The organism is Actinomadura litoris (assembly GCF_009733595.1).
GTDB lineage: Bacteria > Actinomycetota > Actinomycetes > Streptosporangiales > Streptosporangiaceae > Spirillospora > Spirillospora litoris.
The window spans coordinates 564,295-619,950 of record NZ_WOFH01000002.1; the positions used below are offsets into that span (position 1 = coordinate 564,295).

Below are 55,656 nucleotides of genomic sequence, written 5' to 3' on the forward strand. Positions count from 1 at the left end.
CGGTGTGAAACCCGCCACGCTCTACGCCTACGTGAGCCGGGGCGTCCTGCGCCGCAGGCACGCGCCGGACGGCAGGCGCAGCCTGTTCGACGCCGCCCAGGTCGAGGAGCTGGCCCGGCGCGGCAGGCCGCGCCGCCCGCCGGGGCCGGGCGAGCTGGCGATCGAGTCGCGGATCACGGCGCTCGGCGCCGACCGGCCCTACTACCGGGGCCGCGACGCCCTCGACCTCGCGGGGAGCATGACGTTCGAGCAGGTCGCGGCCTGGCTCTGGACGGGGGAGGAGCCGTCCGAGCCGTCCGAGCCGGGCGGGGAGGACGGGGAGGGCTGGCGGGCCGACGAGGAGGGCGTCGCGGCGGCCGTGGCCGCCCAGTCGGGGCTGCCCGCCGGGATGCTGCCGCTCGACCGCCTCCAGCTGATCGCCGCCGCGCTCGCCGCCACCGACCCGCTGCGCCACCGCCTGGACCCGGACTCCGTCACCACGACCGCCCGGACCCTGGCCGCCGGCCTGGTCGAGGCGCTGCCGCTCGCCGCCCCCGAGCCGCCCGGCACCGAGGGCCCGATCGCGGCGCGGCTGTGGGCGCGGCTGTGCCCGGAGCCGCCGGACCCCGCCCTGCTGCGGGTGTTCGAGGCCGCCATGATCCTGCTCGCCGACCACGAGCTGGCGGCCTCCACGGTGGCGGCGCGGGTGGCCGCCTCCGTCCGCGCCGACCCCTACGCCGTCGTCGTCGCCGGGCTCGGCGTCGCGAGCGGCCCGCTGCACGGCGGCGCGTCCTACGGCGCGGAGCGGCTGCTCGCCGAGGTCGCCGACGCGGCCTCGGCGTCCCGCGCCGTCGGCGAGCGGCTCCGCGCGGGCGAGCGCGTCCCCGGCCTCGGCCACACGGTCTACGCCTCCGGCGACGGCCGCTGCGCGTTCCTGCTCGACCTCGTCCGGGACGCGGCGCCCGGCCACGAGCGCCTCGCCGCCGCCGAGGCCGTCCTCGCGGCGGCGCGGCGGCGGAGGCTGCCCCCGCCCAACGTCGACTTCGCGCTCGCCGTCCTCGGCGCCGTCGCCGGGCTGGCCCCGGGCTCCGGTGAGGCGATCTTCGCGGTCGCGCGCACCGCCGGATGGCTGGCCCACGCGCTGGAGGAGTACGAGGGGTCGAGCCCGCTGCGCCCCCGCGCCGTCTACACCGGCACCCCGGTACGGGCCGCGGAGGGGCGGGGGTACGCTCGGTGACGTGCGACGGTTCCTCACTCCCGGCTGGCTCGGGCTGCACGCGCTGGCGATCGCCCTGTGCGCGTCGTTCCTCGGCTTCGGCTGGTGGCAGTACGACCGCGCGCAGGGCGGCAACGACCGCAGCTGGGCCTACACGTTCGAATGGCCGATCTTCGCGATCTTCGTGATCGTCATGTGGGTCAAGATGATCAGGGACGAGCGCGACGGCGTGGAGCCGCAGGCGCCCCGGGTGATCGAGGAGCCCGCCGAGGCGGCGGTCACGCGCGAGATCATCCGCCGCCAGGAGGAAGAGGACCCCGCCCTCGCCGCCTACAACCGCTACCTCGCGCGGCTGAACTCCGAGTCGCACCGCCGGGACTAGAGGGGTGCCCGCTCGTGCCGGGGGCGGCGGCGGACGTCCCCACCGCTGACGACGGCCCGCGTTCGCGCGGCTTCGGAAAGGTGTGATCTGTGGAAGGCGCGGTGACCAGGTACCGCATCCTGGCCCTGGTGGTCGGGACCCTGCTGGTGCTGCTGGTGGTCGGCATGGTGCTGAAGTACGGCCCGACGGACGAGCCGGGCATGGCGGGCATCGTCGCGCCGGTGCACGGCGCGCTCTACGTGGTGTACCTGCTGGCGGCCTACGACCTGTGGCGGCGCACCGGCTGGCCGCTCGGCCGGATGGCGATGATCGTGCTCGGCGGCATCGTCCCGCTGATGACGTTCTTCGTGGAGCGCCGGATCGTCCGCGACGCGCGGGAGTTGACCGGCGCCGCCGCCTGAGGCCGCGAACCGCTGGCCCGGCGGCGTCCCGTGCCCTAATGTTTGACGGAGTCAAACGTTGGAGGCGGATGTGCGGGCGACCCAGGCGGACGTGGCGACGGTCCGTTCGTTCAACCGGTTCTACACCGGGGTGATCGGTGTGCTGGGCGAGGGCCTGATGCGCACGCCCTACTCGCTCACCGAGGCCAGGGTGATCTTCGAGCTGGCGCAGCGGCCCGAGACCGAGGTCCTCGCCCTGCGGCGCGCGCTCGACCTTGACCCGGGCTACCTCAGCCGGATGCTCACCCGCTTCGAGGGCGACGGCCTGCTCGTGCGGGAGCGGTCCGAGCGGGACGCGAGGCGCCAGGTCGTCCGGCTCACCCCGGGCGGGCGGGACGCCTACGCGATGCTGGACGAGCGGTCCGCCGCGGAGATCCGCGACCTGCTCGACCGCCTGCCCGGCGGCTCCCGGCTCCGCCTCCTGGCGGCGATGCGCTCCATCCACGGCATCCTCGGCGAGGACCCGCGCCCGGACGGCCTCGTCCTGCGCGAGCCGCGTCCCGGCGACCTCGGCTGGGTGGTGCAGCGCAACGGCGCCCTCTACGCCGAGGAGTGCGGCTGGGACCGCACCTACGAGGCGCTGGTCGCCGGTGTCGTCGCCGCCTACGTCGAGGACCACGACCCGAGCGCGGAGCGGGCCTGGATCGCCGAGAGCGGGGGCGTTCCGGTGGGGTGCGTGTTCTGCGTCCGCCGCGACGGCGAGGTGGCGCAGCTCCGGCTCCTGCACGTCGAACCGGAGGCCCGGGGGAGCGGGGTCGGCGCCGCCCTCGTGGAGGCGTGCACGCGCTTCGCGGCCGAGGCCGGGTACTCCGAGATCATGCTGTGGACGACGGCGCTCCAGCGTCCCGCGCAGCGCCTGTACGCCAGGGCGGGGTTCGTCCTGGAGGACGAGGAGCCCCCGTCGCGGCGGTTCGGCGGCACGATCCACGGCCAGACCTGGCGCAAGAGGCTCTGAACCCGCCGCAAAAAGGACTCGGGGGGAAAGGACTCGGGCCCGCGAAGGCGCGTGCCTTCGCGGGCCCGAGGTCCCGCAGCGATCCCTAACTGCGTGGTCGGCGGCCGGGACGGGGGTCGGACGGAAGTTCCAGCCGCCGGTGTCTCACCGGCCTTGGCGCCGGTGCGGGTAGGTGCTGCGCCTCACCTCCCTCCCTGAGCCGGGCCGGCCTGGAGCCGGGTCGGACGGGGGCGTGACGGGTCCCGTCCGGCGCGCGGACGCCGCGCGGGCGTCCGGTCGAGTGAGGGCCGGGCGGGCGGCGCCGCCGACGGGCGCCGCCGGCCCGGCCATGGGGACCCCGGTGCCGCGGGGGCGGGCGGCGCCGGGACCCGGAGCGGCGGGATGGTGGTCCGGGCGGTGCGGCCGAGAACCCGAGGTGTGCCGTGGTCCGCCGCGGTGGGACGGACGGCGAACGCCCTCGGACGCACCGGCGGGGACCGGTCCGCGGTGAGCACGCGCGGTGATCCTCACTCCGCCCCTCCTTCGCCTGTGGCGGCCTTCGGGACCTGGCGCTTTGCCGGCCGAAGAGCCTGTCGTTCACTGTGTGTCACGATCTCGTTGCGTTAAGTACCCCCGGGTCATGCGCGCGTAAACCGGACGGGGCGCAAAGATTCAAGATCCGCGGCGGACTTTGCCGACCCATTGCCGTCCGCCTCGCGATTCAGGACGTGCGGGCGGTGCCCGGGGCCGGCGGGCGGTTGTCGATGAGGCCGGAGATCTCCGCGTTGACGCGCGAGATCCGCGTCCCCCAGTTGGGGCAGCCGCCGAGGTGGTGCAGCGCGATGACCTTGTGCGAGGAGGCGGCCAGCACCGGCGAGCCGGAGTTGCCGCCGGAGGTGTCGCACCGGTAGCCGGTGTTCACCCCGGACTGGACGGTGTCGATCTTGCAGTAGCCGCCGCCGTCGCGGTCCTCGTAGAGCGAGAGGCGCTTGGGCAGGACGTCGCCGTGGCCGGCGATGTAGATGCGCTCCTGGGCGACGGGCTCCCGCGCGTCCAGGTAGAGGGTGCCGAACTTCTGGATCGAGGCGAAGTCGTTCACCGAGAACAGCGCGTAGTCCAGGTCGCGCAGCGGGCTCAGCTTGATCAGCTCCGCCCCGCTCACCTTGGTGCCGGGCCGGGGGTCGTTGCCGCCGCAGGTGGCGCACTGGTAGTCGAACTGGAACTCGCTGGCCCGCAGGTCGGCGGCGCTCTCCATGCAGTGCTGGTTGGTCAGCATGCGGTTGGTGTTGCCGACCCGCCAGGCCGTGCAGTATCCGGCGCCCTTGAGGAGTTGGCGGGCCACCGCGCCCGCGCGGGCGTACTCGGTGGGGTGGCTGGTCTGGTAGCAGCTCACGTCGCGCCGCGCGTCCGGCCCGCACACGCTGAACGTGCCGGGATTCGCCGCGGCCCACTCACCCTGGTCGAAGCCCCTGTAGTAGCTGTCGATACGGGCGCCGAACCCCTGGCGGGTCAGGGCGGCGGCGTTTTGGCGGGGCGCCGCGTGCAGGGTGACCACGGCGGTGTCGCCGTCCACGGACATCGCGGCGAAGCCGGGCCTGCCGTGGACGGTGTGGGCCGAGTCGCCGGGGATCCGCCGGACGGTCGGGTCGCCGTGGTAGGTGTGGACCTCGCGTCCGGCCGGGTCGGCGACCGTCACCCGGTCGCCGGGCACGAGCCGCAACGACGCGAAGTGCACCTTGACGTAGGTCGAGCCGGGTTCGCGGATGACGATCCGCCGGGCGCGCCCGGCGGCGGCGTACCGCAGCTCGGCATCGCTGGCCTTCTCCTCGCCGGCGACGCTCACCCGAGCCGCGGCGGCGGGGGCGGGCGCCGCCTCGGCGACGTCGGGCGACCGTGCCCCGGCCGCCTGTGCGGCGGGGCCCGGCAGAGCGGACGCGGCGGCCGCCAGGGCGGCCGCGGTGATCAGGACGCGTGGCCGCAGGGACACGGCGCACCTCCAGGGGGGAGCGGGGGGCACGGCACCGGAACCGTGGGGGCGGTTCAGCCGGTGCCGGATCTCTGGGAGCGCTGGACGGGCGTCCGGCGGCCGGTCGCCGCATGCCCGGAAGGAGGCCGTGGGGTGTCGCGCCGGAGACCGGGTGTCACGTCCAGCGAGGACGAGATTGTGACATCCAGCCCGATACCGCCATCACTCGCACCTTGGCATAGCCCCCGCCCTATGAGCCGCACGGGCCACACCGCCCCCGGGCGCGGTTCTGATCGCTGAGAGCGAACGTTGTTGAGGAAACAAACTCGTGCTCCGTTTTCTTGAGTGTGTATGACTCAACTTGCTGTTGGGTCCTCAGACACGGACTTGGAGCTGAGCATGAGCGAGACCCTGACGCTGCCGGTGCTGCCCCTGGACGACGGGGCCGTTCTGCCGGGCATGGTGGTGCCCCTCGACCTGTCGGAGAGCGGTGAGGTGCGGGCGGCGATCGAGGCGGCGCGCGCCGTGGCCCGGGCCAAGGGGCCGGGGATCCGGTCGGCGGGCAAGCCGCAGGTGCTGCTGGTGCCCCGGCTCAACGGGCAGTACGCCGGCGTGGGCACGCTGGGCGTGATCGAGCAGGAGGGGCGGCTGCCCGGCGGCGAGCCGGGCGCGGTCGTCCGGGGCGTCTCGCGGGTGCGGATCGGGACCGGGACCACCGGGCCCGGCGCCGCGCTGTGGGTCGAGGGCACCGTGATCGAGACGCCGCCCGCCACCGGGCGCGCGGAGGAGCTGGCCAAGGAGTACAAGGGCCTGGTCAGCGCGATCCTGCAGAAGCGCGGCGCCTGGCAGGTCGTGGACGTGGTGCAGCAGATCGACGACCCCTCCACGCTGGCCGACAACGCCGGGTACGCGCCCTACCTGTCGGACGAGCAGAAGATCGAGGTGCTGGAGACGCCCGACGTGGTCGAGCGGCTGACGCTGGTCATCGGCTGGGCGCGCGACCACCTCGCGGAGCTGGACGTGGCGGAGACGATCCGCAAGGACGTCCAGGAGGGCATGGAGAAGACGCAGCGGGAGTTCCTGCTGCGGCAGCAGCAGGAGGCCATCCGCAAGGAGCTGGCCGAGCTGAACGGCGACCCCGCCGACGAGGAGGACGACTACCGGGCCCGGATCGAGGCCGCCGACCTGCCCGAGAAGGTGCGCGAGGCCGCGCTGAAGGAGGTCGACAAGCTGGAGCGCTCGTCGGACGCCTCCCCGGAGGGCGGCTGGATCCGCACGTGGCTCGACACCGTGCTCGACATCCCGTGGAACGAGCGGACCGAGGACGCCTACGACATCGCGGGCGCCCGGGAGATCCTGGACGCCGACCACGCGGGACTCGACGACGTCAAGGAGCGCATCGTCGAGTACCTGGCCGTCCGCAAGCGGCGGGCCGACCGGGGGCTCGGCGTCGTCGGGGGCCGCCGGAGCGGCGCGGTGCTCGCGCTGACCGGTCCGCCCGGGGTGGGCAAGACCTCGCTGGGCGAGTCGGTCGCGCGGGCCATGGGGCGGAGGTTCGTCCGGGTCGCGCTGGGCGGCGTCCGCGACGAGGCGGAGATCCGCGGACACCGGCGCACCTACGTCGGGGCCCTGCCTGGACGCATCGTCCGGGCCATCCGCGAGGCGGGCTCGATGAACCCGGTCGTCCTGCTGGACGAGGTCGACAAGGTCGGCGCGGACTACCGGGGCGACCCGACGGCGGCGCTGCTGGAGGTCCTGGACCCCGAGCAGAACCACACGTTCCGCGACCACTACCTGGAGGTCGAGCTCGACCTCAGCGACGTGCTGTTCCTCGCCACCGCGAACGTGGTCGAGGCGATCCCCGGGCCGCTGCTGGACCGGATGGAGCTGGTCCAGCTCGACGGCTACACCGAGGACGAGAAGGTCACGATCGCCCGCGACCACCTGCTGCCGCGCCAGCTCGACAAGGCGGGGCTGGAGGCGTCCGAGGTCGGGTTCGGCGACGACGCGCTGCGGCTGCTGGCGGCCGAGTACACCCGCGAGGCGGGCGTGCGGTCGCTGGACCGCTCGATCGCGCGGGTGCTGCGCAAGGTCGCCGCGAACGTGGCGCTGGAGAAGGCGGAGCTGCCGGTCGCGATCGGCGCGGCCGACCTGAAGGACTACCTCGGCCGCCCCCGGTACACCCCGGAGGTCGAGCTGAGCAGGTCCGAGCGGCGGACGGGCGTGCCCGGCGTCGCGACGGGGCTCGCGGTCACCGGCGCGGGCGGCGACGTCCTCTACATCGAGGCGTCGCTGGCCGACCGGGAGACCGGCGACACCGGCGTGACGCTCACCGGCCAGCTCGGCGACGTCATGAAGGAGTCGGCCCGGATCGCGCTCAGCTACCTGCGCTCGCGCGGCGCGGAGCTGGAGCTGCCGGTCGGCGACCTGAAGGAGCGCGGCGTGCACGTCCACGTGCCCGCCGGCGCGATCCCGAAGGACGGCCCGAGCGCGGGCATCACGATGACGACCGCGCTGGCGTCGCTGCTGTCGGGCCGGCCCGTCCGCTCGGACGTGGCGATGACCGGCGAGGTGTCGCTGACCGGGCGGGTGCTGCCGATCGGCGGGCTGAAGCAGAAGCTGCTGGCGGCCTCCCGGCTCGGCATCACGACCGCGATCGTGCCCAAGCGCAACGAGCCGGACCTGGAGGACGTGCCGGCCGAGGTGCTGGAGAACCTGACGGTCTTCGCCGTCAGCGACGTCCGCGAGGTCCTCGACCTGGCGCTCGAACCGGCCACCACGCCGGTCGCCGTCTGACCGGCGGCAACGCCCGCGGGGGCGGGTGGGACGCCCGTGCCGGAATCATTCCGGCACGGGCGTCCCGCCTTTTCGGACACCCTTAATGCGGGTCCGGCGCCAAAACAAATGGGGACAACGCGGGTGTGCATACTTCGCGTTGTAACGGGGACCAGTCGTCCGTGGTGGTGAGAATGTGGCAACCGGCGGCATCCGGTGAAAGGTCCCCGTGGTATGTGATCGCTCTACGGGTGGTCGCGGTGACGATCGCCCTCGCCTTTCTCGGCGTGTTCTGCTACTTCGCGTTCCGGCTGACGCTGACGCCCGTTGACGACAATGGGCAGGCCGGGGGCAACACCGATCCCGGCGACTCCCTGCGGTTCTATCTGAACCGCCCGAGCGGGGACGCCGCGCTCCAGATCGGCGGCAACCTCGCGCTGCTGGCGCCGCTCGGCGTCCTGCTGCCCATCGTCTGGGTGAGCCTGCGCGGCCCGATCCGCCTCGCGCTCGTGGCCGGGATGTGCTCCCTGGCGATCGAGACCGTGCAGGGCACCGTGGTGATGGGGCGCGCCTTCGACGTGGACGACGTCATTCTGAATGTCGTCGGCGTCGTCCTCGCCTATCTCCTTCTGGGGCGCCGACTCTCCAAATCGATTCGCGGCGGCTGACGGCGGCCTATGCGGGTCGGCACGGGATCGGGCGGAAGATTCCCAGTTGGCGGTCCACGTGTTCTGCGTAACGGTCGAAAACCGGTAGGGCATTGAGAAGGCGGGGCCAGACCTCGGTGTATTCGGCGGCGCCCTGGCCGCGAGCCGTCCGGCCCTGCGGGGGCTCAGGTGGCCGTTCCCGGCCAGCCACCGTCGGCGCGGGGGCGCGCGAGCGGCGCGTCCGCGGTGGTGACCGGCGCGGACGGCGGGACGAGCACCCCGGCCGCCGAGACGTACACCGCCCGACCACCCTGCGCGACCGCGCCGCCCGCCACGTCGCGCGTCCGGGCCAGGTCCGCGTGGGGACGCGACCCGGCCGGGACGGTCGCGCCGATCGCCGCGGCGGCGTGGACGACCGCGTCGCAGCCGCGCGGCGCGGCGGCCGCCGGGCCGGTGTCCGGCATGTCGCCGACGACCGTCTCGATGCCGCTGACCTGGACGTCCACCGCCTGGAGGGTGCGCCCGCCCGCCCCGCGTCCCGGACCGGCGCGCGCGGCCGATGACCGGCCGCGAGCAGCGCGCGGACGGTGTGGGAACCGGCGAACCCCGAGGCGCCGGGGACGGGACCCGGATGCGAAGCAAACCGGTGCTTGGTTGGAGGACGTGACGGACGGTAGGGGTGACCGGCTCAGGCCCAGGGTCTATTTTGAAGATGCCTCAGCCGACGCGCGAGCGCGTCACCCGCTCCCGGGCGAGGCGATGCCGCAGGCGAGCCTCATCCGGGTGGATCGCGAAGCGGTGCCGCGCTCGCCCCAAGACCGGCGACGGCGGGCGCCGCGCGGCCCGCCCCTCGACCGGCCTTGACGACACAGCCGGGATCGACAATGACGCACACCACGACCACTGGACCGACCGCCGGACTCACCATCGGGCTGGCCGGGGCGGGACGCATCGGCGCCCGCCACGCCGCCGCGCTGTGCGAGCTGCCCGAGGTGGGCACGCTCGTCATCGCCGACGTGGACCCCTCCCGGGCCCGCGCCCTGGCGGACCGCCTGTCGCGGGCCCCCGGGGACCCCGTCGCGGACGTCCTCGCGGCGGCGGACGCCGCGTGCGCGCAGGACGTCGGTTCCGCGCGCGCCGCGGCCGGAGAGGTCCGCGTCGTGGCCGTGGACGAGGTCGCGGACCTGTTCTCCGCCGGGCTCGACGGCGTGATCGTCGCGGCGGCCACCGACGCGCACGCCGACCTGGTGGCGGCGGCGCTGGCCGGGCGAATACCCGTGTTCTGCGAGAAGCCTCTCGCGCCCGACCTTGATGGAACGTTCCAGATCGTGGCGGCGGCGGACGCGGCGCGCGTCCCCGTGCAGGTCGGGTTCCAGCGGCGGTTCGACGCGGGGAACGCGGCGGCGCGGGAGGCGCTCGCGTCCGGGCGGCTCGGCTGGCTGCACACCGTGCGCTCGTGCAGCTTCGACCCGTCGCCGCCGCCCGTCGCCTACGTCCCGGCGTCCGGCGGGCTGTTCCGCGACTGCGCGATCCACGACCTCGACCTCATCAGGTTCGTGACGGGCCGGGAGGTGGTGCGGGTGATGGCCTCCGGCGCCAACCGGGGCGACGCGTTCTTCCGCGAGTACGGCGACGTCGACACGGGATCGGTGCTGCTCGTCCTGGACGACGGGACGCTCGGGCTCGTCTCGGCCACCCGGTACAACGCGGCGGGCTACGACGCCCGGCTGGAGCTGTTCGGCTCCAAGGACAGCATCATCGCGGGCCTGGACGAGCGGACCCCCGTCACCCCGCTGCCCGAGCAGGCCGCGGGCGCGCCCGATCCGGACACCGGCCCGCGCGGCGCCTACTGCGGGTTCATCGAGCGCTTCGCCGACGCCTACGACGCCGAACTGCGGGCCTTCATGGACGTCGTCACCGGCCGCCACGGCAGCCCGTGCCCGCCGGAGGAGGCGCTGGAGGCGTTCTACCTGGCCGAGGCGTGCGAGCTGTCGATGCGGGAGGGACGGATCGTGGAGACCCGCGAGATACGGCGGTGAGCGAAGGGGCGACGCGGCGTCGCCATCTGTGATCGACTCCTTCCGTTGATCCGGCTCGTCCATCGGGGAGAACGGAGACCGACCGATGAGAGGCGTGTTCGCGCGCGGCCCGGCGGTGAGACTCGCGGCGCTGGCGGCCGCGGGGGTGCTGGTACTCGGCGCCTGCAGCAGTTCGGGCGGCAAGAAGGCGGAGAAGCGGGCGACCGAGGGGCGCCGGCTGAAGATCGCCATGGTGACCCACTCGGGCCCGGGCGACACGTTCTGGGACATCGTCCAGAAGGGAGCGAAGGCCGCCGCCGGGAAGGACGACGTCGAGTTCCTCTACTCGGCCGACCCCGACGGCGGCAAGCAGGCGCAGCTCGTGCGGGCCGCGGTCGACCAGAAGGTGGACGGCATCGTCGTCACCCTCGCCAAGCCCGACGCGCTGAGGGACGCGCTCGCCCAGGCGGCCGCGGCGAAGATCCCGGTGGTGTCGATCAACTCCGGGGCGGGCGACTCGGCGCGGCTCGGCGCGATCGCGCACTTCGGCCAGGACGAGTCGATCGCGGGCGAGGCCGCCGGGCGCGAGCTGGCGCGGATCGGCGCGAGGAAGGCGCTGTGCGTCGTCCACGAGCAGGGCAACGTGGGCCTGGAGGACCGCTGCGCGGGCGCGCGCAAGACCTTCGGCGGCGACCTGCGCAACCTGTATGTGAACGGCACGAACATGCCGGAGGTCAGGTCGTCGGTGACCGCCAGGCTCCAGGCGGACAAGGACGTCGACGGCGTGCTCACGCTCGGCGCGCCGTTCGCCGCGACCGCCGTGGACGCGGTGAAGGAGGTCGGCGGCAAGGCCAAGGTCGGGACGTTCGACCTGAACAAGGGGCTGATCGACGCGATCCGGGCGGGCGACGTCCGGTTCGCCGTCGACCAGCAGCCCTACCTCCAGGGGTACAGCGCCGTCGACGCGCTGTGGCTGCTGAAGACCAACGGCGACGTGCTCGGCGGCGGGCGCCCGGTGCTGACCGGGCCCGCGATCGTGACGCGGGACAACGCCGCCGCGCTGGAGGCGTTCACGCGCCGGGGCACCCGGTGACGCGGAGCACGGCCGGGCCGGACGCGCCGACCGGGCCGGCCGGGCCGGCCGCGCCGGCGGACGAGCGGCTGGCCCGGCGGTCCCCGCTGTCGGGGCTGCTGGCCCGCCCCGAACTCGGCGCGCTCCTCGGCGCCGTCGCGGTGTTCGTGTTCTTCTCCGTCGTCGCGGACGCGTTCCTCCAGGCCACGTCGTTCTCCACCGTCCTGTACGCGGCCTCGACGTTCGGGATCATGGCGGTGGGCGTGTCGCTGCTGATGATCGGCGGGGAGTTCGACCTGTCCGCCGGGGTGATGGTGACGACCTCGGCGCTGCTCGCGGCGCTCACCGCCTACCAGCTCACGCTGAACGTGTGGGCGGGCGTGGCGGTCTCGCTGGTGCTGACGCTCGCGCTCGGGATGGTGAACGGGCTGCTCTACGTCAACACGCGGCTGCCGAGCTTCATCATCACGCTCGCGACGTTCTTCATGCTCGCGGGGCTGAACCTCGGCGTGACGAAGGCGGTGACCGGGAACGTCGCCTCCGACTCCGTCCGGGACATGGACGGCTTCGACAGCGCCCGCGCCGTGTTCGCCTCCGAGGTCGGGATCGGGGACGTGGAGGTCAACGTCACCGTGTTCTGGTGGCTCGGGCTCGTCGCGGTCGCCACCTGGATCCTGCTGCGCACCCGCACCGGCAACTGGATCTTCGCGGTGGGCGGCGACGCGGGCAGCGCCCGCGCGGTCGGCGTCCCGGTCGCCCGCACCAAGGTGGGGCTGTTCATGGGCGTCGCGCTGTGCGCCTGGATCTCCGGGATGCACCTGGTGTTCGCGTTCGCGACCGTCCAGTCCGGCGAGGGCGTGGGGAACGAGTTCTTCTACATCATCTGCGCGGTCATCGGCGGCTGCCTGCTGACCGGCGGGTACGGCTCGGCGATCGGCGCCGCCATCGGCGCGTTCATCTTCGGGATGACGAACAAGGGCATCGTGTACGCCGAGTGGAACCCCGACTGGTTCAAGTTCTTCCTCGGCGCGATGCTGCTCGTCGCCGCCATGGTCAACCTGATCGTCCGACGCAGGGTGGAGCGCTCGGCATGACCGACACCGGAACGCCGCCGCTGGTCAGGCTGACCGGCGTCGGCAAGAGCCACGGCACCGTCATCGCGCTGCGCGACGTCGACCTGGAGGCGGACGCGGGCGAGGTGACCTGCGTGCTCGGCGACAACGGCGCGGGCAAGTCCACGCTGATCAAGATCATCGCGGGCCTGCACCGGCACGACGCCGGGACCTACGAGGTGGCGGGGGAGCCGGTCGCGTTCGGCTCGCCGCGCGACGCCCTCGACCGGGGCATCGCGACCGTCTACCAGGACCTCGCGGTCGTCCCGCTGATGCCGGTCTGGCGCAACTTCTTCCTCGGCTCGGAGCGCCGCAGGGGCATCGGCCGGCTGGACACCCGGTTCATGCGCGAGACGACCCGCGCCGAGCTCGCCGCGATGGGCATCGACCTGCGCGACGTCGACCAGCCGATCGGCACGCTGTCGGGCGGCGAGCGGCAGTGCGTGGCGATCGCCCGCGCCGTGTACTTCGGCGCGAAGGCCCTCGTCCTGGACGAGCCGACGGCGGCGCTCGGCGTCAAGCAGGCCGGTGTCGTGCTGCGCTACATCGTCCAGGCGCGGGAGCGCGGGCTCGCGGTCATCTTCATCACCCACAACCCGCACCACGCCTACCCGGTCGGCGACCGCTTCCTGATCCTGAACCGGGGCCGCAGCGCCGGGTACCACGGCAAGGACGAGATCACCCGCGAGGAGCTGACCGCGCTCATGGCGGGCGGCGCCGAGCTGGAGCAGCTGGCCCACGAGCTGGACGCGGCGGGCTCGACGGGCTCGGCGGGCTCGGCGTCGGCCGCCCGGCGGCTCACCGAGGAGGCCGAGCGCCTCGGCCTCACCCGCGAGGCCGAGTAGCGCGGCAGGGCTCGGCGGCAGGGCTGGCGGCAGGGCTCAGCGGCGGGTGAGCAGGACGGCCGCCTCGGCGACGCGGTCCTCGGTGCCCGGCGCGATCTCGCCGCCGCCCAGCAGGTGGCGGCGCACGATCGCGTAGGGCAGGTCGATCACGGCGACGGCCGCGCGCTCCTCCTCGACGCCGAGGCGGCCCGCGAGGTCGCGGACGGCCGCGCGGACGCGCCGGTCGGCCTCGCCCAGCCGCGCGCGGTCCTCGGCGGGCCAGCCGTCCTCGTCGAGGGCGGACCTGCCGTGCAGCAGCACGCGCGCCTCCTCGCGGTGCGCCCGGCTCCACGCGACCACGTGCCGGGCGGCCTCCCCGGCCGCCCGGTCCGGCGGGCCGCCGCGCAGCGCGTCGAGGAACCCCGCCTGGAACCGCTCGACCGTCCGCAGCCAGAGCGCGGCGCGCAGCGCGGGCAGCCCGGCGAAGCGGTGGTACACCGAGCCGCTCGGCGCCCCCGCCGCGCGGGCCACGGCCGCGACCGTGACGCGGCCCGGGCCGTCCGCCGCCAGCTCGACGGCGACGTCCAGCAGGCGGCCCACGTCGTGGCGCGGTGGTCGTCCCATGGGCTAGAGGGTAAGGTATTGGAGAGTACTCTCTAAAAGGAGGAGCCGTGGACGTCCTGCCTCCCGGCCAGTCGGCCGCGCCGCTGGCGCCGTTCGGGCTGCCCGCGTTCGCGGCCCGCCGCCCGCGCGTCCCCGCCGCGCCGGTCGTCACGGTGACCGGGGCCGTCCGGCGCCCGGCGCAGGTTCCGGCGGCGGAGCTGACCCGGCTCGGGCGGGCGGAGACGCACTCCGGCCTGCACTGCGTCACCACCTGGAGCGCGCTCGGCCTGCGCTGGGAGGGCGTCCCGTTCGCCGCCGTCCACGCCCACCTCGCGGGGCGCGTCGCACCGGGCCGGGCCGCGCGCTGGGTCACCTTCACCGGGCTCGACGGCTACCGCAGCACCCTGCTCCTGGACGACGCGCTCGCCCCCGGCGTCCTGCTCGCCGACGTCCTGGACGGCGCGCCGCTCACCGCCGACCACGGCGCGCCGCTCCGCCTCGTCGCCCCGGCCCACTACGGCTACAAGAGCGTGAAGCACGTCTGCGCCATCGAGTACCGGGCCGGGTACGACCCCGGCTCGGCGGGCTGGAAGGCGCACCCGCGCGGCCGCGTCGCGCTGGAGGAGCGCAGCCGCTACCTCCCCGGGCGCCTCTGGCGCCCGCTGTGGCGCACCCTGCTGCCCCGGGCCCGCGCCGCCTACGACGACCTGCGCGGGTGACGCCCCCGGGTCAGCCGGTGCGGAGGAGGTGCGTGTTGGGTTCGCGGGCGAGCCCGGCCAGCTCCGGCAGTTCGGTCACCTCGACGCCCGCCGCGGTGAGGATCTCCGCGCCCGTCCCCTCGGCGAACAGCGCCGGCTCGCGCCAGGCGAACACGACGCGCGCCGCGCCGGCGGCGACGATCAGCTCGGCGCACGGCCGGTCGCGGGAGGCCCGGTGCCCGCACGGCTCCAGCGAGCTGTAGACGGTCGCGCCCCCCAGCCCGCCGGTCGCCCTGGCGAGGGCGGCCTCCTCGGCGTGGTCGAACGGGTCGTCCTCGCGGGAGAAGCCGCGCGCGACCTCCCGGCCGCGCGCGTCCACGATGACGGCGCCGACCGAGAACGCCGTCCCGGACGGGGGGCACCGCCGCGCCAGCTCGCAGGCCAGCCGCAGCCAGCCCGCGTCATCCACGCGCGGTCCCGGTGAGGAAGCGCAGCAGCGCGAGGTCGCCGATGCGGGTGATCTCCTCCAGCCGCATCGGACGGTCCGGCGCCTGCGGGAACACCCCCGAGCCGACGAACCGCGGCGCGGACGGGTCGCCGATGAAGAACGGCGCGACGACGAGCCGCAGCTCGTCCACGACCCCGGCGGTCAGGAACAGCGTGTGGATCCCGCCGCCGCCCTCCACCATCAGCCGCCGGACGCCCCGCGCCGCGAGGTCGCGCAGCACCGTGGCCGGTGTGAGCGGGTCGCCCGCGTCGATCACCTCGGCCAGACCGCCCAGCCGCGCGGCGAGGCCCCCGGCCGTGCCGGTGGGCGCGTACACGAGCTTGGGCGCCTCGCCGGTGGTGAAGAACCGCGCGCCGGGGTCGAGGTCGCCGCTCCAGGTCAGCGTGACCTTCGTCAGGTCGGCGGGCATCCCGCGCGCGACCCGCTGCTCCCGGCGGGCGGGGGAGCGGATCAGCAGCCGGGGGTCGTCGGCGCGCACCGTCCCGGCCCCGACCAGGATCGCGTCGCAGCCCGCGCGCACCGCGTCGACCCGGTCGAAGTCGGCGGTGCTGGACAGCCGGAGCCGCTCGGGCGTCGCGTCGTCGATATAGCCGTCGACCGACATCGCGCAGCTCACCAGCACGTAGGGGCGCTCGCTCACGCCCCAAGACTAGGGCTCCCGGCGGCCCCCTCGGGCCCGCGGCTCCCCGGCGGGGTGTGGCTCTTGAGCCGAATCGAGGGAACGCGGCGTTTCTGCGCGGGATGTGTCGTAGGGGGTGCCTATGGTTGCTGCGACATGAGAATCCTGCACACCTCCGACTGGCATCTCGGCAGATCGTTCCACCGCGAGGACCTGCTGGCCGCCCAGGCGGCGTTCGCCGACCATCTGGTCGAGACCGTCCGGGCGGAGCGGGTGGGCTGCGTGCTGATCTCCGGCGACGTCTACGACCGCGCGCTGCCCGCCGTGGACGCCGTCCGCCTGTTCGACGACACGCTCGGACGGCTGAAGGATCTCACCCGCGTCGTGCTCATCGCGGGCAACCACGACTCCGCGCGGCGGCTCGGGTTCGGATCGGCGCTGATGGACGCGTCCGGGGTGCACGTCCGCACCGACTTCACGCGGGTGGGGGAGCCCGTCGTCGTCGGCGACGCCGCCGTCTACGGCATCCCCTACCTGGAGCCCGAGCTGGTCCGGCACGAGTGGGAGCTGGACGAGCGCAGCCACGCGGCGACGCTGGCGGAGGCGATGCGCCGCGTCCGGGCCGACGCCGCGCGGCGCGGGCCGGGGCTGCGGTCGGTCGTGCTGGCGCACGCGTTCGTGACCGGCGGCGAGGCCAGCGAGAGCGAGCGCGACATCTCCGTCGGCGGCTCGTCGCACGTGCCCGCGCCGGTGTTCGACGGCGTCGACTACGCGGCGCTCGGCCACCTGCACGGCGCCTGGTGCGTCACCGACCGCGTCCGGTACTCGGGTTCGCCGCTGGCCTACTCCTTCTCCGAGGACCGGCACGTCAAGGGGTTCTGGCTGCTCGACCTGCGCGCGGACGGCGTCGCCGCCGAGTTCGCGGAGGCCCCCGTCCCGCGCCGGATCTCCCGGATCCGCGGCCGCGTCGACGACCTCCTCACGGGCGAGGCGTTCAAGAAGTACGAGGACCGCTGGCTCCAGGTCACGCTGACCGACCCGCGCCGCCCCGCCGCGGCGATGGAGCGGCTGCGCCGCCGGTTCCCGCACGCGCTCGTCCTCGGCTACGAGCCCGAGGGCGGCGGGGCGGAGGACGCCCGCACCTGGTCCGAGCGCGTCGCGGAGCGGTCCGACCCGGACATCGCGGGCGACTTCGTCGCCGAGGTCACCGACGGCCCGGCGACCGCCGCCGAGCGCGCCCTGCTGGACGAGGCGTTCGAGTCCTTCCGGCGGAAGGAGGCGCTCGCTTGAGGCTGCACCGCCTGGAGGTCACCGCGTTCGGGCCGTTCTCCGCGACGGAGGAGATCGACTTCGACGCGCTGTCGGACGCGGGCCTGTTCCTCATCCAGGGCCGGACGGGCGCGGGCAAGACCAGCGTGCTCGACGCCGTCTGCTTCGCCCTCTACGGGCAGGTGCCCGGCGCGCGCGGCGCCGTCAAGGGGCTGCGCAGCGACCACGCCCCGCCCGGGGCCGCGCCGCGCGTCGTCCTGGAGACGACCGTGCGCGGCCGGCGGCTGCGCCTCACCCGGTCCCCGGCGTGGGAGCGGCCCAAGCTGCGCGGGTCCGGCACGACCGCCCAGCACGCCAAGGTCGTCCTGGAGGAGTTCGAGCGCGGCGGGTGGATCGGGCTGACCACGCGGCTGGACGAGGCGGGCGACCTCGTCTCCCGGCTGCTCGGCATGAACGCCACGCAGTTCTGCCAGGTGGCGCTGCTCCCGCAGGGCGAGTTCGCGGGGTTCCTGCGCGCCGGGGCTGACAAGCGCCGCGAGGTCCTCGAACGGCTCTTCGCGACCGAGGTGTTCACCCACGTCGAGAAGTGGCTGGCCGACCGCCGCGCCGCCACCGGCCGCGAGGCCGCCGAGCTGGCCGCGCGCGCCGTCTCGGTCGCCGACCGCGTCGCCGAGACGACCGGTTCGCCCCCGCCCCACGCCGCCGCGAACACGGCACCGGCCGGGCCCGCCGGCGAGCGGCGCCGGGCGGCCGTGCCCGCGCCGCGCCGGGGGGACGCCGAGGCCGCCGAGGTCGAGGCGCTGCCCGCGTGGGCGGCGGAGCTGGCCGGCGGGCACGCCGACGTCCGCGCCGTGGTCGAGGAGCTCCGGGCGGGCGCCGCCGGGGAGGTGGAGGCCGCGCGCGCCGCGCTGAAGGCGGCGGAGGACCTCGCCGACCTGCGCCGCCGCCACGAGAACGCCTCCGCGCGCCGCGCCGCCCTCGCCGAGCGCGCTGAGGAGCGCTCGCGGGTCGCCTCGCGGCTGGACGCCGCCGCCCGGGCCGAGCGCGTCGTCCCGCTGGTGCGGGCGGTCGCCGACCGGCACGACCGGGCCCGGCAGGCGCGCCGCTGGGCCGACGAGACGCGCGCCCGCGTCGGCGCGCTGCTGCCGCCGAACGCCTCGCAGGACGTGCTCGCCAAGGCCGAGCGGCAGCGCCGCGACGATGCCGCGGCGCTGGAGGGCAAACGCGGCACGGCGGTCCGGCTGCGGCGGGTCCGGGACGAGCGCGGGGAGCTGGCGGCGGAGCTGCGGCGGCTGGAGCCCGAGGAGGCGCGCGTGTCCGCGGCCCTCGCCGAGCTGCCCGGCCGCGTCGAGGCGCGCCGCGCCGAGCTGGAGGCGGCCCGCGCGGTCGCCGCGACGCGTCCCGGGGCCGTGGCCGCCGCCGACGGCGTCCGGCACAGGCTCGACGCCGCGCAGCGCCGTGACCAGGTCGAACATCTGCTCGCCGAGGCCGAGGAGGCCCGGCTGGCCGCGGTCGGGGCCGCGCAGGACGCCCGGGACCACGTCCAGGACCTGCGGCAGGCCCGGCTGGAGGGCATGGCGGCCGTCCTCGCCGAAGACCTGGAGGACGGCGTCCCCTGCCGGGTCTGCGGCTCGCCCGACCACCCCGCGCCCGGCACCTCGCTCGCGCCGATCCCGACGCAGGAGCAGGTCGAGGAGGCGCAGGCGGAGTTCGAGCGGGCGCAGGACGTCCGCGAGCGGGCCACCGCCGAGGTGCAGGCGCGCCGCGCCGAGCGCGACGGGCTGCTGGAGATCGTCGGTGAGCTGACCGCCGGGGCGCTCGGCGCCGAGCTGGAGGGCGCCGAGGCCGCGCTGGCCGACGCCGACGCCGCGCTCGCGGAGGCCGAGCGGCTGGAGGCGGCCGTGCACGGGGACGAGCAGGAGCTCGACCGCGTCCGCGGCGCCCGGCAGGAGATCGACCGGGCGCTCACCGAGAACCGCACCCGCGAGCGCGAGCTGGCCGCCGAGGAGGCGCGGCTGCGCGCCGAGCTGGACCAGGCGCGCGGCGACGACGGCAGCCTGGAGGAGCGGATCGCCCGGCTCGGCCGCGAGGCGGGCGCGCTCACCGAGGCCGCCGAGGCGCTCCGCGCGGCCGACCTCGCCGCCGGGGAGCTGGCCGCCGCCCGCGCCGCCGCGAAGGCCGCCGCCGAGGACGAGGGGTTCGCCGCCCCCGACGAGGTCCTCGCCGCCGCGATGCCCGACGAGGACCAGGCGCGGCTGCGCGACAGGCTCCGCCGGTTCGAGGACGAGGAGGCCGCCGTCCGCGACCAGCTCAACGACCCGGCGCTGCGGTCGGCCGCCGCCGGGCCCGCGCCCGACCTGCCCGCGCTGGAGGCCGCGCTCGCGGCGGCGCAGGCCGCGCACACCGGCGCCGCGTCCGCCGCCGACCGCGCCCGGCACCGCCGCGACCGCCTCGCCGAGCTGCGCCGCGACCTGGACGCCGCCGTCCGCGCCTGGCGCCCCGCCGCCGAACGCCACGAGGTCGCCGAACGCCTCGCCGGGCTCGCCTCGGGCAAGTCCGCCGCGAACCGGCACGCGATGTCGCTGTCGGCGTACGTGCTGGCCGCGCGGCTGGAGCAGGTCGTCGCCGCCGCGAACGAGCGGCTCGCCCGCATGTCCGGCGCACGCTACGCCCTCGTCCACACCACGGAGAAGGCGGCGGGCGACACCAAGCGCGGCGCGGGCGGCCTCGGGCTGCGCGTCGCCGACGCCTGGACCGGCCTGGAACGCGACCCGGTGACGCTGTCGGGCGGCGAGTCGTTCATCACCTCGCTGTCGCTCGCGCTCGGCCTCGCCGACGTCGTCACCGCCGAGGCGGGCGGCACCGAGATCGGCACGCTGTTCGTCGACGAGGGCTTCGGCACCCTCGACGAGGACACGCTCGACGAGGTCATGGACGTCCTGGACGGCCTGCGCGACGGCGGCCGCGCGGTCGGCATCGTCAGCCACGTCGCCGAACTGCGCGCCCGCATCCCGGCGCAGCTCCGCGTCACCAAGGACCGCACCGGCTCCACCGCCAAGGTCGTCATCTGACCCCCGCCCCCGCCAGCACCGGGCGGCGGCTCCGCGGGGTCGGGCAGGGCCGGCGGTAGACGTCGAGGTCGGCGGGGGCGAGCGTGCCCGGGAGCCCCTCGACGAACAGCGATTTCTCCAGGACCGTCTCCTCGCCCACCCCTGGGGTGCGCAGCAGGGCGAACAGCTCGCGCGCGGCGGTCGGGACGCGACCGTCCGCGCCACGGCCGTGATGACGGTGCCCGGCGGGCTCAGCCCAGCGGGTGTGCCCGGCGGGCTCAGCCACACCCGCTACATCAACCCGCTGCCGACCCCGGCCGCGCTGGCCCCGGCCGAGGCGCGCCGCATGCTCGTCCCGGCGCCGTATGCGGCGCTGGCCCCGAGGACGTCTGCGGCGGCCGGGGGGTGAGCGGCGGTCAGCCGCTGCGGGCGGGGCGGGCCGCCTCCAGGAAGGTGATGCAGCGGCCCAGCAGTTCGACCAGCGTTTCGCGTTCGGCGTCGGTGAACTTGGCGGCGAGGCCGCGTTCGATCCGTACGGCGCGGGCGTCCGCGTCGGCCATGGCCGCCTCGCCCTCGGCGGTGAGGCGGGTCTCCAGGATGTTGCGGTGCCACTCGTGCGGGGTCCGCTCGATGAGGCCGCGCTCCCGCAGGTTCTTCAGCACGGTGTTCATCGTCGGCGGGGTGACGGCGCAGGCCCTGGCCAGCGCCGCCGCCGACATCCCGGGGTGGTCGGCGAGGTGCAGCAGCGCGGCGTACTGCGGCACCGTGAGCCCGCTCGGCTTCACCGCGGCCTGCTTGGCTCCGTTGAGCGCCTGCTCGGCGCGTTTGAGGTAGGAGCCGATCCGCTCCGGGACGGGCATTGAGGTCATCTCCGCATGGTATCGAGCCTTCGAACGATCGCAGGTTGACGAGCATTAGAACTCTAACTATCGTTCGTGTGCGTTCTTATAAGTCAGTGCGAATGGAGCAGTATGAACCGCCTTACCCGCACGACCGCCGCCGCGCTCGCGCTCGCCGTCCTGCCCGCGTCGGCGTCCCTCGCCGCGCCGGCGGGCGCCGCCCCGGCCGCCGCCGTCGCCCCCGCCTCGTCCCGGATACGTGTGTCCACGGCGTTCGAGTTGCCGGGCGCCCGCGTCTACCCGGAGGGCATCACCCTCGACCCCCGCACCGGTGACTTCTACGTCGCGTCCTACGAGGACGGCTCGGTCTACAAGCTGACGCGCGGACGGCGCGTGGCCGAGGTGTTCCTGCCCGCCGGCGCGGACGGCCGCCGCACCGCCAACGGCGTGCGCGCCGACCGGGCCGGACGGCTCTGGGTGTGCGACTCCTCGTCCGGTGTCTCGGTCTACGACACGAAGACCCGCAGGTTGCTGGCACGGTTCGCTGTGCCCGGCACGGACGCGAAGTTCGTCAACGACGTGGCCGTCGCCCCCAACGGCGACGCCTACATCACCGACAGCGCGCGTTCCCTCGTCTACCGGGTGACGCCGCGCGACGTCGCCAAGGGCGGGCGCGCCGACCTCCGCCCCCGCTTCGACCTCGGCGAGGCCGTCGAGCAGCACGCGCCCGGGGCGTTCACGCTGAACGGCATCGTCGCCGACCCGTCCGGGCGGTACCTGCTCACCGTCGACATGACCGGCGGCGACCTGTACCGGCTCGACGTCGCCTCGGGGGCGGTCCGCAAGGTGGCGCTGGAGGGCGGCGACCTGCGCAACGCCGACGGCCTGGAACTCCAGGACGGGCGCCTCTGGGCGGTCCACAACCTCGACAACGCCATCTCCCGCTGGCGGATCGGGAACGGCGGCGCCACCGCCCGCCGGGAGCGCCGGGCCGCGAGCGCGGCGCTGGAGCTGCCGACGACGCTGGTGCGCAGCCGCGGCACGCTCTACGTCGTCCGCTCGCAGTTCGACAAGGGCGGGCCGCTCGGGGACGGCGTCCCGCGCATCCCGTTCAGCGTCGCCGCCGTCCGGGGGCTGTGACCCGGTGAGGTGTCCCGCCAGGTCACGGGCCTGGCGGGACGCCTCGGGCGGATAGCCGTGCAAAGCGGGAGGTGTCGGGGCCCGGCGCTGTGGATCTTTGCTGCTCCTTGATCGTCGGCTTGGTGGGGCGTGCCGGGGGCGCGGTGAGAATGAGCGCGAGGGGCGCACCCCGGGTGCGCCCAGGCGGCGAGGTCTCGGGGAATTGCGCTCATGACGGCGGTGGAACTGCGGGCGGGCGGCACCGCCCCGGGGGCGCGTGCCACACGGGAGGGCGTGGTCGTCGTCATGCCCGCCTACCGCGAGGAGGAGAACCTCGCGGCGACCGTCGGGGACTTCCTGGCGACGCTGGAGGCGGCCGGGCACGAGCACCGCGTCGTGGTCGTCGACGACGGCAGCCCCGACGCGACCGGCGACATCCTGGACGGCCTGGTCGCGCGGCACGCGGGCCGGGTCATCGGCGTCCACCACGGCACCAACCGGGGGTACGGCGCGGCGGTCCGCACGGGCATCGCGGTGGCGCTGGAGCTGACCGACCTGCCGCTGCTGCTGCTCACCGACTCCGACGGCCAGTTCACGGCCGCGGACCTGCCCGCGCTGCTGCGGGTCAGGCGCGAGGAGCGGGCCGACGCCGTGACGGGGTTCCGCCGCCACCGCGCCGACTCCTCCGCGCGCCGCGCCAGCGGACGGCTGTGGACGATCCTCAGCCGGATCCTGCTCGGCACCCGCAGCCGGGACGTCGACTGCGCCTACAAGCTGCTGGACCGGCGGGTCGTCGAGGGCCTCGGCCTGGTGGGGGAGGCCGCCGCGATCGACCCGGAGATCCTCGCCAAGATCAGGCGGCGGGGCGCCCGGGTCGTCGAGCACCCGGTGGACCACCGGCCCCGCGCGCACGGCCGCCCGACCGGGGCGTCGCCGTGGGTCATCGCGCGGTCGCTGCTGAGCCTCGTCCACGTGTACCGGATCCTGGTCCGCGACGGCTACACGTGGCGGTGGGCGCGGTGGGCGCTGAACCCGAGGGACCGCGTCCTCGCCGGGGTGACGGCGGCGGCGGTGGCGCTGTCGGCCGCCGCGCTCGCGCACCACCTCCGGCACGGCACCGTGCTCGCCTACAACGACGCCGTCTCGCACCTGCTCATCGCCCGCCGGGTGGTCGACAGCCCGACGGCGGGCGCGGCGCAGCTCGGCGGGGTGTGGCTGCCGCTGCCGCACCTGCTGGCGCTGCCGTTCGTCTGGCAGGACGGCCTGTTCCACTCCGGCCTCGGCGGCACCGTGGTCTCGATGGCCGGTTACACGATGACGGTCCGGTACGTGTACCTGATCGCGGCCGGCGCGGCGGCGGCCGCGGGCCCGGCCCGGGACCGGACGGCCGGCCGCGACCGGTGGGCGGGGCTCGCGGCGGCCGGGCTGTTCGCGCTCAACGCCAACGTGCTCTACCTGCAGAGCACCCCGATGACCGAGCTGCTCCTGTTCGCCTGCGTCGCCGCCGCCGTCCACCACCTCCAGGCGTGGTGCCGCACCGGACGGTACTCCCGGCTCGCGGCGGCGGCGGTGGCGACGCTGCTGGCCACCCTGACGCGCTACGAGGGCTGGCTGCTCGCGGCGGCCGTGACGCTGGTGGTGGCCTACGTCGCGGTACGCCGCTGGAGGTCCTACGCGCGGGCGGAGGCGCACCTCGTCTTCTTCGCGCTGGCGGCCTTCGGCGGGATCGCGGCGTGGGTCGTGTGGGGCCACGTGATCTTCGACGACGCGCTGTGCTGGTACTCCGGCGACTACGCCAAGCCGTCGCTGTGGGTGATGGCGGGCGACGCCAACGTCGGGGCGCCGCTCACGGCCGCGCGGACCTACGGGCTCGCGGTGGTCCACAACCTCGGCTACCCGACGCTGCTCCTCGCGGCGGCCGGGCTGACCGCCTACGTGTGGCGCGGGAGGCTGCGCCCGGCGGCGGTCGCGCCGCTCGTCCTGCTGGCGTTCGCGCCGTTCTTCGTCTACGCCCTCGACACCGGGCAGCGCCCCCTGTACGTCCCGGAGGTCCAGGGCGGGTTCTACAACGTGCGGTTCGGGCTGGTGATGGCCCTGGCCGCCGCCGTCTTCGCCGGGTACCTCGTGTCGCTGGCGCCGAACCTCCGCGGCGGCCTGCCGCGGGCCGCGGCGGCGGCCGGCGTCGTCGCGACCGTCCTCGCGGTGCCCGGGACCGCGACGCTCGCCGAACCCCAGCGCTGGCAGGACGGCGCGCACCGCCGGGCGGTCACCGGCGCCGCGTCCTGGCTGCGCGCCCACTACGACGGCGGCACCGTGCTGATGGAGAACTACGGCAACGAGGAGATCGCGTTCCGGGCGCGCATCCCGATCGGGCGCGTCGTCTACGAGGGCAGCTTCCGGCTGTGGGAGCGCGCGCTCGCCGACCCGGCCGGGAGCCGCGTCCGCTGGATCTACGCGCGGACGCTCCCCGGGTCGCCGGACCGCACCTGGCGGGCGCTGCGCGAGAACCCCCGGCTGGCCGGCGACTACACCCTCCTCTACCGGGACGCGACCCAGCGCGTCTACCGGCTGGCGGGGACGCGATGACGCTCACCGACGCCACGGGCGGCGCGGCGGACACGGCCGTCCTGGACGCGCCGCCGTGGGGCCCGGTGGCGCCCGTGGACGAGGAGCTGAGCGCGCGCCGCACGATCAGCCGGGGGCAGGCGGCCGTGGCCGTCGCGCTGCCGTCGGCGGTCGCCGCGGCGCTGGCCGCGCACGCGCTGACCGGGGCGGGGCCGTCGCCGGTCCGGTGGGTCCAGGCGGCGGTCTGGGCGGTCACCGGCGCCTACCTGCTGTCGCTGGTGTTCCGGACCGTGATGGTGGCGACCGCGTGGACCGCGCCGGTGATCCGGTTCGGCGAGGACGAGCTGCGCGCCGTCCGGGACGAGGACCTGCCGCCCTACACCGTCCTCGTGCCGCTCTACCGGGAGGCGCGGGTGCTGCCGGTGCTGCTCGACCGGCTCGGCCGCCTGGACTACCCCGCCGACCGCCTCCAGATCCTGCTGCTCATCGAGGAGGACGACGCCGAGACCCGCGCCGCGCTGCCCGCGCTGGACGCGCCGTTCGAGGTCGTGCTCATCCCGCCGTCGCCGCCCCGGACGAAGCCGAAGGCGTGCGACATCGGGCTGGCGCGGGCGCGCGGCGAGCTCGTCGTGATCTACGACGCCGAGGACCGGCCCGACCGCGACCAGCTCCGCAAGGCGGCGCTGGCGTTCGCGTCGCTGCCCGACCGGACGGTGTGCGTGCAGGCCGAACTCCAGTACTGGAACCCCTGGACGAACTGGCTGACCCGGTGCTTCGCCGCCGAGTACGCCACCAACTTCAGCCTGTGGCTGCGCAGCCTCGACCGGCACCGGCTCGCGATCCCGCTCGGCGGCACCTCCAACCACTTCCGGGGCGACGCGCTCGCGGCGCTCGGCGGCTGGGACCCCTACAACGTCACCGAGGACGCCGACCTCGGCATCCGCATCGCCCGCCGGGGCTGGGAGGTGCGGATGATGGACTCGGTCACCGAGGAGGAGGCCAACAGCCGCCTCGGCAACTGGATCCGCCAGCGCAGCCGCTGGATCAAGGGGTACATCCAGACCTGGCTCGTCCACACCCGGCACCCGCTGCTGCTGTGGCGGCAGCTCGGCACCCGGCGGACGCTCGCCTTCCACCTCACGATGGGGTTCCCGACGCTCACCACGCTCGCGAACCCGTTCTTCTGGACGCTGACGGCGCTCTACCTGTGCACGGGCACGCGGCACGTGCAGGCGGTGTTCCCGCCGCCGGTCCTGTACTGCGGCGTCGTCACGATGGTCGCCGGGAACCTGCTGATGGTCTACTGCGCGATGGCCGGGTGCCTGGAGCGCGGCCTGTTCCGCGCCGTCCGGGTCATGGTCACGATCCCGCTGTACTGGGCGCTGATGAGCGTCGCTGCGTACAAGGCGCTGTTCCAGCTCGTCCGGCCGAGCAGGCGGCACTTCTGGGAGCTCACCGACCACGGCCTCGTGGAGAACGCGGCGGACGCGGCGGACGCCGCGGAGTCCGTGGACGCCGCGGCCGCCAGGGAGCGGGCGCCCGCCTAAAGGTAGAGGCCGGTGCCGTGCTCGGGGCGCTCGCTGGCGATCGCGTGCAGGTCGCGCTCCCGCATGACCAGGTAGTTCTCGCCCTGTATCTCGACCTCGAACTGCTCGCCCGGGTGGAACAGGACGCGGTCTCCCGTCTTGACGATCCGGACGTGGTGGCCGACCCCGCAGACCTCGCCCCACACCAGCCGGTTGCCCTGCTCGACCGTCGCGGGGATCACGATCCCGCCGGTGCTGCGGCGCTCGCCGCTGTCCTTCTCCATCTTGATCATGACTCGGTCGTGCAGCATCTGGACTTCGAACTTCGGTTCGGACACGCCGGGGAGTTTAGCCGTCCGCGCGGGTCAGGGCGTCCCACGCGGACGCGATGATCTCCGGCAGGGACGAGCGGGCGGGGCGCCAGCCCAGGTCGGCGCGGATCGCGGCGGCCTCGCACAGCAGCAGCGGCGGCTCGGGCTGCGGCGGGCGCCGCAGCGTCGGCACGGCCCGCCCGGTGGCCTCCTCGACGGCGGCGACCACGTCCCGGACGGCCGCGCCGGTGCCGCTGCCGACGTTGTAGACCCGCTCCTCACCCGGGCGGACGGCCTCCAGCGCGCGGACGTGGGCGGCGGCGAGATCGTCCACGTGCAGGTACTCGCGGACGGCGCCGCCGTCGCCGTTGACCTCCAGCCGGGGCGCCCGCCCGGCCGCGACCGCGAGGGCCTTCGGGATCAGCCGGGTCTCGTCGGGGTCGGGGCGGCCGTCCACCGAGCCCGCGACGTTGAACGTCCGCAGCACGGCGGCGCCGGTCGCGCCCGTCCGGGCGTGGAAGCGGACGGCCTGCTCGGCGGCCAGCTTGGACGCGCCGTAGGGGCTGGTCGGCGCGGTGCCCTCGGTCTCGGGGATCGGCTGCCGCTCGGGCGTCCCGTAGACGGCGGCGGTCGAGCCGTAGACGACGCGCGCCGCCTCCACCGCCCGCAGCAGGTTCACGGTGCCCTGGACGTTGACGGTGAAGAAGCCCAGCGGGTCGGCGAACGACTCGCGGACGCGGGTCAGCGCCGCCAGGTGGCACACCCCGTCGTAGGGGCCGCGCGGCAGCCCGCCGGGGTCGAGCAGGTCGCCGAGGACGGGCCGGACCCCCTTCGGCAGGACCGCGCCGGTCTGCCGCACGAGGCCGTCCACCTCGTGCCCGGCGGCGACGAGCCGCCGTCCGACCGCGTACCCGACATAGCCCGCCGCACCCGTCACCAGAACCCGCATGCCACCAGCATCCCGGACGGGCGGTCAGGTCCGCCGCCGCCCCCGGGTGGAGGACACGCGCGCGGTCAGCTCGCGGGGCAGCAGCCGGGTCGCGCCGACGAGCGCCTTGTAGCGCAGGCTCGGCACGCTGACCCGCACGCCGCGCCGCAGGTCGCGCAGCGCCGCGTCGACGACGGCGGTGTCCTCCAGCCACATGAAGCCGGGCACGTCGCTCACGTCCATCCGGGCGCGCTCGTGGAACTCGGTGCGCACGAACCCCGGGCACAGCGCCATCACGCGGACCGTGCCGGGCGAGCGTCCCGCGATGTCGGCGGCGACGCCCTCGCTGAAGCGCACCACCCACGCCTTGGACGCGCCGTAGGTGCCGCGCACCCCGAACGCGGCGGCGGAGGAGACGTTGACGACACCGCCGCGCCCCCGGTCGAGCATGCCGGGCACCGCCGCGTGGGTGAGGCGCAGCACGGCCTCGCAGTGCACCCGCAGCATGGTCAGCTCGGCGTCCAGCGGCACGTCGGGGAACACGTTCCCGTGCCCGAACCCGGCGTTGTTGACGAGCAGGTCGACGCCCGCGCGGACGCGCTCCTGCGCGGCGAGCAGCCCCTCCTCGGTCGACAGGTCGGCGGGCAGCGCCTCGGTGTCCACCCGGTACCCGCCGCCGAGGTCGGCGGCGGCCCGGTCGAGGCGCTCGGCGTCGCGGGCGAGCAGGACCAGGTCGAACCCGTCGGCGGCGAGGCGGCGCGCGAACGCGGCGCCGAGCCCGGCGGTCGCACCCGTGATGAAGGCGGTCGGCATGCCCCCGAGCCTAGGGCCCCGGCGGGGGATCAGCCGATCAGGCCGAGGTCCCGGGCGCGCAGCCCGGCCTGGAAGCGGGAGTCGGCGTCCAGCAGGACGAGGATCTCGGCGACCCGGCGCCGGTAGGTGCGCAGCGACAGGCCGAGGCGGCGCGCGGCGGCCTCGTCCTTCAGGCCGCCCGCGAGCAGCCGCAGGATCGTCCGGCTCTCCTCGCCCAGCGCGGGCGGGCGGGAGCGGCGGTGGACGGCGAGGGGCGCGGCCGTCTCCCAGGTCGCCTCGAACAGCGCGAGCACGCCCGCCACCACGCCCGGCGACCGGACGACGGTGTACTCGCGCACCCCGGCCACCGGCGGCCCGGCGAGGATCGCGACCCGCCGGTCGACGACGATCGTCTCGCGCGGCAGCGGCGTCGCGCAGATCCGGATCTCGGGCCCGCGCGCGGCCAGCTCGACCAGCCGCCGCTCGGACTCCTCGTCGGCGAGCGCCGCCGGGGCGTAGAGCTTGCGGGCGCGCGGGGCGGACGGGGCGGGCGGTTCCCGCCGCCACCGCGCGACGACCTCCTCGTGGACGCTCGGCAGCGCCCACGTGCACAGGTCGTGCGCCGCGCACAGGAACTCCTCGCGCGCGGCGAACAGCCGCCCGGCGCGCGCGGCCAGCTCCGCCTCGCCGCGCAGGACGACGTTGCGGTCCAGGTCGACGCTCATCGCGTCCAGTCTGCCACCGGCGCCGGGCCCCCGGAACTGGCAGCAAGCTGCCAGCCGTTCGCCGCCGCGCGGGCCCGTCGGCACAGTGGGACGCATGACGAAGATCATTGATGAGCGGCACTTCGACCTGGGCGGCGACCTGCGGATCTCCCGGCTGGGCTTCGGCGCGATGCGGCTGCCCGCCGCCACGCTGGAGGCGCCCGCCAACGACCGGGGGACGGCCCTCGCCGTCCTGCGCCGGGCGGTCGAGCTGGGCGCGGACCACATCGACACCGCCGCGTTCTACTACCGGCACGGGCTCGCCGCGAACGAGCTGATCCGCGAGGCGCTGAGCCCCTACCCGTCCGGCCTGGTGGTCGCGACGAAGGTCGGGCCCTACCGGGGCCCGGACGACCGGACGCCCGCCGGACAGCTCCCGGCGTCGGGGCTGCGCGCCGAGGTGGAACGCAACCTGCGCGAGCTGGGCCTCGACCGCCTGGACCTGGTCTACCTGCGGCCCGGCGGCATGGAGGACCCGGCGGGCGAGGCGATCGGCGAGCGCTTCGCCGCCCTGGCCGGGCTCCGCGAGGAGGGGCTGATCCGGCACCTCGGCTTGAGCCATGTGAGCACGGCGCAGCTCGCGGAGGCGCGGGCGATCGCGCCGGTCGCCGCCGTCCAGAACCGGTTCGACGTGACGCGGCCCCGGGACGCGGAGATGCTGGCGGTCTGCGAGCGCGAGGGCATCGGCTACGCGCCCTACTTCCCCCTCGGCGGCTTCGGCATCCCCGACGACGCGCGGGTCAAGGCCGTCGCGGCCCGGCACGGCGCGACCGTTCCGCAGGTGCTGCTCGCCGGGCTGCTGGCGCTGTCGCCGGTCATGCTGGCGATCCCCGGCACCGGCTCCCTCGCCCACCTGGAGGAGAACATGGGCGCCGCCGGCCTGCGCCTCACCGAGGACGACCTCGCCGAACTCGGCGGCTAGCCGCCGATCGGGCGGGGCACGGGGCCATCGGCCCGCCCGACGCTCTAGCCTGATCCCCGGACATGTCAGGGGGAACGGGGTAGGGATGTCGACGACGCGGCTGCTGGTCCTCGGCGGGGTTCGGCGGTTCGGGCGCGCGCACGGCTACGAGGTGCGGCGCGAGCTGATGTCATGGGGCTCGGACGAGTGGGCCCACGTGAACCCCGGCTCGATCTACCACGCGCTCAGGCAACTGGCCAAGGAGGGCCTGCTGCGCGCCCACGACGTCGAGGAGAGCGACGCCGGGCCCCCGCACACCGACTACGAGATCACCGAGGAGGGCCGGGCGGAGTTCCTGCGGCTGCTGCGGTGCGCGATCGCCACGGTGGACGTCCGGCACCCGGAGATGCTCACGGCCGGGCTCGGGTTCCTGACCGAGCTGACCCGCGCCGAGGCCCTCCGCCTGCTCCGGGAGCGGCTGGACGGGCTGGCCGCGTGGCGCGCGTCGATCGCCCCCCTCCAGGACCAGCAGGACCCCGCCGACCACCTGCGCGAGCTGCTCGGCTGGTGGATCCACTCGGCCGAGTCCGCCACCGCGTGGACGGAGGGCCTCATCGGGCGCCTGGAGTCGGGCGCCTACCGGATGGCCGAGGACCCGCGCTGACGCGGGCGGCCCGGTCGCCGACCGGGCCGCCGCGCGGTCAGCCGGTCGGGTCCTCGCCGGCCGGCTCCTCGTCGGCCGCGCCCTGGAGGTGCCAGCCGCCGCGGCGGCGCAGCACGAGCGCGAAGTAGGCGGACGCGGCGGCGATCACGCCGAGCGCGACGAACAGGCTCGGCCGGCCGACCTCCGGGTCCTTGGCGTTCTGGTAGACCACGTAGACGAGCGCGAGGAGCGCGGCGACCGGCGCGACCGGGAACCAGGGCATCCGGTAGCCCGCGTGGGCGGTGGTCCCGTTGCGGCGCCCGGCGATCACCGCCAGGCACAGCGCCCCGTAGACGAACACCAGCGACGTGCCGGTGACGACCAGGAGGAACTTCTCCTCCAGGAAGCACGCGGCGGCGCTGAAGACCCCGCCGATGACCGTCGCGATCCAGGGCGTGCCGAAGCGGGGGTGCAGCGTGGTCAGCGCCTTGTCGACGCGCGGCGACCAGGTGCCGTCCCGGCCCGAGCTGAAGATCAGCCGCGCGGTGAGCAGCATGATGGCGATCACCGCGTTCAGGATGGCGAGCGCGATCGCCAGGCTGATCACCTTGTTGAGGGTCGCGCCGCCGCGCTCGGTGATGAAGTACTCCATCATCGAGTCCGAGTGCAGCAGCGTGTCCAGGTCGGGCGCGCCGAGCAGCACGGCGGTGACCGGGATCAGCTCGGCCGCGACCGTGATGCCGAGCGCCCACAGGATCGTCCGGGCGATGGCCTTCCGCGCGTCGTGGGTCTCCTCGCCGAAGTACACCGCCGAGCCGTAGCCGTTGTAGGCGAAGATCGCGACGGCGGTCGCGGCGGCGATCAGCCCGGCGGACGCGGCGGTCACTCCCGACCCGTCGGCCGCCACCACCGGGTGCGCGACGAGGTCGGTGAACGACCGCTCGACGTGCAGGAACCCGAGCGCCGACAGGATCAGCAGCGCGAGCATCTCGATCGCCAGGAAGATCCCGGTGACCACCGCGTTGACCTTGATGTCGAAGATCGCGATGACGGTCGCGGCGGCCACCGTGACCGCCGCGACGACCGGGCCGTTCAGCCCGTCGACGACCACGCCGAGGTAGGTGCCGACGCCGAGCGCGATCACGGCCAGGATCAGCAGCTGGGTGATGAGGATCAGGCCGAGCACCACGAACCCGGGCATCCGGCCGAGCGTGCGCCCGACGATCGCGTACTCGCCGCCCGTCAGCGGATACGCCGAGGACAGCTCGGCGTAGACGAACGCCATGAAGATGCCGACCACGCCCGCCGCCGCGAAGGTGAGGAACGCGCCCGTGCCCGCCTGGGTGATCACCCCCGGGGCGATGATGAAGACCGAGGACGCGGGCGTGACCGCGGACAGGACGATGAGCAGCGCGCCGACCGTCCGCAGGCCGCGGTGCAGCACTGGGGGGCGGTCGGCGGCGGCCGGGGGACGGACCTCAGGAGCGGCCATCAGGGCACCTCCGCGTCGAAAATTCTTTGAACGAGTATCAAAGAACACCTGCCGCCCAGGTCAATAAGGGGACGGGTAACGTCTTGGTCTCGGCTTTCTCGCGTCGATGCCTGACTTGCATTGTCTGAAAGATCTTCAGAGAATGTCGGGCATGGCGAGACCTAGCAGGGCCCACGAACGGCGTGCCGACCTCGTCGCCGCCGCCCGCCGCGCCGTCATCGGACGCGGCGTGCTCGACCTGCGGCTGCGCGACGTGGCCGAGGAGGCGGACATGTCCTCCGGCTCCGTCCTGTACTACTTCCCGACGCTGGACGACCTCCTGCGCGAGGTGCAGCGCGAGGCCGTCGAGCGGTTCTGCGCCGGGCGCGAGGAGGCCGTGCGCGGCGAGCCCGACCCGCTCCGGCGGCTCGCGGCGATGGTCCGCAGCGGCCTGCCGACCGGCCCGGACGACGAGCTGTGCGTGCTGCTGTACGAACTCGGCACCATCGCCCGCCGGGACGTCTCCTACGCCGCCGAGCACATCCGGCTGTACGAGCGGCAGGTCGGCATCTACGCCGGGATCCTCGACACCGGCGCCGCCACCGGCGCGTTCACGCTGACCCGCGACGCCGCGACGATCGCCCGCAACCTCGTCGCGCTGGAGGACGGGTACGGCCTGCACATCGTCATGGCCGCGCCGACCCTCGACGCCCCCCGCGCCGCGCGGCTGCTGCTCGCCGCCGCCGCCGACGCCACCGGCCTCACCCTGGAGGCCATCGAGGCCGCCGCGCCCCCGCACGCCCTCGACGACCCGCGCACCGCCGCGGCCCCGCACGACCACGACCCGGAAGGGGACCGATGACCCGCGCCCGCCAGTTCGGCCTGCCGCTGCCCGGCCTGCCAGGCCCGCACAACGCGATCACCGACGTCCCCGGCGTCGAGGTCGGCTACACCACGCTGACCAGCGGCGACGGCCCGCTCCGCCGCGGCGGGGGGCCGGTGCGCACCGGGGTGACCGCGCTGCTGCCGCGCGGCCGGGCGGGGGCGGGCGACCCGTGCGCCGCCGGGATCCACGCCCTCAACGGCAACGGCGAGATGACCGGCTCGCACTGGATCGCCGAGACCGGCGCGCTGACGCTGCCCGTGCTGATCACCAACACGCACGCGGTCGGCGCGTGCCACCGCGGCGCGATCGACTGGGCGCTGCGCGAGCGCCCCGACGCCCGCGAGTGGATGCTGCCCGTCGTCGCCGAGACCTGGGACGGCTACCTCAACGACATCGGCGGCGACCACGTCCGCCCCGAGCACGCGGTCGCGGCGATCGACGCGGCCCGCGGCGGCCCGGTCGAGGAGGGCTCGGTCGGCGGCGGGACCGGCATGAACTGCTACGGCTTCAAGGGCGGCAGCGGCACGTCCTCACGGGTCGTGGAGCACGGCGCCGACCCCTACACCGTCGGCGTGTTCGTCCAGGCCAACTTCGGCTCCCGCGCGCAGCTCAGCGTCTGCGGGGTGCCCGTCGGCGCGGACCTCGCCGACGACAACCCCATGGAGGACACCGACTGGCTCGGGCTCGCCGGGGCGGGCTCGGTCATCGTGGTCGTCGGCACCGACGCGCCGCTGCTGCCCGGCCAGTGCGCCGCGCTCGCCCGCCGCGTCCCGCTGGGCCTCGCCCGGACCGGCACCTACGGGCAGCACTCGTCCGGCGACGTGTTCCTGGCCTTCTCCAGCGCCAACCCGGGCGCGATCAGCACCGGGTTCCCGGTGGGGGAGCCGGGCTACGACGCGCTCCGGTTCGTGCCGTGGAACCGCATCGACCCGTTCTACGAGGCGGTCGTGCAGGCGGTCGAGGAGGCGGTGCTGAACGCGCTGCTGTCCGCCCGCACCATGGTCGGACGGGACGGGCACCGCTCCCCGGCACTCCCGCACGACAGGCTGAAGGAGCTGCTCGCCGCGCGCGGCGTGCTTTAGGTGTCGTTGAAACTGCGAGGAACGATCACTCGCAGGGCGTTGCCGCGCAGCCTGATCGTGACCGGGGTCCGGCCGCGGATCTCACCGTCCACGTCCACGCGCAGCGGCGGGTCGGTCTCGATCTCCACGTGCGCGGTGGTGAGGAACGCGTCCTCCTCCAGCGACCGCCACGGCCCGGTCAGCACGTGCCGGGCCGTCGCCGACGCCAGCCGCAGCCGCCGCTCGTCGCCCAGCCGGTAGACGGCGAGGAGCCGGTCGTCGGGGCTGGCGTCGCGGGCGATGCGCTGCCCGCTGTGGTGCGCCCCGTTGGCCACGTTGAGCTGGTGCGTCGTCAGCTCGCGGGTCTCGCCGTCGATCGTGATCCGGGCGGTGAACGCGGAGTGCCGCGGCAGCAGCCGCGCCGCCGTCAGCGCGTAGGCCGGGCGGCCGAGGAACCGCTTCAGCGTGTGCGGGACGCTCCGGGCGACCTCCACCGACAGCCCGAGGCTGATCATGTTCGCGAAGATGTGCTCGCGGTCCTCCGGCCCCCGCCGGTCGCCGGTGCTCTCGAACCAGCCGACGTCCACGTCCGCGACCTTGCCGCCGTCCGGCCCGGCCACGGCGAGCGTGCGGACGGCGCCGGGCAGGTCGAGCGGCATCTCCAGGCTCCGCGCGAAGTTGTTGGTGGTGCCGAGCGGCAGCACGCCGAGCGCGATGTCGCGGTGCGCCAGGTGCCCGACCGCCTCGGCGACCGTGCCGTCCCCGCCGCCGACGACGACCAGGTCGGGCTCCAGGTCCAGGACCTCCGCGAACAGCTCGCGCAGCCGCGACGGGTCGGTCACCGGCAGCACGCGGACGAACTCCAGCCCCGCCTCGCGCAGCAGCCGCCGCGCCGCGCCGTAGAGCCGGCGGCCCCGCCGCGAACGGGCGTTGACCACCAGGACGGCGCGGCCGCCGTCCCGGATCGCCGCCTCCAGCTCCGCCTTGCTCCGCATCGCCGCCACCCTACCCGCCGGTGTTCCGCCGACTCCTGCCCGCACGGGCGGGGAGTACACGGGCGAGGCGCGTGCGGGGCGAAGATCGCTTAGAGTCGGGGGCGTGGTAGAACCGCGTTCTGATTCGGCCGTGCCCGCGTTCTGGCGGAGCCTCGGCCTGCCGGGCCTCTTCGACGTCCACGTCCACTTCATGCCGCAGCGGCTGCTGAGCGCGGTCTGGGCGTACTTCGACGACGCGGGCCCGCTGATCGGCACCGAGTGGCCGATCCGGTACCGCCTCCCCGAGGACGAGCGGCTCGCGACCCTGCGCGGGCTCGGCGTGCGCGCGTTCACCTCGCTGCTCTACGCGCACCGTCCGGGCATGGCCGAGTCGCTGAACGCGTGGGCCGCCGACTTCGCCGCGCGCGTCCCCGAATGCGTCCCGTCGGCGACGTTCCACCCCGAACCGGGCGTCGCCGGCTACGTGCGCCGCGCCCTGGAGGGGGGCGCGCGCGTCTTCAAGGTCCACCTCCAGGTCGGCGGGTTCGACCCGCGAGCCCCCGAACTGGACGAGGTGTGGGGCACGCTCGCCGAGGCCGGGACGCCCGCGGTCGTCCACGCCGGGTCGGGGCCCGTCGCCAACGGCTTCACCGGCCCCGGCCCGTTCGGCGACGTCCTCGCCCGGCACCCGGACCTGACCGCGGTCATCGCCCACATGGGCGCGCCCGAGTACGAGGGCTTCCTCGACCTGGCCGACCGCTACCCGCGCGTCCACCTGGACACCACGATGACCTTCACCGGCTTCGCCGAGATGGGCGCCTTCCCGGACGCGCTGCTGCCGCGCCTGCGCGACCTCGGCCTCGCGGGCCGGGTGCTGCTCGGCACCGACTTCCCCAACATCCCCTACGCCTACGCCCACCAGCTGGAGTCGCTGGCCGCCCTCGGCCTCGGCGACGACTGGCTGCGCGCCGTCTGCCACGACTCCGCGGCCGAGCTGTTCGCCTGACGCCGTTCAGTGGTCGCAGGGGGCGCCGCCCGCGTGCCGGTGCGGCTGCGCCCCGGCGACATGGCGGGGGCCGTGCGCGTCCTGGCAGAGGCCGTGCGCGCCGGGAGCGGCGGCCTCGTCGACGTGGTCGACCTCCAGCGTCGTGTGCGTGATCCCGTAGGAGTCGCGCAGCAGCGCCTGGAGGTCGCGCCGGACGGCGTGGCAGTCGCCCATGGTGTCCACGAGCACGTGCGCCGACAGCGCCGGGTAGCCGGAGCTGACCTCCCAGACGTGCAGGTCGTGGACCTCCTCCACGCACGGGCGGCGCGCCAGCCTGCCGCCCAGCTCGGACGGGTCGATCCCCGCGGGCGCGGCCTCCATCAGCACCCGTCCCGCGTCCCGCAGCAGCCCGTACCCGGCCTTCAGCATCAGCGCCGCCACCACCAGCGAGGCGATCGCGTCCGCGCGCGCGAAGCCGAGCGTCCAGACCACGAGGCCCGCGACCGCCGTGGAGATGAACGCGTACAGGTCGTTCAGGATGTGCTGGAACGCGCCCTCCACGTTCAGGCTGCTCCGGTTCGCCCTGCTGATCAGCCAGGTCGCCGCGATGTTGACCGCGATGCCGGCGAGCGAGGTCCAGAACACGAGCTGGCCCTCGACGTCGGGCGGGTCGATCAGCCGCCGGACGCCCTCGTAGACGAAGAAGACCGACAGCAGGATCAGCGTCAGCCCGTTGAGCTGCGCCGACAGGATCTCCGCGCGGCGCAGGCCGTAGGTGTAGCCGCCCTTCGGCGGGCGCGCCGCGATCCGCATCGCGACCAGCGCCAGCGCGATCGCGAACGCGTCGGTCATCATGTGCGCGGCGTCGGAGATCAGCGCCAGCGACCGCGCCAGCAGGCCGATCACGACCTCGCCGGTCATGTAGAGGAGGATCAGCGTGAGCGCGCCGCCGAGGTAGCGGCGGTCGGCGTCCGGCGAGACCCCGTGCCCGTGCCCGTGGCCGTGGCCGTGGCCGTGCCCGCTCTCGCTCATGCGTCCTCCTCCCCGTGGTGGACGTGGGCGAGGGCGAGGTCGAGCAGCATCCGGACGTGCGAGTCGTCCAGCCGGTAGTAGGCCATCCGCCCGGCGCGGCGCACCCGCACGACGCGGTTGGCGCGCAGCAGGCGCAGCGCGTGCGAGACCGCGGACTCCGAGTGCCCGCAGGACGCGGCGATGTCGCACACGCACATCTCCCCTCCCTCCAGCAGCGCCGTGATCACCCGCAGCCTGCCCGGGTCGGCCAGCAGGCCGAACACCTGGGCCAGCTCGGTGATCGTGTCCGTCTCCGGCAGCGACGCGCGGACGACGGAGACCTTCTCGGCGTCGATCACCCGCACCGCGCACGCCACGGCGGGGGCAACGTCTGAAGCACTGCTCATATGAGCAAATGTATCCCATCGCGCCTCACCAGTCAGGCGAGGCCCCCGACTCCTCGGTGGGCGCCATGGATATGGGCCCCGGCGACCCCGGGTCCGAGGTCGGTTCGGACGCCGCCGGCGCGGTGCCGCCGTGGTTCGGGTCGTCCGAGGCGCCGGGCGACGGCTCGTCCGTCGGGACGCCGGTCTCGGTCGGCTCGGTCGCGCTGGGACTCGGGCTCGGGCTCGGCTCGTCCGACGGGACGTCCGTGCCGGGCGAGGAGCTGCCGGAGTCGATCGGCGCGGGGGAGTCGGACGGCGACTCGGCCGTCTCCTCCGGCGGGAGCTCGGTGGGCGGGCCGTCCAGCGCGCCCGCCGTGGCGCGCGGCCGCTCGAAGCCCATCGTCGCGCCCGGGTCGACGAGCACGAACGTCTCGATCGTCCCCTCCCGGGAATCACGCGGACGGATCTTCGTCACTTTCCCCTTCTGGAAACCCGGCCAGGATCGGCCACGGTAGGACGCGCCGCCCGCCTTGATCTTTTTCTCCGGCTGGGTGAGCGGATTGCCGCAATTGCACTTCACCGTCGGCACTCCGTAGCCATTGATCAGAACGCCCATTCCGGCCTGCAGCACGGCGGGGCCGCTCGTCGCCGCGCCGTCGCGCCAGCCGTGGTTGGTCACGAGCGTGTCGGTGCGCAGCAGGACCGGCGTCAGGCGCGAGACATAGCGGGCGATATCGCTCACCGGGATGCCCTGCACCCCCGCCCACGCCTTCGCCTTCGCCGGATTGGCCTGCAGGAACGCGATCAGCCTGCGCTGGTCGCAGCTCGCCGCGCGGCGCGTCCCGCCGTACAGGCCGGGGGTGTCGCCGTCCCGCGTCCCGCCCGCCCGCGGCCGGGCCGTGACCTTCGTCGCGTCGGTGCCCGACATCAGCGTGTACGGCTCGGGACCTGGGGACCCCACCGTCAGCCGGGTGATGGTCGCCCCCGCGTCCCCGCACCCCGTCAGCACCCCGCCGGCCGCGCACAGCACCGCCAGGGACACCGCCGCGACCCTGATCCGGGCAATTGGCGAATAATTCTCACGCATGTGTCGTCTCCCGCTCCAGGTCCGCCGAACCTATACTCTTCGATGCCGGGCGAAGCGGTTTTGTGCCCGGTGAAATGCTTGATTTTCTCGGGGGAGCCGAACGGGGGGTACGAATGGCGAGCCCGCTTCCCCTCGACGCCTCCGATCCCACGCGCCTCGGTGGCTGCGAGTTGCTCGGCCGCCTCGGCACGGGCGGTCAGGGCGTGGTGTTCCTCGGCCGCCCGCTCGACCCCGGCGCCGGACTGCCGCCCCTGGTCGCCGTCAAGCTCCTGCACACCCGGCTGCTGGGCGACGAGGCGGCCCGCGCCCGGTTCGTCCGGGAGCTGGCCCTGCTCCAGCGCGTCGCCGGGTTCTGCACCGCGCAGATGCTCGCCGCCGACACCGCGGGCGACCGGCCCTACATCGTCAGCGAGTACGTCGAGGGCCGCTCGCTCAACGACCTCGTCCTGGAGGAGGGGCCGCGCGCCGGCGCCGACCTCGACCGGCTCGCGATCAGCTCGGTCACCGCGCTGACCGCCATCCACCGCGCCGGGATCGTGCACCGCGACTTCAAGCCGCACAACGTCCTCATGGGCCGCGACGGCCCGCGTGTGATCGACTTCGGCATCGCCCGCGCCTACGCCGCGGGCGCCACCGTGACCAGCCAGGTCGTCGGCACCCCCGCCTACATGGCGCCCGAGCAGTTCGCGGGACGCATCGGCCCCGCCACCGACCTGTTCGCCTGGGCGGCGACGCTGCTGTTCGCCGCCACCGCGCTCGACCCCTTCGCGGGCGCCAGCGTCCCCGCCGTCATGTACCGCATCCTGCACGAGACCCCCGACCTGAGCGCGCTCCCCGCCTCGATCGCCGAGGTCGCCGCCGCGTGCCTGGCCCGCGACCCGGCCGACCGCCCCACGTCCGAGCAGGTCCTGATGCGCCTCCTCGGCGAGTCCGGCGCCCCGCCCCACGCCGCCCACGACTTCTCCACCCCGCCCTACGCCCTGCGCCCCACCACCCCGCTACCGGGCCCCCGAACGCCCGCCCGGGACCCGGTCCCCGCCCCACGCCCGGCCCCCACCCCCGACACCGCACCCCGCCCCGCCCAGGGGTCCGCGAACGCGCCGGGATTCATCGCCGCCCCCGGCAACCGTTCCGCGAACGGTCCGGGCCCCGCGAACGCGCCCGGCTCCCCGCAGGGTTTCGGTGCCGCGCCCGGCTACACCCCCACGAACGATCCCGGGCTCGCGCCCGGCCCGGGCTCGGCGAACGCGTCTGGTTCCGTGCAGGGTTTCGGTGGCGCGTCCGGCTACAGTCCCGCGAACGGTCCTGGGCTCGCGCCCGGTCCGGGCTCGGCGAGCGCGCCTGGTTCGGCGCAGGGTTTCGGTGCCGCGCCTGGCTATGGCCTCGCGAGTGATCCTGGGCTCGCGCCCGGTCCGGGCTCGGCGAGCGCGCCTGGTTCGGCGCAGGGTTTCGGTGGCGCGTCCGGCTATGGCCCCGCGAATGATCCTGGGCTCGCGCCCGGTCCGGGCTCGGCGAACGCGCCCGGTTCCGCGCGGGGTTTCGGCGGCGCGCCCGGCTATGGCCCCGCGGACGATTCCGGGCTCGCGCCTGGCCCAAGCTCGGCGAGCGCGCCTGGTTCCGCGCAGGGTTTCGGTGGTGCGTCCGGCTACAGTCCCGCGAACGGTCCTGGGCTCGCGCCTGGCGCCGGCCCGGCGAGCGCGTCCGGTTCCGCGCAGGGGTTCGGCGCTGCGCCCGGCGGGAGCGCGCCGGGTTCGGCGCGGGGGGTTGGTGCCGCGTCCGGTCATGGGTCCGCGCACGGTCCGGGCTCCGGGGGTGCGTCCGATGTCGCGTGGGGTGCCGGCTCCGTGTCCGGCCACGGGGCCGGGTCCGCGTACGCCTTCGGTCGGGGGACTGGGAATCCTCCAGGGGTTTCGGCGCAGGGGATCGGGTCCGGGTCCGCCGACGGGGCGTTCGCCCCGGCGCCCTCGGGGGCGCGGGAGCTGCGGAGGGGCGCCGCCACGGTGGCGGGGTTGGTGCTCGCCGGGCTTCTCGCCGCGCTCGACGTCGCGTCCCTCGCGATCCTGATCGCTCGGCCGTCCCTGACGGAGGGGCATCGGGGCGGCCTGTTGCCCGTGGTCGCGACGTCGTTCACGGTGCTCGCCGCCGTCACGCTGGTCGCGGTGATCCTCGCGTGGCGCGGCAGCCGCGCCGGGGCGTGGACGGCGATGGCCGCCCGCGTCACCCGTGTCGCGCTGTGGGGGGTGTGGGGCGCGCTCGTGTCCGTGGACGCCGCCGCGCTGGCCGGGCACGCCGCCGTCACCGCCCTGGTGGTGGTCCTCCTCGCGGCGGGGCTGCGCTCGTCACCCCGGTGACGCCCGCGACGCCCATTCGGTGAGGTCGCGGCGTTCGATCGCGGCGGCCATCAGGTCGGGGAAGGCGTCCGGGGTGCAGGCGAACGCGGGGACGCCCAGCGCGGCCAGCGCCGCCGCGGTGTCGTGGTCGTAGGACGGGGCGCCCTCGTCCGACAGCGCCAGCAGCACCACCACCCGCACGCCCGACGCCGTCAGCGCCGCCGCGCGCTGGAGCATCTCGTCGCGGTCGCCGCCCTCGTACAGGTCGCTGACCAGCACGAGGATCGTGTCCGCCGGACGGGTGATGAGCCCCTGGCAGTACGCGACCGCCCGGTTGATGTCGGTGCCGCCGCCGAGCCGCGCCCCGAACAGCACCTCGACCGGGTCGTGGAGCTGGTCGGTGAGGTCGGCGACGGCGGTGTCGAAGACCACCAGCGACGTCCGCAGCGCCCGCAGCGAGGCCAGCGCCGCGCCGAACACGCTCGCGTACACCACCGACGCCGCCATCGAGCCGCTCTGGTCGACCGCGAGCACCACGTCCCGCTCGACGCCGTCGCGCCGCCGCCCGTAGCCGACCATGCGCTCGGGGACGATCGTCCCGTGCTCGGGCAGGTAGTGGCGCAGGTTCGCGCGGATCGTCCGGTCCCAGTCGACGTCGGCGAGCCGCCGCGGACGGGACACGCGGGCCGCCCGGTCCAGCGCGCCGCCCGCCGCCGACCGCGTCCGGGCCGCGAGCCGCCGCTCCAGGTCGCCGGTGACCTTCCGCACCACGGCCCGCGCCGCCTCCCGCGCCCGGTCGGGCAGCACCCGGTTGAGCGACAGCAGCGTCCCCACCAGGTGGACGTCGGGCTCGACGGCCTCCAGCATCTCCGGCTCGGTCAGCAGCCGGGTCAGGTCGAGCCGCTCGATCGCGTCCTTCTGCATGACCTGGACGACCGTGGACGGGAAGTACTCGCGGATGTCGCCGAGCCAGCGGGCGACCGAGGGCGCCGAGTCGCCGAGGCCCGCGCCGCGCCGCCCCGGGCGGGGCCGCCCCTCCTCGCGGTCGCCCGCCCCGTACAGGCGCTCCAGCGCGCCGTCCATCCGGGCGTCGTCGCCGGTCAGCGACGCGCCGGTGCCGTCGGCGCGCTCGCCGCCGAGCACCAGCCGCCACCGCCGCAGCCGTTCGTCGCTCATCGGGCGCCCTCCCAGCCGAGAATGGTCAGCGCCGTCGCGGCGGCGGGCGCCGCGCGGGCCTCGTCGAGGTCGTCGCCCGGCGGACGCGGCGCGCCCGCCCCCGCGTGCAGGCGGCGGGCCCGCTCACCGATCGCGCGCCGCTCGGCGGCCCCGTAGGCGCCGAAGGTCCGGCGCAGCAGCGGCAGGACGTCGGTGAAGGAGTCGCCGGGCAGCCCGGAGATCCAGCCGTCCACGAGCCGCAGCAGGGCGTCGTCGTGCAGGAGCAGCAGCCCGCCGCCCGACAGGAAGCCCTCGACCCACGCCGCCGCGCGCGCGGGCGCCGCGCCGACCGACACCGCGCGGGCCATCCGGTCGGGGACGTCCGGCAGGCGGCCCGCGTCGTGCAGCAGGCGGGTGAGGCGGCCCTCGACGAGGCCGTGCAGCGCGTCGGGGCGGGCGACCATCGACTCCAGCGTCCGGCGCCACCGCTCCAGATGGCCCTCGTGCGCGAGCAGCGACAGCGCGCCGTGGACGGCGTCGACCCGGCCGAGCGTGTCGCGGGCGGCGTCGTCGTCCAGCCCCGCGACGGCGGCCGGGAGCCCGACGCAGATCCGCACGACCAGGCCGTCCACGACCGTGTGGAGCGGGCCGGTGGAGGTGCCGCGCACGTCCCCGTAGCGCAGCGCCCTGACCAGCGCGGGCAGTGCCGCCATCAGGTGCGCGACGTCGGTGTCCACGGCGGCGCGGTCGGCCAGCGCGCGCATCACGGTGGGCAGCGCGTCGCCGAGGTCGGCCAGCAGGCACCGCTCGGCGACGGAGGTCAGGTCGGCGAGCGCCCCGGCGCCGCCGGCGAGGGCCTCGGCGCGGGCGGTCGCGGCGCCGCGCACCGTCGTGCCCCACGCGCTCGCCTCGATCAGCTCGACGTCGAACTCGGGCCGCCACGCCAGCGTCCACGTCTCCCGGAACGTCCCCTTCGACCGGCTCTCGGACGGGACGCCCCACTCCACCCCCACCAGCCGCAGCCGGTGCAGCAGGTGGCTGCGGTCCAGGTCGGTCGGCTTGCGCAGGTCGAGGTCCTGCTCCTTGTCGAGCGCGGACGGCCGCAGCCGCAGCCGCCGCTGCTCGGCCCGCAGGTCGCGCTGGAGCGGCACCATCGGGGTGCGCTCGGGCACGGCGCCGAGCCGCTCGCCGACCACCAGCCGCTCCCGCACCAGCTCGACCGGCAGGTCGGCGCCCTCGCACAGGACCGCCCGCGTCGCCTCGGTGACCTCCTCCAGCCCGGCCAGCGGACGGCCGCGCAGCGCCGCCAGCGCCTCCGCCAGCCGCACCGCCTCGATCACGTGCGCGGACGAGACGTGCAGGTCCTCCGCGCGCAGCACCCGCGCGGCGGCGGTCAGCCACCGCTCGACCGGGCGGTCGGGCGCCGTGAACAGGTGGTGGTACCAGCCGGGGGACCGCACGCCCGCCCCGTACCCGGACCATCCGGCGAGCCGCCCGTGCGTCCACGGCACCCACGTCATCGCGACCTTCGTCTTCGGCAGGCCGCGCAGCGTCCGGTCGTCGCGGGCGGCGGGCACGCCCGCCAGCAGCGCCGGGACGTGCCACGCGCCGCACACCACCGCGACCCGCTCGTGCCCCTCCTTCAGGACGCGCCGGACCGTCCGGCGCATGTACGCCTCGCGCCGCTCCTCCCGCCGCAGATATCCGGCGGGCAGGCCGCTCTCCTCGGGCCGCGCGTCCACCCGCGCGCGCAGCTCCGCCATGGCCTCCGCGATCGCGGGGAACGGGGACGGGCCGCCGTGCCGGTGCTCGACGACATCGTCCCACCAGCGCTCGGTGTCGTCATACCCTGCGGCCCTCGCCAGCCAGCCGAGCGGATCGAGCCGGATCCCCTCGTCCGCCCCGTCCGGCCCGTCTCCTGAGCCCTCCGCGACTGGCTCCTCATCGGTGAGCGGGACGAGCTGGTTCGCGGCCGGGAGGTCGCAGAACCTGACCTGCGCGCCCGTCGCGAGCGCGTGCCGGACCGCCTGCCACTCCGGGCTGAACTCGGCGAACGGCCAGAACGCGGCCCGCCGGTCCTCGCCCGTCCCGGCGGGGGAGTAGGCCAGCAGCGCGACCGGCGGCACCATCCCCGGGTCGGCGGCCAGCTCCACGATCGGGTCGGCCTCCGGCGGGCCCTCGATCAGCACCGCGTCGGGCTTGAAGTCCTCCAGGGCGGCGCGCAGCGCGCGCGCCGACCCCGGCCCGTGGTGCCGGACGCCGTAGACCTCGACCCGGGACGCCGTCAAGAGACCTCCCGGCAGGCGCGGTAGAAGTCCTGCCACTCCGGACGCTCGCGCACGACCGTCTCCAGGTACTCCTGCCACACGACCCGGTCGGTGGCGGGGTCCTGCACCACGGCGCCGACGATGCCGCCCGCCACGTCCGCCGCGCGCAGCACGCCGTCGCCGAAGTGCGCGGCCAGCGCCAGCCCACTGGTGATCACCGAGATGGCCTCGGCGGTGCCGAGCGTCGCGCCCGGCGACTTCAGCTTCGTCCGCCCGTCGCCGGTCAGGCCCGAGCGCAGCTCGCGGAACACCGTCACCACCCGGCGGATCTCCTCCAGGCCCGCCGGGGCCTCGGGCAGCTCCAGCGCCGCGCCGATCTGCCCGACGCGGCGGGCGACGATGTCGACCTCGTCGTCCACGGAGTCCGGCAGCGGCAGCACGACCGTGTTGAACCGCCGCCGCAGCGCGCTCGACAGCTCGTTCACGCCCCGGTCGCGGTCGTTCGCCGTCGCGATCACGGTGAAGCCGCGCCGGGCCCGCACCTCGGTGCCGAGCTCGGGCACCGGCAGCGTCTTCTCCGACAGGACGGTGATCAGCGTGTCCTGCACGTCGGAGGGCATCCGGGTCAGCTCCTCGATCCGCGCGACCGACCCGAGCCGCATCGCCCGCATCAGCGGGCTCTCCACCAGCGCCCGCTCCGAGGGCCCCTCCGCGAGCAGCCGCGCGTAGTTCCACCCGTACCGGACGGACTCCTCCGACGTGCCCGCCGTCCCCTGCACCAGCAGCGTGGAGTCGCCGCTGACGGCGGCGGCCAGATGCTCGGCCACCCACGTCTTCGCCGTCCCCGGGACGCCGAGCAGCAGCAGCGCCCGGTCGGTGGCGAGCGTCGCGACCGCGACCTCGATCAGCCGCCGCGACCCCACGTACTTCGGGCCGATGACCGTCCCGTCCGGCAGCTCGCCGCCGAGCAGGTACGTGCTGACCGCCCACGGCGACAACCGCCACCCCGGCGGCCGGGGCCGCTCGTCCAGCTCGGCCAACCGCGCCAGCTCACCCGCGTACTCCTCCTCCGCGTGCGGCCGCAACACCCCCGTCTCCGCGGCGGGACGATCCCCAAGCCCGTGATCTGCCTCCCTGGGGGGACGGCCCCCCAGGCCCTCCGGCAACTGCCCTGCTTCTCTGGGGGGACGATCCCCCAGGCCCTCCGGCAACTGCCCTGTCTCTCTGGGGGGACGACCCCCCAGGCCCCCCGGCAACGGCTCGTCGCTCACTCGGCCAGCTCCTTCACCATCTCGTCGCGGAAACGCAGGGTCGTGATCAGCTCGGTCACCGCGCGCGGCACGGCCGGGCCCATCTCCTCCAGCCGGGACGCGGCGGACGGGTCGAGCCGCTGGTCGGCCAGGCGGCACAGCTGCCCGAGGGCGTGCTCGTCGCGCTGGGTCGGGCGCCGCGCGGCGGCGGTGAGCGTCGCGACGACCGCCGCCGCGAGGTCGCCGGTCCAGGGGCCGGGCACCCGCTCCAGGACGCGCAGCAGGTCGGGCTGCCCGTCGACCCAGCGGATCAGGTCGGCCGCCGCTGGGTCGCGCTCGTCGGAGGGCAGGACGGCCAGCAGCCCGGCGAGGGCCTCCGGCTCGTCCACCACGACGCCGCCGCGCAGCAGCGCGCGTGCCCAGTCCGCGTCGCGCTGCCGCAGCGCCGCCCGCGCCCACCCGATGTGCACATCCCGTGCGGCGCGCCCGTCGGGGTCGGCGACGCGCAGGCACACGATCTCCATCGGCGGGAGCCCGAACAGCTCCGTCCAGGTGCCGAGCGGCGTCCGCGCGAGGATCTCCCGCAGCCACGCCGCCCGCGCGCCGACCGGACCGTTCCCGTTGCCCGGCATGAACGACCCGCTCGGATGGAACGGGACGCCGTCGCGCGCGAGGTCCTCGTCGTGCTCGTGCGGGGGCTCGACCGCGATGGCCGCCGGGTCGCGCCCCTGCTCCCGGGTGGGGCGCGCGGTCACGCACGCGCGGGCCCGCGCCGCCATCCGCCGCCCGTAGGCCGAGCCGGGCAGCCGGGCCAGCAGGTCGGACGCGAGCTGCCGGACGTCCTTGCCGCGGTCTTCGAGCGCCGCCTCCAGGAACTCCTCGTCGGCGAGGGTCAGGCCGTGCTCGAAGGTCGCCAGGAACGCGGCGCGGTCGGGCGCGGGCTCGCGCGCCCACGTCTCGGCGAGCGCGTCCCGCGCCCGGCCCGGGTCGGTGCGGCGCAGCCGGGTCAGGAACGCGACCCGCTGGTTGCGGGTGCCGGTCTCCCACACGTCGGCGCCGCCGCCGGGGTCGTCGCCCGCCCCGACGAGGTAGGCCCAGTCGGTGTTGCGCAGAGCCAGCCACACCCCGCGCCGCCCCGCGGCACGGGCGATCGACGGGCGCAGCACGCGGTCGCTGCGGCCCCGCTCCAGCAGCTCGGGCAGCAGCCGGGCCGGGACGCGGCGCCCGTGCGCGGCCGCCGCGTCCAGCCATTCGGGCAGCACCCGGATCTGCTCCCCGGCGAGGATCCGGGCCAGCCGGGCCGCCGCCCCCGGCGGGACGACCGGCGCGTCCTCGCCCGGCGCCGGGGCGATCACCTCGACCCCGGACGCGGCGGGGCGGCCCGCGCGGCGGCGCAGGGTGAGCACCGCCGCCTGGTCGAGCAGCCGGGCGGCCCGGTCGCCGGCCTCGCCCGGCGGCGCCTCGGGCAGGACGGGCGGGTCGCGGCGCTCGGTGCCGAGCAGCGCGGCGGTGACATGGTCGGACCAGGCGCTCACAGGACCACCGGCCCCTCGTCGGCCTGCCAGGCGGTCAGCGGGCGCAGGCCGCCCGCGCCCCACTCGCCGGACAGCGTGACCGGGCCGCCGCCCGCCACCGCCAGCAGCCGCCACGGGTCGGTGAGCCGCAGCGGGAGCGCGTCGCCCGAACCGTCGACCGCGTACAGGTCGCCGCCCTCGTCGCGGCCGAGCCGCACCGCCGCCAGCGTCGCGGGCCAGCCGTCGAGCCACGGGTCGCGCGCCAGCGCGGCGGCGTGCTCGGCGAGGAACCCGCCGATGCCGGTGCCCTCGGGGGTGCCCTCCTCGGCGGGCCCGTACCGGTCGGCTACCAGGGCGCGCAGCGGCTGGGCGCCGGGGTAGAACGCCAGCTCCGCGTCGACCTCGGTGCCCACGGCGAGGGACGCGTCGAGCCGCCCGCCGGACGCGGCGCCCGGCGCGGCGAACGACAGGACGAGCGCGGGGCGCGCCGTCCGGCGGCCGCGCAGCCACACGCGGCGCGTGGTGAGCTGGTCCTGCGCGGAGTCGCGCGAGCCGGTCACCGTCCAGCGGTCGCGGACGCGCTCGCCCGCCGACAGGACCTCCTCCTGCGCGACCGTGAAGCCGATCCGCGCGCGGACGGTGTCGCGCAGCTCCGGCGGGAGCTCCCCCCGCCGCTGGTAGGCCCGCACCAGCAACCGCAGCATCGCGTACTCCTCCAGGAGCCGCCCGGGCCAGCCGGGGCGGCGCGGAACGGACGCGAGCCCCCGGACCGGGCCGGACAGCCCGGCGGCCTGCGCGTCGACCAGGCGCCGGGCCGCGTCGTCCCACAGCCGGTAGGACGCCTTCTCCGCCTGGGCCAGACCGTGCGCGACCTGGTCGCGGAGCCACCGGTCGAGGTCGGCGAGGCCGTCCTCGACGCGCCGCTCGCGCCGTTCGGCGGTCTTCGGATCGCGGGCCCTGGCGGCCGGAGCGGCCGGAGCGGCCGGAGCGGCGCGGCCCCGGTCGCGCCGCCGCTCCATCCACTCGGCGGCCCACCCCGGACGCGGGCCGGGCCCGACCGCGCCCTCGCTCCACAGCAGCAGCAGCGCGAGCGCGTGCTTGCACGGGAACTTGCGGCTCGGGCAGGTGCAGTGGAACGCGGGTTCGGCCAGGTCGGCGCACGTCCGGTAGGGGGTCGCGCCGCTGCCCCGGCACTCGCCCCAGACGGCGCCGTCGTCGCAGCCGGTGCCCGACCAGGACGCGGCCGCCGCGACACCGCCCGCGGCCTTCGCCGCCGCGGCGTCGGGCGCCAGCCCGAGCACCCGTCCCCGTTCCCATCGATCGCTCACGGTGTCGAAACTATCCCGCGGGTCCGACATTCGACCGCCGGTCAAGCCCGATGTCAGCGCGCCGGGCCGGGGCCCGGCGCTAGAAGCCGGGCGGGCGCGGCACCTCGGGCGCCGACACCGTGTCGGGGAACAGCAGCGCCGCGCCCGCGAGCAGCGCCACGAGCGCGACCGCGCCGAACAGGCTCACCCAGGCCAGGCCCGGCACGCCGGTGAGGTGCGCGAGCTGGTCGGCGTCCGAGCTCGGCGCCATGTGCCGGGCGCGCATCCGCTGCAGCTCGACCACCGGGCGCGTCGCCGCGAGCAGCAGGAACCAGGCGGCCAGGTAGGCGAACCCGGCCTGCACCTTGGCGCCGCCCAGCCAGGACACCCCGAAGATCACCGCGCCGGTGACGATCACCGACAGCGCCCCGTAGGCGTTGCGGATCATCACGAGCATGCCCGCGAGCAGCGCCAGCGAGAACCACAGCATCAGCGTGATCCGGCCGCCCGCCAGCAGCGCGGCGAACAGCAGCCCGAGCAGCGGGGGGGTGAGGTATCCGGCCATCGCGGTGAACACCATGCCGGGGCCGTGCGGCTTGCCTCGCGAGACCGTGACGCCCGAGGTGTCGGAGTGCAGCTTGATCCCGTCCAGCTTGCGGCCGGTGACGAGGGCGACCAGCGCGTGCCCGCCCTCGTGCGCGATCGTCACCGTGTTGCGCGCGACGCGCCAGGTCGGGCCGTGCGCGACCGCGCCGAGCGCCACGAGCCCGACGAGGGCGACCAGCCACCACGGCGGGTCCGGCTGCGTCCCCGTGACGCGGTCCCACAGGTCGCCGATGCTTGCGTTCTCCACGTCCACCCCGGTGTCGTCGTTCGCGATGCCCAACATTAGGACGTCGGGGATAACGTTCGCGTTCGGTTCGGACGCCTCGCAAGCCGCGAATCAGTTGATCGGCGGCACCGGCCGCCCTCGGATGTGATCCACGCCACGGCTTCGTCGCCGACCAGGCGCGGCACCGCACCGACCGGCCCGGACGCCCCGGCACCGCGAGCGCCGCCCCTCATGATCGCTAATCTGGGGCGCATGGGGAACGCCATGAGATCGCCAGGGCGCGGATGAGCGCCGGTTCCGTCCGTCCCGTGCGGGTGCCCGATCGGCACGACCTGGACGCCGCCTGGCGCGCGGTGTCGGCCGTGCTGCCGCCGACGCCGGTCGTCGAGACCGCGCTGGCGCCGGGCGCGCTGCTGAAGCTGGAGACGTTCCAGCCGACGGGGTCGTTCAAGGTGCGCGGCGGGCTGGCCGCGCTCGCCGCGCTCGCGGACGGCGAGCCCGCCGTCACCGCCAGCGCGGGCAACCACGCGCTCGGCGTCGGCTACGCGGCGGCCCGCGCGTCCGGCGCGCGGGTGACCGTCGTGGTGTCCACCCGCGCGTCCCCGGCGAAGGTCGAGCGGATCCGCGCGTTCCCGGTGCGGCTCGTCGAGCACGGGACGACCTACGAGGACGCCGAGGCGCACGCGATGGGCCTGCCCGGCCGCTACGTCTCCCCCTACAACGACCCCGCCGTCATCGCGGGCCAGGCCACGATCGGCCGCGAGCTGGACGCCCAGACCGGCGGGCCGCTCACGGTCGTCGCGCCGGTCGGCGGCGGGGGCCTCGCCGCGGGCCTGGCGCTGTGGGCGCGCGGACGCGGCGACGTGAAGGTCGTCGGGGTGGAGTCGGCGGAGTCGCGCGCGGTGTCGGCGGCGGTCGCCGCGGGCCGGACCACCCGCGTCGAGGTCGGCGACACCATGGCCGACGGGCTCAGCGGGAACCTGGAGCCCGGCAGCGTCACGCCCGGCGTGCTCGCGGGCACCGCCCAGCTGACCACCGTCACCGACGCGGAGATCCGCGCCGCGCTGCGCTGGCTGTTCCGCGAGCACGGGCTGGCCGCCGAGGGCGCGGGCGCGGCGGCGGTCGCGGCCGTCCTGGCCGGGAGGGTCGAGGCGGAGGGGCGGCTCGTCGTCGTCCTGTCGGGGCGCAACATCACCGTCCCCGCCTACACACGGGCGCTGTCGGAGGACTGAGCCCCGCTCAGGCCGCCCGCGACCGCCGTCCGCGCCCGCGCCGAAGTGCGACCCGCGAACAATAGTGGGAGATATCCACCGACCTGATTAATCGTTGATTCAAATTCCGCTTCCACGCCCCGTGATGCTGCCTAACCTCGGGTTTCGCGACCGTTCCGCGGTCGGGGACGGTCAGGGAAACGCCCGGAGGGAGTGGCCGCGGTGGCGGAAAAGATCATGGCGAACCCGGCGACGGAATCGCCTTACAGCGAGCTTGTCCGGATGGCGTATTTCGTTCTTCCGGGACGGGGAAGGCGCGTCAACCGGCTCGCGGTCGCGCGCCGCATCGTGGACGGCACCGCCCGCCGCGACCGCTCGCCCGCCGCGCTGGCGCGGCGCCGCACCCGCGTGCTGCGGCGGGCGATGCGCCCGCCGCGGCGGCTGCACATCGGGCTCGGGCCGTGGCTGCGCGCGCTGCCCGCCCGGCTGCCCGACCCGGCGCTGACCGGGGCGCTGTCGCGGCTGGAGCCGCCCGTCCGGGTGGCCTACGTGCTGCGCCACATGGAGCGCATGCCGCGCTACAAGGTCCGCGACCAGCTCATCGAGCTGCGCGTCCGCGACCCGCTGGCGGTGATCGACGCCGCCGACGCGGCGGAGGTCCCGCCCGCCCGCTACCCGGAGCGGTTCGAGGCGGCGCCGCTGCCGCCGGTCCGCAACCGGTCGCTGCTGCCGCTGGCCGGGGCGGCGCTGCTCACCGCCGCGCTCCTCGGCGCGCTCGTGCTGACCGAGGGGAACGGCCCCTTCGGCGGCGACCCGCGCCCGGAGGCCGCGCGCGGGCCGCGGCTGGTCCGCGCGGAGCCGGACGCCTGGAGGCACGGCCCCCGCACCCTGGACGCCTGGCCCGCGCGCGGCGACCTCGCGGGCGACGCCGCCTTCACGCAACGCGCCGTGAATGCCTGGGCGGGCGGGCGGGGCGCCCCCGGACGGGCCGTGCGGCTCCTCTACGCGGGCCACGTCGGCGGCGCCCCGCTCGCGCTGCTGCGCGACGGCGACCTGCTCGCCCGGTACGGGCCGTCCGGGCTGGAGGTGGTGACGGCGGGGTCCGGCGCGTCCGCCCCGGTGAGCCTCGGCGGCGGCCGCTACCTGCTCGCGCCCTGGGACACCCGTCCCGAGACCCTCGCCGGGGCGGAGCTGGCCGTCCGGGACGGCGTGACCGACCCCGTCCCGGCCCGCGCCCGGTGCGGCCGGGGCCCCGTGTTCCACCTCGATGGCACGCGGACGGTCGGCGACCTCGGCGGGCCGCGCGCGGCCGTCCTGACCTACCGGCCGCCGTCGGCCGCGCGGCCGGAGGCGGCGCGGCTCGGCCGGGACGGCCTGCGGTTCTGGGACCGGCTCGGCTGCGCGACGCGGCACCCGGCGCGCCCGGTCGCGGAGGCGGCGGCGTGGCAGTTCTGGTCGGGGACGCTGCCGCACGGCGGCGGGCGCGCCGGATGGGCGTGCACCCGCCTGCGGTTCGCCGACGGCGCCGCCGCCACCGAGGCGACGCTGCTCGGCGCGCGCGAGCAGCGCGGCACCGGCGCCTGCGACGAGCGGCGGCCGGTCAGCGGCACCTGGTGGCACGCCCCGTCCGGCCGCTGGTACTACCTCGCCGCCGCCGGGCCCGGCCTGCGGCCCCGGGCCCGCGGGGTCCGCTCGCCCGAGACCGACGGCCGCCTGCTGGTCGCGCGGGGACGCGCGGGCGCGCCGGTCACGCTCACGGCCCGCTGACCGCGCCGCCCGCCGCCATCGGGCACACTGGGTCGCCGGACGCCGGGCGAGGCGCGAAAGGGGCCGAGGATGGGCAGGGGACCTCTGTCGGGGGTACGGGTGGTCGAGCTGGCCGGGATCGGCCCGGCGCCGTTCGCGGCGATGCTGCTGGCCGACCTCGGCGCCGACGTCGTCCGGATCGACCGGGTCTCCGCCGTCGGGGACGCCGCGACCGGCGGCACCGACTTCACCAACCGGGGCAAGCGGTCGGTCGCCGTCGACCTGAAGTCCGAGCGGGGCAGGGACGTCGTGCTGCGGCTCGCGGAGCGGTCCGACGTCCTGCTGGAGGGGTTCCGCCCCGGCGTCACCGAGCGCCTCGGCATCGGTCCCGAGGACTGCCTCGACCGCAACCCGGCGCTGGTGTACGGGCGGATGACCGGCTGGGGCCAGGAGGGCCCGCTGGCGCGCAGCGCCGGGCACGACATCGGCTACATCGCGATCACCGGCGCGCTGCACGCGATCGGCCGCGCGGGCGGCCCGCCGCAGGTGCCGCTGAACCTGCTCGGCGACTTCGCGGGCGGCAGCATGTACCTGGTCACCGGCGTGCTGGCCGCGCTCCTGGAGGCCAGGACGAGCGGCCGCGGCCAGGTCGTCGACGCCGCCATCGTGGACGGCACCGCGCACCTGTCGACGTTCACCCACTCCTTCCTCGCGGCGGGCCTGTGGGAGGACCGGCGCGGCGTCAACCTGCTCGACACCGGCGCGCCCTGGTACGACGTCTACGAGACCGCCGACGGCCGGCATATGGCGGTCGGCGCCCTCGAACCGAGGTTCTACGCCGAGTTCGTGCGCGGCCTCGGCCTGGACCCGGAGGACCTGCCGTCCCGGGACGACCGCGCGGGCTGGCCCGACCTCCGCGACCGCTTCGCCGCCGCGTTCCGGACCCGCACCCGCGACGAGTGGGCGGCGATCTTCCTGCCCGGCGACGGGTGCGTGGCGCCGGTCCTGTCGATGGAGGAGGCGAAGGCGCACCCCTACAACGCCTCCCGGGAGGTGTTCCCCGAGATCGCCGGGCACCGGCAGCCCGCCCCCGCGCCGCGCTTCTCCCGCACGGTCCCCGAGACCGACGGTCTGCCCGTCCTGCCGGGCGGGCAGACCCGCGCCGTCCTGGAGGACCTCGGGTTCACCGACGTCGAGGACCTGCTGGCGGACGGCGCGGTCGCCCAGGCGTGAGGGCGCCCTCAGGCACGCCTCTCCAGGCGGCCGCCGCGGCGCGGCGTGATGGCCATGATGATCGGCCGGGTCATGACGGGGTCCCTTCCAGTTCGGGTTCGGCGCGGAGCGGGGCGGACGCCGCCGGGCGGTGGCGCGGCAGCACGGTCGCCGCGACGAGCGCCGCGACCAGCAGCAGCGCCGCGCCGGTCAGGACGCCGAGCGCGTAGCCGGAGTTGAGCGCGGCAGCGCCGGTGCCCGAGCCGGTGCGGCCCGCGGCGGCGGTGGCGAGCGCGGCCAGCCCGACGCAGCCGCCGAGTTGCCGCGCGCTGTTGAGCACACCCGCCGCCATCCCGGCCTCGCCGCGCGGGACACCGGTCGTCGCGGCGGCGGCCACGGGCGCCAGGCACAGGCCGAGCCCGACGCTGGTGAGCACCGACGGGCCGAGCACGTCGGTGAGGAACCCGCCGTCCGGGCTCATCAGCGCGAACCAGGCGAGGCCGGCGGCGGCGAGCAGCGCGCCGGGGATCAGCGAGGCGCGCGGGGAGCGGTCGGTGGTGATCCGGGTCGCCGCGACGCTGCCGACGACGACGCCCGCCGAGAACGGGACGAACGCCGCGCCGGTGGCGGCGGCGCCCATCCCGAGCACGCCCTGCATGTAGAGCGAGACGAAGTAGAACGCGGCGAACTGGCCCGCCGCCGCGAGGAACACGAACACGTTCGCGCCCGCGACCCACCGGCTCCGCAGCAGTCCGAGCCGGACGAGCGGCGCCCGCACGCGCGACTCGGCGAGCACGAACGCCGCCAGCAGCACGGCCGCGGCGCCGAGCGTCGACAGCGTCGCCGCCGAGGTCCAGCCGCGCGTGCCGGTGCGGACGACGCCGAACACCAGCAGGCCCGTCCCGGTGGTGGCGAGGACGGCGCCGAGCACGTCCAGGCGCGGACGGTCCGCGCGGTGCTCCTCGGCGGGCACGCCGACCGGCACCAGCGCGAGCGCGCCCGCGACGATCGGCAGGTTGACGAGCATCACCCAGCGCCAGCCCGCGTACTCGGTCAGCAGCCCGCCCGCGAGGACGCCGAGCGCGCCGCCCGCCGCGTTGACCGCGCTCCACACGCCGAGGGCGCGGACCCGGTCGCGCCCCTCGGGGAAGGTGGTGGTGAGCAGGGCGAGCGCCGCCGGGGCGACGGCCGCCGCCGCCAGGCCCTGGCCCGCGCGCGCGGCGACGAGCTGCCAGGGCGCCTGCGCGAGGCCGCCCAGCAGCGAGAACAGGGCGAAGGCGGCGAGCCCGCCGGTGAACAGCCGGCGCCGCCCGTACAGGTCGCAGGCCCGGCCGCCGAGCAGCAGGAACCCGCCGAAGGTGAGCGCGTAGACGTGCACGACCCAGGCGAGGTCGACCGGCGCGAAGCCGAGGGACGTGCGGATCGAGGGGAGGGCGACGTTGACGACCGCCATGTCCAGGGCGACGACGAACTGGGCGACGGCCGCCGCCGCCAGCACCACCCCGGGCCGCCCGCGCGAATTTCTATACATGTAAGAAAAATAGCTGACACGTGTCCGCGATGTCGAACGGGCAGGATCCGGTGCGGGATGATGGGGGGCATGGCGACACCGACCGGGCAGCGCAGGGGGCGACCGCCGCGCATCTCGCGCGCGGAGATCCTCGCCGTCGCCCGGCGGATCGTGGACGAGGAGGGCGTCGACCGGCTGACGATGCGCCGGCTCGCCAAGGACGTCGGCAGCACGCCGATGGCGCTCTACCACCACGTGCGCGACAAGGACGAGCTGCTCGTCCTGCTGCTCGACGAGTACGCGGCGCGGGCGCTGCGCCGCCCCGAGCTCCCGGCCGACCCCCGCGAGCGCGTCGTCGCGGCGGCGGCGGCGATCCGCGAGGCGCTCGCCGGCCAGGAGTGGGTCGCGCAGGTGCTCACCGCCGACGACCTGATGGCGCGGTCGGCGCTGTGGTTCACCGAGCAGATCGTGGACGGCCTGGTCGAGTGCGGGCTCACGCCCGAGCGGGCCGTCCACGGCTACCGCGCGATCTGGTACTACACGGCGGGGGAGCTGCTGGTGCGGGCCGCCTCGGCCCGGCGGCGGGCCGGCGACGACCGCGCCACCTACCGGGAGCGGGTCTTCGCCGACCTCGACCCCGAGGAGCTGCCCCGGCTGGCGGCCGTCGGCGACCGGTGGGCGCGGCTCACCGCCGAGGACACCTACCTCGACGGCCTGCGCGCCCTGGTCGACGGCTTGGTCGGATAGTCGGGCGGGGCCCTCAGACGGCGTCGGCGACGGCCGCCGCCCACAGCTCCAGCGCGGCGTCGACCTGCGCCCCGTCCACGATCAGCGGCGGGATCATGCGGACGACGTTCCCGAACGCGCCGCAGGTCAGCAGCAGCAGCCCCCGGTCGGAGGCGGCGCGGTGGGCGCGCGCGGCGGTCGCCGCGTCGGGCTCGCCGTCCGGCGCGGTGAACTC

Annotated in this window: 51 protein-coding genes (2 of these 51 cut by a window edge); 27 read left to right on the forward strand and 24 right to left on the reverse strand. The window is 75.7% G+C overall.

The window, feature by feature from the left end; translation table 11 throughout:
* From GNZ18_RS07060 to GNZ18_RS07075, 4 genes are all read left to right on the forward strand, one after another.
* Nucleotides 1–1,216: the 3' portion of a citrate/2-methylcitrate synthase gene (locus GNZ18_RS07060; RefSeq protein WP_312874346.1), read on the forward strand. The gene continues 41 nt to the left of window position 1, outside the view; 1,216 of the gene's 1,257 nt are visible here — the last part of the coding sequence; its start codon lies beyond the left edge, outside the window; the stop codon is at nt 1,214–1,216.
* Between the two features lies 1 nt (nt 1,217).
* Nucleotides 1,218–1,577, forward strand: a complete 360-nt coding sequence (locus GNZ18_RS07065; RefSeq protein WP_214618952.1) for a hypothetical protein — start codon at nt 1,218–1,220, stop codon at nt 1,575–1,577.
* A gap of 89 nt (nt 1,578–1,666) precedes the next feature.
* A complete protein-coding gene (locus GNZ18_RS07070) occupies nt 1,667–1,978 on the forward strand; it encodes a DUF3817 domain-containing protein (RefSeq protein ID WP_214618953.1) in 312 nt (103 codons plus the stop codon).
* A gap of 70 nt (nt 1,979–2,048) precedes the next feature.
* Nucleotides 2,049–2,972: a bifunctional helix-turn-helix transcriptional regulator/GNAT family N-acetyltransferase gene (locus GNZ18_RS07075; protein WP_312874347.1), complete on the forward strand. Its 924-nt coding sequence runs from the start codon at nt 2,049–2,051 to the stop codon at nt 2,970–2,972.
* A 700-nt stretch (nt 2,973–3,672) separates the two neighbouring features.
* Here GNZ18_RS07075 and GNZ18_RS07085 read toward each other — a convergent pair.
* Nucleotides 3,673–4,938: a trypsin-like serine peptidase gene (locus GNZ18_RS07085; RefSeq protein WP_216651182.1), complete on the reverse strand. Its 1,266-nt coding sequence runs from the start codon at nt 4,936–4,938 to the stop codon at nt 3,673–3,675.
* 378 nt (nt 4,939–5,316) lie between these two features.
* Here GNZ18_RS07085 and lon point away from each other — a divergent pair, with 378 nt between their 5' ends.
* Complete coding sequence (lon, locus tag GNZ18_RS07090) at nt 5,317–7,713, forward strand: endopeptidase La (protein ID WP_156215379.1); 2,397 nt, start codon at nt 5,317–5,319, stop codon at nt 7,711–7,713.
* A 239-nt stretch (nt 7,714–7,952) separates the two neighbouring features.
* The gene (locus tag GNZ18_RS07095; protein WP_308166162.1) at nt 7,953–8,360 is read left to right on the forward strand and encodes a VanZ family protein; all 408 of its coding nucleotides are present in this window, start codon (nt 7,953–7,955) and stop codon (nt 8,358–8,360) included.
* Between the two features lie 164 nt (nt 8,361–8,524).
* Here the strand turns inward: GNZ18_RS07095 and GNZ18_RS07100 are convergent, their stop codons facing one another.
* Nucleotides 8,525–8,845, reverse strand: coding sequence for an NAD-dependent epimerase/dehydratase family protein (locus GNZ18_RS07100; RefSeq protein ID WP_156215381.1), 321 nt, complete (start codon nt 8,843–8,845; stop codon nt 8,525–8,527).
* A 378-nt stretch (nt 8,846–9,223) separates the two neighbouring features.
* Between GNZ18_RS07100 and GNZ18_RS07105 the strand changes: the two genes are divergently transcribed.
* The 4 genes from GNZ18_RS07105 (at nt 9,224) to GNZ18_RS07120 (ending at nt 13,386) form a co-directional block, all read left to right on the forward strand.
* The gene (locus GNZ18_RS07105; RefSeq protein ID WP_156215382.1) at nt 9,224–10,378 is read left to right on the forward strand and encodes a Gfo/Idh/MocA family protein; all 1,155 of its coding nucleotides are present in this window, start codon (nt 9,224–9,226) and stop codon (nt 10,376–10,378) included.
* An 85-nt stretch (nt 10,379–10,463) separates the two neighbouring features.
* Nucleotides 10,464–11,450 carry a sugar ABC transporter substrate-binding protein gene (locus GNZ18_RS07110; RefSeq protein ID WP_156215383.1) on the forward strand — a complete coding sequence of 329 codons (987 nt, stop codon included), beginning with the start codon at nt 10,464–10,466 and terminating at the stop codon, nt 11,448–11,450.
* The gene (locus tag GNZ18_RS07115; RefSeq protein ID WP_214618957.1) at nt 11,447–12,523 is read left to right on the forward strand and encodes an ABC transporter permease; all 1,077 of its coding nucleotides are present in this window, start codon (nt 11,447–11,449) and stop codon (nt 12,521–12,523) included. Before GNZ18_RS07110 ends, GNZ18_RS07115 begins: the two co-directional genes overlap by 4 nt.
* Nucleotides 12,520–13,386 carry an ATP-binding cassette domain-containing protein gene (locus GNZ18_RS07120; RefSeq protein WP_156215384.1) on the forward strand — a complete coding sequence of 289 codons (867 nt, stop codon included), beginning with the start codon at nt 12,520–12,522 and terminating at the stop codon, nt 13,384–13,386. The genes GNZ18_RS07115 and GNZ18_RS07120 overlap by 4 nt, the downstream gene beginning before the upstream one ends.
* A 36-nt stretch (nt 13,387–13,422) precedes the next feature.
* Here the strand turns inward: GNZ18_RS07120 and GNZ18_RS07125 are convergent, their stop codons facing one another.
* On the reverse strand, nt 13,423–13,989 hold the full coding sequence (locus GNZ18_RS07125) for a TetR family transcriptional regulator (protein ID WP_156215385.1): 567 nt from the start codon (nt 13,987–13,989) through the stop codon (nt 13,423–13,425).
* 47 nt (nt 13,990–14,036) lie between these two features.
* Here GNZ18_RS07125 and GNZ18_RS07130 point away from each other — a divergent pair, with 47 nt between their 5' ends.
* Nucleotides 14,037–14,687 (forward strand): molybdopterin-dependent oxidoreductase, encoded by a 651-nt coding sequence (locus GNZ18_RS07130; RefSeq protein WP_312874348.1) that lies wholly within the window; start codon nt 14,037–14,039, stop codon nt 14,685–14,687.
* A 10-nt stretch (nt 14,688–14,697) separates the two neighbouring features.
* Here the strand turns inward: GNZ18_RS07130 and GNZ18_RS07135 are convergent, their stop codons facing one another.
* Both GNZ18_RS07135 and GNZ18_RS07140 read right to left on the reverse strand, forming a co-directional pair.
* Nucleotides 14,698–15,135 carry a cytidine/deoxycytidylate deaminase family protein gene (locus GNZ18_RS07135; protein WP_312874349.1) on the reverse strand — a complete coding sequence of 146 codons (438 nt, stop codon included), beginning with the start codon at nt 15,133–15,135 and terminating at the stop codon, nt 14,698–14,700.
* Nucleotides 15,128–15,814, reverse strand: a complete 687-nt coding sequence (locus GNZ18_RS07140) for a RibD family protein (protein ID WP_312874350.1) — start codon at nt 15,812–15,814, stop codon at nt 15,128–15,130. Before GNZ18_RS07140 ends, GNZ18_RS07135 begins: the two co-directional genes overlap by 8 nt.
* 135 nt (nt 15,815–15,949) lie before the next feature.
* Between GNZ18_RS07140 and GNZ18_RS07145 the strand changes: the two genes are divergently transcribed.
* A complete protein-coding gene (locus GNZ18_RS07145; RefSeq protein ID WP_156215386.1) occupies nt 15,950–17,083 on the forward strand; it encodes an exonuclease SbcCD subunit D in 1,134 nt (377 codons plus the stop codon).
* Nucleotides 17,080–20,133 (forward strand): AAA family ATPase, encoded by a 3,054-nt coding sequence (locus GNZ18_RS07150; RefSeq protein ID WP_156215387.1) that lies wholly within the window; start codon nt 17,080–17,082, stop codon nt 20,131–20,133. The genes GNZ18_RS07145 and GNZ18_RS07150 overlap by 4 nt, the downstream gene beginning before the upstream one ends.
* On the opposite strand, the gene GNZ18_RS41090 is transcribed toward GNZ18_RS07150, so the two are convergent.
* Nucleotides 20,126–20,398, reverse strand: a complete 273-nt coding sequence (locus GNZ18_RS41090) for a hypothetical protein (RefSeq protein ID WP_216651183.1) — start codon at nt 20,396–20,398, stop codon at nt 20,126–20,128. The genes GNZ18_RS07150 and GNZ18_RS41090 overlap by 8 nt on opposite strands.
* On the opposite strand from GNZ18_RS41090, the gene GNZ18_RS07160 reads away from it, so the two are divergent.
* A complete protein-coding gene (locus GNZ18_RS07160; protein WP_216651184.1) occupies nt 20,378–20,521 on the forward strand; it encodes a hypothetical protein in 144 nt (47 codons plus the stop codon). The genes GNZ18_RS41090 and GNZ18_RS07160 overlap by 21 nt on opposite strands.
* 7 nt (nt 20,522–20,528) lie before the next feature.
* On the opposite strand, the gene GNZ18_RS07165 is transcribed toward GNZ18_RS07160, so the two are convergent.
* A complete protein-coding gene (locus GNZ18_RS07165; protein ID WP_214618965.1) occupies nt 20,529–20,981 on the reverse strand; it encodes a MarR family winged helix-turn-helix transcriptional regulator in 453 nt (150 codons plus the stop codon).
* A 102-nt stretch (nt 20,982–21,083) separates the two neighbouring features.
* On the opposite strand from GNZ18_RS07165, the gene GNZ18_RS07170 reads away from it, so the two are divergent.
* The 3 genes from GNZ18_RS07170 to GNZ18_RS07180 all read left to right on the forward strand — a co-directional run bounded on the left by GNZ18_RS07170 (nt 21,084) and on the right by GNZ18_RS07180 (nt 26,182).
* Nucleotides 21,084–22,091, forward strand: coding sequence for an SMP-30/gluconolactonase/LRE family protein (locus GNZ18_RS07170; RefSeq protein WP_156215388.1), 1,008 nt, complete (start codon nt 21,084–21,086; stop codon nt 22,089–22,091).
* Between the two features lie 210 nt (nt 22,092–22,301).
* On the forward strand, nt 22,302–24,656 hold the full coding sequence (locus GNZ18_RS07175) for a glycosyltransferase family 2 protein (RefSeq protein ID WP_156215389.1): 2,355 nt from the start codon (nt 22,302–22,304) through the stop codon (nt 24,654–24,656).
* On the forward strand, nt 24,653–26,182 hold the full coding sequence (locus GNZ18_RS07180) for a glycosyltransferase family 2 protein (RefSeq protein ID WP_156215390.1): 1,530 nt from the start codon (nt 24,653–24,655) through the stop codon (nt 26,180–26,182). Before GNZ18_RS07175 ends, GNZ18_RS07180 begins: the two co-directional genes overlap by 4 nt.
* Here GNZ18_RS07180 and GNZ18_RS07185 read toward each other — a convergent pair.
* From GNZ18_RS07185 to GNZ18_RS07200, 4 genes are read right to left on the reverse strand one after another with little or no spacing between them, the layout of a single operon-like run.
* Entirely contained in the window at nt 26,179–26,499 is a 321-nt protein-coding gene (locus tag GNZ18_RS07185) for a GroES family chaperonin (protein WP_214618969.1), read from the reverse strand. The two genes, GNZ18_RS07180 and GNZ18_RS07185, sit on opposite strands and share 4 nt — an antisense overlap.
* A 10-nt stretch (nt 26,500–26,509) precedes the next feature.
* Nucleotides 26,510–27,421: an NAD-dependent epimerase/dehydratase family protein gene (locus tag GNZ18_RS07190; protein ID WP_156215391.1), complete on the reverse strand. Its 912-nt coding sequence runs from the start codon at nt 27,419–27,421 to the stop codon at nt 26,510–26,512.
* A gap of 24 nt (nt 27,422–27,445) precedes the next feature.
* Entirely contained in the window at nt 27,446–28,213 is a 768-nt protein-coding gene (locus GNZ18_RS07195; protein ID WP_156215392.1) for an SDR family NAD(P)-dependent oxidoreductase, read from the reverse strand.
* A 29-nt stretch (nt 28,214–28,242) separates the two neighbouring features.
* The gene (locus GNZ18_RS07200) at nt 28,243–28,917 is read right to left on the reverse strand and encodes a helix-turn-helix domain-containing protein (protein WP_156215393.1); all 675 of its coding nucleotides are present in this window, start codon (nt 28,915–28,917) and stop codon (nt 28,243–28,245) included.
* Between the two features lie 94 nt (nt 28,918–29,011).
* Here GNZ18_RS07200 and GNZ18_RS07205 point away from each other — a divergent pair, with 94 nt between their 5' ends.
* Both GNZ18_RS07205 and GNZ18_RS07210 read left to right on the forward strand, forming a co-directional pair.
* The gene (locus GNZ18_RS07205) at nt 29,012–29,878 is read left to right on the forward strand and encodes an aldo/keto reductase (RefSeq protein WP_156215394.1); all 867 of its coding nucleotides are present in this window, start codon (nt 29,012–29,014) and stop codon (nt 29,876–29,878) included.
* Between the two features lie 85 nt (nt 29,879–29,963).
* Entirely contained in the window at nt 29,964–30,521 is a 558-nt protein-coding gene (locus tag GNZ18_RS07210) for a PadR family transcriptional regulator (protein ID WP_156215395.1), read from the forward strand.
* Nucleotides 30,522–30,558: 37 nt separating this feature from the next.
* Here the strand turns inward: GNZ18_RS07210 and GNZ18_RS07215 are convergent, their stop codons facing one another.
* Nucleotides 30,559–31,992 carry an APC family permease gene (locus GNZ18_RS07215; RefSeq protein ID WP_156215396.1) on the reverse strand — a complete coding sequence of 478 codons (1,434 nt, stop codon included), beginning with the start codon at nt 31,990–31,992 and terminating at the stop codon, nt 30,559–30,561.
* Nucleotides 31,993–32,143: 151 nt separating this feature from the next.
* Here GNZ18_RS07215 and GNZ18_RS07220 point away from each other — a divergent pair, with 151 nt between their 5' ends.
* Together GNZ18_RS07220 and GNZ18_RS07225 are read left to right on the forward strand one after the other, a co-directional pair.
* A complete protein-coding gene (locus GNZ18_RS07220) occupies nt 32,144–32,833 on the forward strand; it encodes a TetR/AcrR family transcriptional regulator (RefSeq protein WP_156215397.1) in 690 nt (229 codons plus the stop codon).
* Nucleotides 32,830–33,939, forward strand: a complete 1,110-nt coding sequence (locus tag GNZ18_RS07225; protein WP_156215398.1) for a DmpA family aminopeptidase — start codon at nt 32,830–32,832, stop codon at nt 33,937–33,939. The genes GNZ18_RS07220 and GNZ18_RS07225 overlap by 4 nt, the downstream gene beginning before the upstream one ends.
* Here GNZ18_RS07225 and GNZ18_RS07230 read toward each other — a convergent pair.
* Nucleotides 33,936–34,913, reverse strand: coding sequence for a diacylglycerol/lipid kinase family protein (locus GNZ18_RS07230; protein WP_156215399.1), 978 nt, complete (start codon nt 34,911–34,913; stop codon nt 33,936–33,938). The genes GNZ18_RS07225 and GNZ18_RS07230 overlap by 4 nt on opposite strands.
* A 130-nt stretch (nt 34,914–35,043) precedes the next feature.
* Between GNZ18_RS07230 and GNZ18_RS07235 the strand changes: the two genes are divergently transcribed.
* Entirely contained in the window at nt 35,044–35,898 is an 855-nt protein-coding gene (locus tag GNZ18_RS07235) for an amidohydrolase family protein (protein WP_312874351.1), read from the forward strand.
* 6 nt (nt 35,899–35,904) lie between these two features.
* On the opposite strand, the gene GNZ18_RS07240 is transcribed toward GNZ18_RS07235, so the two are convergent.
* From GNZ18_RS07240 to GNZ18_RS07250, 3 genes are read right to left on the reverse strand one after another with little or no spacing between them, the layout of a single operon-like run.
* The gene (locus tag GNZ18_RS07240; protein ID WP_156215401.1) at nt 35,905–36,909 is read right to left on the reverse strand and encodes a cation diffusion facilitator family transporter; all 1,005 of its coding nucleotides are present in this window, start codon (nt 36,907–36,909) and stop codon (nt 35,905–35,907) included.
* Complete coding sequence (locus tag GNZ18_RS07245; protein ID WP_156215402.1) at nt 36,906–37,295, reverse strand: ArsR/SmtB family transcription factor; 390 nt, start codon at nt 37,293–37,295, stop codon at nt 36,906–36,908. The genes GNZ18_RS07240 and GNZ18_RS07245 overlap by 4 nt, the downstream gene beginning before the upstream one ends.
* Before the next feature lie 25 nt (nt 37,296–37,320).
* On the reverse strand, nt 37,321–38,361 hold the full coding sequence (locus tag GNZ18_RS07250) for a DUF6777 domain-containing protein (protein WP_156215403.1): 1,041 nt from the start codon (nt 38,359–38,361) through the stop codon (nt 37,321–37,323).
* Between the two features lie 113 nt (nt 38,362–38,474).
* Between GNZ18_RS07250 and GNZ18_RS07255 the strand changes: the two genes are divergently transcribed.
* Nucleotides 38,475–40,712, forward strand: a complete 2,238-nt coding sequence (locus GNZ18_RS07255) for a serine/threonine protein kinase (protein WP_173390672.1) — start codon at nt 38,475–38,477, stop codon at nt 40,710–40,712.
* Here the strand turns inward: GNZ18_RS07255 and GNZ18_RS07260 are convergent.
* The 6 genes from GNZ18_RS07260 to GNZ18_RS07285 all read right to left on the reverse strand — a co-directional run bounded on the left by GNZ18_RS07260 (nt 40,701) and on the right by GNZ18_RS07285 (nt 49,073).
* Nucleotides 40,701–41,867: a VWA domain-containing protein gene (locus GNZ18_RS07260; protein ID WP_156215405.1), complete on the reverse strand. Its 1,167-nt coding sequence runs from the start codon at nt 41,865–41,867 to the stop codon at nt 40,701–40,703. The genes GNZ18_RS07255 and GNZ18_RS07260 overlap by 12 nt on opposite strands.
* Complete coding sequence (locus tag GNZ18_RS07265; RefSeq protein ID WP_156215406.1) at nt 41,864–44,134, reverse strand: DUF5682 family protein; 2,271 nt, start codon at nt 44,132–44,134, stop codon at nt 41,864–41,866. The genes GNZ18_RS07260 and GNZ18_RS07265 overlap by 4 nt, the downstream gene beginning before the upstream one ends.
* Nucleotides 44,131–45,201, reverse strand: a complete 1,071-nt coding sequence (locus tag GNZ18_RS07270) for an ATP-binding protein (RefSeq protein ID WP_214618979.1) — start codon at nt 45,199–45,201, stop codon at nt 44,131–44,133. Before GNZ18_RS07270 ends, GNZ18_RS07265 begins: the two co-directional genes overlap by 4 nt.
* 179 nt (nt 45,202–45,380) lie before the next feature.
* Nucleotides 45,381–46,898: a DUF5691 domain-containing protein gene (locus GNZ18_RS07275; protein WP_156215408.1), complete on the reverse strand. Its 1,518-nt coding sequence runs from the start codon at nt 46,896–46,898 to the stop codon at nt 45,381–45,383.
* A complete protein-coding gene (locus GNZ18_RS07280) occupies nt 46,895–48,205 on the reverse strand; it encodes an SWIM zinc finger family protein (RefSeq protein ID WP_312874352.1) in 1,311 nt (436 codons plus the stop codon). The genes GNZ18_RS07275 and GNZ18_RS07280 overlap by 4 nt, the downstream gene beginning before the upstream one ends.
* 79 nt (nt 48,206–48,284) lie before the next feature.
* Nucleotides 48,285–49,073: a M50 family metallopeptidase gene (locus GNZ18_RS07285; RefSeq protein WP_156215410.1), complete on the reverse strand. Its 789-nt coding sequence runs from the start codon at nt 49,071–49,073 to the stop codon at nt 48,285–48,287.
* A gap of 251 nt (nt 49,074–49,324) precedes the next feature.
* Here GNZ18_RS07285 and GNZ18_RS07290 point away from each other — a divergent pair, with 251 nt between their 5' ends.
* The 3 genes from GNZ18_RS07290 (at nt 49,325) to GNZ18_RS07300 (ending at nt 53,206) form a co-directional block, all read left to right on the forward strand.
* On the forward strand, nt 49,325–50,248 hold the full coding sequence (locus tag GNZ18_RS07290) for a pyridoxal-phosphate dependent enzyme (RefSeq protein WP_216651185.1): 924 nt from the start codon (nt 49,325–49,327) through the stop codon (nt 50,246–50,248).
* A 261-nt stretch (nt 50,249–50,509) separates the two neighbouring features.
* Nucleotides 50,510–51,994 (forward strand): hypothetical protein, encoded by a 1,485-nt coding sequence (locus GNZ18_RS07295; protein ID WP_156215412.1) that lies wholly within the window; start codon nt 50,510–50,512, stop codon nt 51,992–51,994.
* Between the two features lie 69 nt (nt 51,995–52,063).
* Complete coding sequence (locus GNZ18_RS07300) at nt 52,064–53,206, forward strand: CaiB/BaiF CoA transferase family protein (protein ID WP_156215413.1); 1,143 nt, start codon at nt 52,064–52,066, stop codon at nt 53,204–53,206.
* Nucleotides 53,207–53,276: 70 nt separating this feature from the next.
* Here GNZ18_RS07300 and GNZ18_RS07305 read toward each other — a convergent pair whose 3' ends face one another.
* Nucleotides 53,277–54,716, reverse strand: a complete 1,440-nt coding sequence (locus tag GNZ18_RS07305; RefSeq protein ID WP_156215414.1) for an MFS transporter — start codon at nt 54,714–54,716, stop codon at nt 53,277–53,279.
* Between the two features lie 69 nt (nt 54,717–54,785).
* Between GNZ18_RS07305 and GNZ18_RS07310 the strand changes: the two genes are divergently transcribed.
* Nucleotides 54,786–55,442 (forward strand): TetR/AcrR family transcriptional regulator, encoded by a 657-nt coding sequence (locus tag GNZ18_RS07310; protein WP_156215415.1) that lies wholly within the window; start codon nt 54,786–54,788, stop codon nt 55,440–55,442.
* A gap of 13 nt (nt 55,443–55,455) precedes the next feature.
* Here the strand turns inward: GNZ18_RS07310 and GNZ18_RS07315 are convergent, their stop codons facing one another.
* A protein-coding gene (locus GNZ18_RS07315) for an aspartate aminotransferase family protein (RefSeq protein ID WP_156215416.1) crosses the window boundary here: on the reverse strand, nt 55,456–55,656 show its end. It continues 1,050 nt past the right edge of the window; 201 of the gene's 1,251 nt are visible here — the last part of the coding sequence; the start codon falls outside the window, past its right edge — the gene reads right to left on this strand; the stop codon is at nt 55,456–55,458.

What these genes read in the sequence shown, in the direction of transcription:
- lon (WP_156215379.1), top strand. Translation starts at nt 5,317, where the DNA reads ATGAGCGAGACCCTGACGCTGCCGGTGCTGCCCCTGGACGACGGGGCC.
- GNZ18_RS07105 (WP_156215382.1), top strand. Translation starts at nt 9,224, where the DNA reads ATGACGCACACCACGACCACTGGACCGACCGCCGGACTCACCATCGGG.
- GNZ18_RS07110 (WP_156215383.1), top strand. Translation starts at nt 10,464, where the DNA reads ATGAGAGGCGTGTTCGCGCGCGGCCCGGCGGTGAGACTCGCGGCGCTG.
- GNZ18_RS07120 (WP_156215384.1), top strand. Translation starts at nt 12,520, where the DNA reads ATGACCGACACCGGAACGCCGCCGCTGGTCAGGCTGACCGGCGTCGGC.
- GNZ18_RS07125 (WP_156215385.1), bottom strand. Translation starts at nt 13,989, where the DNA reads ATGGGACGACCACCGCGCCACGACGTGGGCCGCCTGCTGGACGTCGCC.
- GNZ18_RS07145 (WP_156215386.1), top strand. Translation starts at nt 15,950, where the DNA reads ATGAGAATCCTGCACACCTCCGACTGGCATCTCGGCAGATCGTTCCAC.
- GNZ18_RS07165 (WP_214618965.1), bottom strand. Translation starts at nt 20,981, where the DNA reads ATGACCTCAATGCCCGTCCCGGAGCGGATCGGCTCCTACCTCAAACGC.
- GNZ18_RS07170 (WP_156215388.1), top strand. Translation starts at nt 21,084, where the DNA reads ATGAACCGCCTTACCCGCACGACCGCCGCCGCGCTCGCGCTCGCCGTC.
- GNZ18_RS07175 (WP_156215389.1), top strand. Translation starts at nt 22,302, where the DNA reads ATGACGGCGGTGGAACTGCGGGCGGGCGGCACCGCCCCGGGGGCGCGT.
- GNZ18_RS07180 (WP_156215390.1), top strand. Translation starts at nt 24,653, where the DNA reads ATGACGCTCACCGACGCCACGGGCGGCGCGGCGGACACGGCCGTCCTG.
- GNZ18_RS07190 (WP_156215391.1), bottom strand. Translation starts at nt 27,421, where the DNA reads ATGCGGGTTCTGGTGACGGGTGCGGCGGGCTATGTCGGGTACGCGGTC.
- GNZ18_RS07195 (WP_156215392.1), bottom strand. Translation starts at nt 28,213, where the DNA reads ATGCCGACCGCCTTCATCACGGGTGCGACCGCCGGGCTCGGCGCCGCG.
- GNZ18_RS07200 (WP_156215393.1), bottom strand. Translation starts at nt 28,917, where the DNA reads ATGAGCGTCGACCTGGACCGCAACGTCGTCCTGCGCGGCGAGGCGGAG.
- GNZ18_RS07205 (WP_156215394.1), top strand. Translation starts at nt 29,012, where the DNA reads ATGACGAAGATCATTGATGAGCGGCACTTCGACCTGGGCGGCGACCTG.
- GNZ18_RS07210 (WP_156215395.1), top strand. Translation starts at nt 29,964, where the DNA reads ATGTCGACGACGCGGCTGCTGGTCCTCGGCGGGGTTCGGCGGTTCGGG.
- GNZ18_RS07215 (WP_156215396.1), bottom strand. Translation starts at nt 31,992, where the DNA reads ATGGCCGCTCCTGAGGTCCGTCCCCCGGCCGCCGCCGACCGCCCCCCA.
- GNZ18_RS07220 (WP_156215397.1), top strand. Translation starts at nt 32,144, where the DNA reads ATGGCGAGACCTAGCAGGGCCCACGAACGGCGTGCCGACCTCGTCGCC.
- GNZ18_RS07225 (WP_156215398.1), top strand. Translation starts at nt 32,830, where the DNA reads ATGACCCGCGCCCGCCAGTTCGGCCTGCCGCTGCCCGGCCTGCCAGGC.
- GNZ18_RS07230 (WP_156215399.1), bottom strand. Translation starts at nt 34,913, where the DNA reads ATGCGGAGCAAGGCGGAGCTGGAGGCGGCGATCCGGGACGGCGGCCGC.
- GNZ18_RS07240 (WP_156215401.1), bottom strand. Translation starts at nt 36,909, where the DNA reads ATGAGCGAGAGCGGGCACGGCCACGGCCACGGCCACGGGCACGGGCAC.
- GNZ18_RS07245 (WP_156215402.1), bottom strand. Translation starts at nt 37,295, where the DNA reads ATGAGCAGTGCTTCAGACGTTGCCCCCGCCGTGGCGTGCGCGGTGCGG.
- GNZ18_RS07250 (WP_156215403.1), bottom strand. Translation starts at nt 38,361, where the DNA reads ATGCGTGAGAATTATTCGCCAATTGCCCGGATCAGGGTCGCGGCGGTG.
- GNZ18_RS07255 (WP_173390672.1), top strand. Translation starts at nt 38,475, where the DNA reads ATGGCGAGCCCGCTTCCCCTCGACGCCTCCGATCCCACGCGCCTCGGT.
- GNZ18_RS07260 (WP_156215405.1), bottom strand. Translation starts at nt 41,867, where the DNA reads ATGAGCGACGAACGGCTGCGGCGGTGGCGGCTGGTGCTCGGCGGCGAG.
- GNZ18_RS07285 (WP_156215410.1), bottom strand. Translation starts at nt 49,073, where the DNA reads ATGTTGGGCATCGCGAACGACGACACCGGGGTGGACGTGGAGAACGCA.
- GNZ18_RS07295 (WP_156215412.1), top strand. Translation starts at nt 50,510, where the DNA reads ATGGCGTATTTCGTTCTTCCGGGACGGGGAAGGCGCGTCAACCGGCTC.
- GNZ18_RS07300 (WP_156215413.1), top strand. Translation starts at nt 52,064, where the DNA reads ATGGGCAGGGGACCTCTGTCGGGGGTACGGGTGGTCGAGCTGGCCGGG.
- GNZ18_RS07305 (WP_156215414.1), bottom strand. Translation starts at nt 54,716, where the DNA reads ATGTATAGAAATTCGCGCGGGCGGCCCGGGGTGGTGCTGGCGGCGGCG.
- GNZ18_RS07310 (WP_156215415.1), top strand. Translation starts at nt 54,786, where the DNA reads ATGGCGACACCGACCGGGCAGCGCAGGGGGCGACCGCCGCGCATCTCG.